General features: G+C 46.4%; 56 protein-coding genes and 1 riboswitch (1 of these 57 running past the window's edge). Of the genes, 48 read left to right on the forward strand and 8 right to left on the reverse strand.

Features of this window, described 5'->3' with window-relative positions:
• Positions 1-525: 525 nt before the first annotated feature.
• From BVI01S_RS12235 to purD, 15 genes are all read left to right on the forward strand, one after another.
• Positions 526-1,176 carry a peroxiredoxin-like family protein gene (locus BVI01S_RS12235; protein ID WP_061810337.1) on the forward strand — a complete coding sequence of 217 codons (651 nt, stop codon included), beginning with the start codon at positions 526-528 and terminating at the stop codon, positions 1,174-1,176.
• A 258-nt stretch (positions 1,177-1,434) separates the two neighbouring features.
• Positions 1,435-1,965 carry a DUF2179 domain-containing protein gene (locus tag BVI01S_RS12240; protein WP_439951110.1) on the forward strand — a complete coding sequence of 177 codons (531 nt, stop codon included), beginning with the start codon at positions 1,435-1,437 and terminating at the stop codon, positions 1,963-1,965.
• Positions 1,962-2,162, forward strand: coding sequence for an NETI motif-containing protein (locus BVI01S_RS12245; RefSeq protein ID WP_061810339.1), 201 nt, complete (start codon positions 1,962-1,964; stop codon positions 2,160-2,162). Before BVI01S_RS12240 ends, BVI01S_RS12245 begins: the two co-directional genes overlap by 4 nt.
• Positions 2,163-2,249: 87 nt before the next feature.
• Positions 2,250-2,351, forward strand: a riboswitch (purine riboswitch).
• Between the two features lie 162 nt (positions 2,352-2,513).
• A complete protein-coding gene (gene purE, locus BVI01S_RS12250) occupies positions 2,514-2,993 on the forward strand; it encodes a 5-(carboxyamino)imidazole ribonucleotide mutase (protein ID WP_061810340.1) in 480 nt (159 codons plus the stop codon).
• Positions 2,980-4,140 carry a 5-(carboxyamino)imidazole ribonucleotide synthase gene (gene purK, locus BVI01S_RS12255; protein ID WP_174523031.1) on the forward strand — a complete coding sequence of 387 codons (1,161 nt, stop codon included), beginning with the start codon at positions 2,980-2,982 and terminating at the stop codon, positions 4,138-4,140. The genes purE and purK overlap by 14 nt, the downstream gene beginning before the upstream one ends.
• A complete protein-coding gene (gene purB, locus BVI01S_RS12260; protein ID WP_061810341.1) occupies positions 4,137-5,432 on the forward strand; it encodes an adenylosuccinate lyase in 1,296 nt (431 codons plus the stop codon). The genes purK and purB overlap by 4 nt, the downstream gene beginning before the upstream one ends.
• Positions 5,433-5,540: 108 nt before the next feature.
• A complete protein-coding gene (purC, locus tag BVI01S_RS12265; protein WP_061810342.1) occupies positions 5,541-6,266 on the forward strand; it encodes a phosphoribosylaminoimidazolesuccinocarboxamide synthase in 726 nt (241 codons plus the stop codon).
• Positions 6,254-6,508 carry a phosphoribosylformylglycinamidine synthase subunit PurS gene (purS, locus tag BVI01S_RS12270; protein WP_034760827.1) on the forward strand — a complete coding sequence of 85 codons (255 nt, stop codon included), beginning with the start codon at positions 6,254-6,256 and terminating at the stop codon, positions 6,506-6,508. The genes purC and purS overlap by 13 nt, the downstream gene beginning before the upstream one ends.
• Complete coding sequence (gene purQ / locus BVI01S_RS12275) at positions 6,505-7,191, forward strand: phosphoribosylformylglycinamidine synthase subunit PurQ (protein WP_061810343.1); 687 nt, start codon at positions 6,505-6,507, stop codon at positions 7,189-7,191. Before purS ends, purQ begins: the two co-directional genes overlap by 4 nt.
• Positions 7,175-9,409 carry a phosphoribosylformylglycinamidine synthase subunit PurL gene (purL, locus tag BVI01S_RS12280; protein WP_061810344.1) on the forward strand — a complete coding sequence of 745 codons (2,235 nt, stop codon included), beginning with the start codon at positions 7,175-7,177 and terminating at the stop codon, positions 9,407-9,409. The genes purQ and purL overlap by 17 nt, the downstream gene beginning before the upstream one ends.
• Positions 9,385-10,806 carry an amidophosphoribosyltransferase gene (gene purF / locus BVI01S_RS12285; protein ID WP_061810345.1) on the forward strand — a complete coding sequence of 474 codons (1,422 nt, stop codon included), beginning with the start codon at positions 9,385-9,387 and terminating at the stop codon, positions 10,804-10,806. Before purL ends, purF begins: the two co-directional genes overlap by 25 nt.
• Before the next feature lie 11 nt (positions 10,807-10,817).
• Entirely contained in the window at positions 10,818-11,846 is a 1,029-nt protein-coding gene (gene purM, locus BVI01S_RS12290) for a phosphoribosylformylglycinamidine cyclo-ligase (RefSeq protein WP_061810346.1), read from the forward strand.
• A gap of 36 nt (positions 11,847-11,882) precedes the next feature.
• Positions 11,883-12,458 carry a phosphoribosylglycinamide formyltransferase gene (gene purN / locus BVI01S_RS12295; protein WP_061810347.1) on the forward strand — a complete coding sequence of 192 codons (576 nt, stop codon included), beginning with the start codon at positions 11,883-11,885 and terminating at the stop codon, positions 12,456-12,458.
• Between the two features lie 117 nt (positions 12,459-12,575).
• Positions 12,576-14,111: a bifunctional phosphoribosylaminoimidazolecarboxamide formyltransferase/IMP cyclohydrolase gene (gene purH / locus BVI01S_RS12300; protein WP_061810348.1), complete on the forward strand. Its 1,536-nt coding sequence runs from the start codon at positions 12,576-12,578 to the stop codon at positions 14,109-14,111.
• A 242-nt stretch (positions 14,112-14,353) separates the two neighbouring features.
• A complete protein-coding gene (gene purD / locus BVI01S_RS12305) occupies positions 14,354-15,628 on the forward strand; it encodes a phosphoribosylamine--glycine ligase (RefSeq protein ID WP_061810375.1) in 1,275 nt (424 codons plus the stop codon).
• Here purD and BVI01S_RS23275 read toward each other — a convergent pair.
• Positions 15,606-15,695: an EYxxD motif small membrane protein gene (locus BVI01S_RS23275; protein WP_330994755.1), complete on the reverse strand. Its 90-nt coding sequence runs from the start codon at positions 15,693-15,695 to the stop codon at positions 15,606-15,608. The two genes, purD and BVI01S_RS23275, sit on opposite strands and share 23 nt — an antisense overlap.
• Before the next feature lie 181 nt (positions 15,696-15,876).
• A complete protein-coding gene (locus BVI01S_RS23280) occupies positions 15,877-16,329 on the reverse strand; it encodes a YgaP family membrane protein (protein ID WP_082197432.1) in 453 nt (150 codons plus the stop codon).
• A 125-nt stretch (positions 16,330-16,454) separates the two neighbouring features.
• On the opposite strand from BVI01S_RS23280, the gene BVI01S_RS12315 reads away from it, so the two are divergent.
• The 17 genes from BVI01S_RS12315 to BVI01S_RS12395 all read left to right on the forward strand — a co-directional run bounded on the left by BVI01S_RS12315 (position 16,455) and on the right by BVI01S_RS12395 (position 39,655).
• Positions 16,455-18,194: an adenine deaminase C-terminal domain-containing protein gene (locus tag BVI01S_RS12315; protein ID WP_061810349.1), complete on the forward strand. Its 1,740-nt coding sequence runs from the start codon at positions 16,455-16,457 to the stop codon at positions 18,192-18,194.
• 30 nt (positions 18,195-18,224) lie between these two features.
• Complete coding sequence (locus BVI01S_RS12320; RefSeq protein ID WP_061810350.1) at positions 18,225-19,262, forward strand: DUF3048 domain-containing protein; 1,038 nt, start codon at positions 18,225-18,227, stop codon at positions 19,260-19,262.
• Between the two features lie 21 nt (positions 19,263-19,283).
• A complete protein-coding gene (locus BVI01S_RS12325; RefSeq protein WP_034760840.1) occupies positions 19,284-19,583 on the forward strand; it encodes a YerC/YecD family TrpR-related protein in 300 nt (99 codons plus the stop codon).
• Between the two features lie 160 nt (positions 19,584-19,743).
• Entirely contained in the window at positions 19,744-20,430 is a 687-nt protein-coding gene (gene pcrB, locus BVI01S_RS12330) for a heptaprenylglyceryl phosphate synthase (RefSeq protein WP_034760841.1), read from the forward strand.
• Positions 20,431-20,514: 84 nt separating this feature from the next.
• Positions 20,515-22,740, forward strand: coding sequence for a DNA helicase PcrA (pcrA, locus tag BVI01S_RS12335; RefSeq protein WP_034760843.1), 2,226 nt, complete (start codon positions 20,515-20,517; stop codon positions 22,738-22,740).
• A gap of 60 nt (positions 22,741-22,800) precedes the next feature.
• Entirely contained in the window at positions 22,801-24,807 is a 2,007-nt protein-coding gene (gene ligA, locus BVI01S_RS12340; protein WP_061810351.1) for an NAD-dependent DNA ligase LigA, read from the forward strand.
• A gap of 15 nt (positions 24,808-24,822) precedes the next feature.
• Positions 24,823-25,974: a CamS family sex pheromone protein gene (locus BVI01S_RS12345; RefSeq protein ID WP_061810352.1), complete on the forward strand. Its 1,152-nt coding sequence runs from the start codon at positions 24,823-24,825 to the stop codon at positions 25,972-25,974.
• A 523-nt stretch (positions 25,975-26,497) separates the two neighbouring features.
• Positions 26,498-28,087, forward strand: coding sequence for a malate synthase A (gene aceB / locus BVI01S_RS12350; protein ID WP_061810353.1), 1,590 nt, complete (start codon positions 26,498-26,500; stop codon positions 28,085-28,087).
• Between the two features lie 154 nt (positions 28,088-28,241).
• The gene (gene aceA, locus BVI01S_RS12355) at positions 28,242-29,522 is read left to right on the forward strand and encodes an isocitrate lyase (protein ID WP_061810354.1); all 1,281 of its coding nucleotides are present in this window, start codon (positions 28,242-28,244) and stop codon (positions 29,520-29,522) included.
• A 193-nt stretch (positions 29,523-29,715) separates the two neighbouring features.
• Complete coding sequence (argC, locus tag BVI01S_RS12360; protein WP_061810355.1) at positions 29,716-30,750, forward strand: N-acetyl-gamma-glutamyl-phosphate reductase; 1,035 nt, start codon at positions 29,716-29,718, stop codon at positions 30,748-30,750.
• 14 nt (positions 30,751-30,764) lie between these two features.
• The gene (gene argJ / locus BVI01S_RS12365) at positions 30,765-31,994 is read left to right on the forward strand and encodes a bifunctional ornithine acetyltransferase/N-acetylglutamate synthase (protein WP_061810356.1); all 1,230 of its coding nucleotides are present in this window, start codon (positions 30,765-30,767) and stop codon (positions 31,992-31,994) included.
• A complete protein-coding gene (gene argB, locus BVI01S_RS12370) occupies positions 31,957-32,766 on the forward strand; it encodes an acetylglutamate kinase (protein WP_231479982.1) in 810 nt (269 codons plus the stop codon). Before argJ ends, argB begins: the two co-directional genes overlap by 38 nt.
• On the forward strand, positions 32,763-33,923 hold the full coding sequence (argD, locus tag BVI01S_RS12375) for an acetylornithine transaminase (RefSeq protein WP_061810357.1): 1,161 nt from the start codon (positions 32,763-32,765) through the stop codon (positions 33,921-33,923). Before argB ends, argD begins: the two co-directional genes overlap by 4 nt.
• Positions 33,924-33,988: 65 nt before the next feature.
• Complete coding sequence (locus BVI01S_RS12380) at positions 33,989-35,053, forward strand: carbamoyl phosphate synthase small subunit (RefSeq protein ID WP_061810358.1); 1,065 nt, start codon at positions 33,989-33,991, stop codon at positions 35,051-35,053.
• The gene (gene carB / locus BVI01S_RS12385; RefSeq protein WP_061810359.1) at positions 35,046-38,111 is read left to right on the forward strand and encodes a carbamoyl-phosphate synthase (glutamine-hydrolyzing) large subunit; all 3,066 of its coding nucleotides are present in this window, start codon (positions 35,046-35,048) and stop codon (positions 38,109-38,111) included. Before BVI01S_RS12380 ends, carB begins: the two co-directional genes overlap by 8 nt.
• The gene (gene argF, locus BVI01S_RS12390) at positions 38,108-39,061 is read left to right on the forward strand and encodes an ornithine carbamoyltransferase (RefSeq protein WP_061810360.1); all 954 of its coding nucleotides are present in this window, start codon (positions 38,108-38,110) and stop codon (positions 39,059-39,061) included. The genes carB and argF overlap by 4 nt, the downstream gene beginning before the upstream one ends.
• 150 nt (positions 39,062-39,211) lie before the next feature.
• Entirely contained in the window at positions 39,212-39,655 is a 444-nt protein-coding gene (locus tag BVI01S_RS12395) for a YueI family protein (protein ID WP_244886933.1), read from the forward strand.
• Here the strand turns inward: BVI01S_RS12395 and BVI01S_RS12400 are convergent.
• Both BVI01S_RS12400 and BVI01S_RS12405 read right to left on the reverse strand, forming a co-directional pair.
• Entirely contained in the window at positions 39,652-40,716 is a 1,065-nt protein-coding gene (locus BVI01S_RS12400; RefSeq protein ID WP_061810362.1) for an AbrB family transcriptional regulator, read from the reverse strand. The two genes, BVI01S_RS12395 and BVI01S_RS12400, sit on opposite strands and share 4 nt — an antisense overlap.
• A 73-nt stretch (positions 40,717-40,789) precedes the next feature.
• Complete coding sequence (locus BVI01S_RS12405; protein WP_061810363.1) at positions 40,790-41,146, reverse strand: cupin domain-containing protein; 357 nt, start codon at positions 41,144-41,146, stop codon at positions 40,790-40,792.
• Positions 41,147-41,474: 328 nt separating this feature from the next.
• Between BVI01S_RS12405 and gatC the strand changes: the two genes are divergently transcribed.
• The 4 genes from gatC (at position 41,475) to BVI01S_RS12425 (ending at position 46,627) form a co-directional block, all read left to right on the forward strand.
• Positions 41,475-41,765, forward strand: a complete 291-nt coding sequence (gene gatC / locus BVI01S_RS12410) for an Asp-tRNA(Asn)/Glu-tRNA(Gln) amidotransferase subunit GatC (RefSeq protein ID WP_034760864.1) — start codon at positions 41,475-41,477, stop codon at positions 41,763-41,765.
• 12 nt (positions 41,766-41,777) lie between these two features.
• Positions 41,778-43,238 carry an Asp-tRNA(Asn)/Glu-tRNA(Gln) amidotransferase subunit GatA gene (gene gatA / locus BVI01S_RS12415; protein ID WP_061810364.1) on the forward strand — a complete coding sequence of 487 codons (1,461 nt, stop codon included), beginning with the start codon at positions 41,778-41,780 and terminating at the stop codon, positions 43,236-43,238.
• 12 nt (positions 43,239-43,250) lie between these two features.
• Complete coding sequence (gatB, locus tag BVI01S_RS12420; protein WP_034760868.1) at positions 43,251-44,681, forward strand: Asp-tRNA(Asn)/Glu-tRNA(Gln) amidotransferase subunit GatB; 1,431 nt, start codon at positions 43,251-43,253, stop codon at positions 44,679-44,681.
• 317 nt (positions 44,682-44,998) lie between these two features.
• Complete coding sequence (locus BVI01S_RS12425) at positions 44,999-46,627, forward strand: M4 family metallopeptidase (protein WP_061810376.1); 1,629 nt, start codon at positions 44,999-45,001, stop codon at positions 46,625-46,627.
• A 77-nt stretch (positions 46,628-46,704) separates the two neighbouring features.
• Here the strand turns inward: BVI01S_RS12425 and BVI01S_RS22545 are convergent, their stop codons facing one another.
• Complete coding sequence (locus BVI01S_RS22545) at positions 46,705-46,860, reverse strand: hypothetical protein (protein WP_156030059.1); 156 nt, start codon at positions 46,858-46,860, stop codon at positions 46,705-46,707.
• A gap of 101 nt (positions 46,861-46,961) precedes the next feature.
• Between BVI01S_RS22545 and BVI01S_RS12430 the strand changes: the two genes are divergently transcribed.
• The 7 genes from BVI01S_RS12430 to BVI01S_RS12455 all read left to right on the forward strand — a co-directional run bounded on the left by BVI01S_RS12430 (position 46,962) and on the right by BVI01S_RS12455 (position 52,212).
• Positions 46,962-47,390: a DUF4257 domain-containing protein gene (locus BVI01S_RS12430; RefSeq protein WP_034760872.1), complete on the forward strand. Its 429-nt coding sequence runs from the start codon at positions 46,962-46,964 to the stop codon at positions 47,388-47,390.
• Positions 47,356-47,520, forward strand: coding sequence for a hypothetical protein (locus tag BVI01S_RS22550; RefSeq protein WP_156030061.1), 165 nt, complete (start codon positions 47,356-47,358; stop codon positions 47,518-47,520). Before BVI01S_RS12430 ends, BVI01S_RS22550 begins: the two co-directional genes overlap by 35 nt.
• 419 nt (positions 47,521-47,939) lie before the next feature.
• Positions 47,940-48,506 (forward strand): thioredoxin family protein, encoded by a 567-nt coding sequence (locus tag BVI01S_RS12435; protein WP_034760873.1) that lies wholly within the window; start codon positions 47,940-47,942, stop codon positions 48,504-48,506.
• Between the two features lie 181 nt (positions 48,507-48,687).
• Entirely contained in the window at positions 48,688-49,068 is a 381-nt protein-coding gene (locus BVI01S_RS12440; RefSeq protein ID WP_034760875.1) for a helix-turn-helix domain-containing protein, read from the forward strand.
• A 341-nt stretch (positions 49,069-49,409) separates the two neighbouring features.
• Entirely contained in the window at positions 49,410-50,186 is a 777-nt protein-coding gene (locus BVI01S_RS12445) for a class I SAM-dependent methyltransferase (protein WP_061810365.1), read from the forward strand.
• Between the two features lie 14 nt (positions 50,187-50,200).
• Positions 50,201-50,998, forward strand: coding sequence for an arylamine N-acetyltransferase (locus tag BVI01S_RS12450; protein WP_244886935.1), 798 nt, complete (start codon positions 50,201-50,203; stop codon positions 50,996-50,998).
• Between the two features lie 299 nt (positions 50,999-51,297).
• Positions 51,298-52,212 (forward strand): diacylglycerol kinase, encoded by a 915-nt coding sequence (locus BVI01S_RS12455; RefSeq protein ID WP_034760879.1) that lies wholly within the window; start codon positions 51,298-51,300, stop codon positions 52,210-52,212.
• A 54-nt stretch (positions 52,213-52,266) separates the two neighbouring features.
• Here the strand turns inward: BVI01S_RS12455 and BVI01S_RS12460 are convergent, their stop codons facing one another.
• The gene (locus tag BVI01S_RS12460; RefSeq protein ID WP_061810366.1) at positions 52,267-52,617 is read right to left on the reverse strand and encodes a hypothetical protein; all 351 of its coding nucleotides are present in this window, start codon (positions 52,615-52,617) and stop codon (positions 52,267-52,269) included.
• Between the two features lie 216 nt (positions 52,618-52,833).
• Here BVI01S_RS12460 and BVI01S_RS12465 point away from each other — a divergent pair, with 216 nt between their 5' ends.
• From BVI01S_RS12465 to BVI01S_RS12485, 5 genes are all read left to right on the forward strand, one after another.
• Complete coding sequence (locus BVI01S_RS12465; protein ID WP_061810367.1) at positions 52,834-53,139, forward strand: antibiotic biosynthesis monooxygenase family protein; 306 nt, start codon at positions 52,834-52,836, stop codon at positions 53,137-53,139.
• Positions 53,139-53,510 carry a hypothetical protein gene (locus BVI01S_RS12470; protein ID WP_061810368.1) on the forward strand — a complete coding sequence of 124 codons (372 nt, stop codon included), beginning with the start codon at positions 53,139-53,141 and terminating at the stop codon, positions 53,508-53,510. Before BVI01S_RS12465 ends, BVI01S_RS12470 begins: the two co-directional genes overlap by 1 nt.
• A 131-nt stretch (positions 53,511-53,641) precedes the next feature.
• Positions 53,642-55,018 carry a 23S rRNA (uracil(1939)-C(5))-methyltransferase RlmD gene (rlmD, locus tag BVI01S_RS12475; RefSeq protein ID WP_034760886.1) on the forward strand — a complete coding sequence of 459 codons (1,377 nt, stop codon included), beginning with the start codon at positions 53,642-53,644 and terminating at the stop codon, positions 55,016-55,018.
• Between the two features lie 19 nt (positions 55,019-55,037).
• Positions 55,038-55,268 (forward strand): excisionase family DNA-binding protein, encoded by a 231-nt coding sequence (locus tag BVI01S_RS12480; RefSeq protein ID WP_034760887.1) that lies wholly within the window; start codon positions 55,038-55,040, stop codon positions 55,266-55,268.
• A gap of 43 nt (positions 55,269-55,311) precedes the next feature.
• Positions 55,312-55,509 carry a YwbE family protein gene (locus BVI01S_RS12485; RefSeq protein ID WP_060671570.1) on the forward strand — a complete coding sequence of 66 codons (198 nt, stop codon included), beginning with the start codon at positions 55,312-55,314 and terminating at the stop codon, positions 55,507-55,509.
• Between the two features lie 169 nt (positions 55,510-55,678).
• Here the strand turns inward: BVI01S_RS12485 and BVI01S_RS12490 are convergent, their stop codons facing one another.
• Together BVI01S_RS12490 and BVI01S_RS12495 are read right to left on the reverse strand one after the other, a co-directional pair.
• The gene (locus tag BVI01S_RS12490) at positions 55,679-56,821 is read right to left on the reverse strand and encodes an NRAMP family divalent metal transporter (RefSeq protein WP_439951111.1); all 1,143 of its coding nucleotides are present in this window, start codon (positions 56,819-56,821) and stop codon (positions 55,679-55,681) included.
• Between the two features lie 71 nt (positions 56,822-56,892).
• Positions 56,893-57,671: the 3' portion of a 5-oxoprolinase subunit C family protein gene (locus BVI01S_RS12495; RefSeq protein ID WP_061810370.1), read on the reverse strand. It continues 226 nt past the right edge of the window; the window shows 779 of its 1,005 coding nt (coding positions 227-1,005); its start codon lies beyond the right edge, outside the window; it ends in the stop codon at positions 56,893-56,895.

The following is a 57,671-nucleotide window of genomic DNA, read 5'->3' on the forward strand; positions in this document are numbered from 1 at the left end:
CGTTGGGGGCTCCCCCTGTGAGAGTAGGACGTCGCCAGGCAAATAGAAAAAGAGTAGCTCTTAGGAGTTACTCTGTTTTGTTTTGAAATGGTATGCAATGAGTCTCCGGAAAGGTATTATTTGGTAAAATACGCAATAAACGAAAAAATGACGCAATTATCCCGAAAATGACGCAATCAGGCTTAAAAACGACGCAACTATTCCATCAATACCTGTACTAATCTCTTAATACAGCTACCCTTTCTACCAATTTGACATCCTCATCAAAGTATTTCAACCAAAGTGTTCCCACTAGGATCAAATATAAAGGAAAAGTAGACTCATTTTTAAAAAATAGAATAGAAATCTATCATTTATTCAATATAATGCCTATCGAAACTTTATTTATTCAATTTTTCACAATTTGAACCAGATCTAACCCAAATCCCACCCCACCCAAAGCAACCCATCCCCCCAAGCACATACCTTCCCTCCACATTCCACCCCCCTTATACTAAACTCAAACCCTATTAGGAGGTCATCCAAATGACAACAACAAACATGCGTAAACAATACAACGAATATATCGCTAAGTTCAAAGAGAAAACCCCTCAGGAAATGCAGGACAAGATGGGGAAAGCAATCACAGAACTAGAAAACTCAGAGGAAGGAAATGGTCTCCGCATAGGGGACAAAGCACCAGAGTTCACATTACCCGATGCTACAGGCAAGGTGGTTCAATTAAGAGAGATCCTGGACAAGGGCCCTGTGGTCCTCACTTTCTATCGCGGCGGATGGTGCCCGTATTGCAACATGGAGCTGCGTGCCTACCAACAGCTGATGGAGGACATTAAAGCTGCGGGAGCTGAGCTTGTAGCGGTCAGTCCGCAGACGCCGGATGCATCCCTTTCTACTAAAGAAAAAAATGAACTTGATTACTTTGTTCTGAGTGATGAAGGAAATAAAGTGGCGGATGAATATAAGCTTGTGTACAAACTTCCTCCATACTTGGTAGACATCTACAAAGAAAAGGGACTCGATCTTGAGAAAGCGAACGATAGTGATTCCTGGACCCTTCCTGTTTCTGCGACGTATATTATTCAGCAGGATGGTACGATTGCGTACGAATATACGAAAGCCGATTACAAAGATCGTGTAGAACCTTCTGAAGTGGTTGAGAAGTTAAAAGCTTTATAAGAATGCAGTCCAGGACGGCTATGTAGCTGCTTATGAAAAGCGGCCACATAGCCGTTTTTGTTTTAATCCGCCCCAAATAGGAAAAACAAGGAGTGTGGAACTGCGTTTTTTCTAGAAATTGTCATCTAATATTTACTCATAATTCTTTCTGAAGTGGTTCATATTCTCGGTTTTTTCTAGTAAAATAGGAACTTAATTTGAGCATACTACAGTAGTAGTGTAGAGAGGAGCATCCAGGTGTTAGAGAACAGTGTGATGATGGTCATCATTATTTTATTGATTAATATCGTGTATGTATCATTTTTTACGATAAGAATGATCCTGACGTTGAAGGGCTATCGATATTTTGCAGCGTTTGTGAGTACGTTTGAAGTGGTCATTTATGTGGTGGGTCTCGGGCTTGTGCTGGACAATCTGAATGAGATCCAGAACTTGATTGCGTATGCAGTCGGGTACGGTCTTGGTGTCATTGTCGGTATGAAGATCGAGGAGAAGCTGGCTCTTGGATATATCACGGTGAACGTGATTACGAAGGAGTATGATAAGGCCCTTCCGAATGAGCTTCGTGCACGTGGATACGGTGTGACGAACTGGGAGGCGAATGGCCTTGAGGGGAACCGTATGGCCTTGCAGATCCTGACACCGAGGAAGTATGAGATGAAGCTGTATGATACAATTAAAGAGCTTGATCCGAAAGTGTTCATCATTGCTTATGAACCGAAAGCGATCCACGGCGGGTTCTGGGTGAAGACCGTGCGAAATATACGTAAAGGAAAATTAAAAGAATGAGTAAAAAGAAGTTATTATTTGAAGTGCAGGAAAACGAGAGTATTGCAGAATGCCTCGATCGTATGAAGGGAATGGGCTATATGCCGGTTAGACGGATGGAAAAGCCTGTTTTTGAAGAACAGAAAGAAGGAAATAAAACGGAGTATGTCCCTATAAGGCAGACAATTGTCTTTGAAGGAAAAAGGATTGAAGAGTAAAACGCTTCAAACCCGAACATTAATTTTCAGACTTTTATTATCGTTCGATTATTCGTTGACAGAGTCTTCATATCACGTTATGATGGAGACAAATAAACCGAATACCCTCATATAATAATGGGAATATGGCCCATGAGTCTCTACCTGACTACCGTAAATGGTCGGACTATGAGGGAAAGTAGATGTCTGGATGCAGATCTCATGGTGTGGACCTTACCCTGATTGAAGGGACCATTCTCTGTAAAATACCCAGATCAATTGCTTTCTCTCAAAGTAAAGTAGAGAACAGTTGATCTGGGTATTTTTTGTTAGCGGAGATTCGGTAAACTGCGGGAGGTGCCTGTCACCATTATGATATCAGTGATCATGGGAAGTACATCGGACTGGGAGACAATGAAGCATGCGTGTGAGGTATTGGAGGAGCTTGAGATTCCATTCGAGAAACAGGTGGTATCGGCTCACAGGACACCTGATTATATGTTTGAATTTGCAGAAGGGGCTAGAGCCCGAGGAGTGAAAGTGATCATAGCAGGTGCAGGAGGGGCTGCACATTTACCGGGGATGGTGGCAGCGAAAACCACATTGCCTGTGATAGGGGTTCCGGTGCAGTCAAAGGCATTGAATGGGATGGATTCACTGTTATCCATCGTACAGATGCCAGGCGGAGTACCGGTTGCGACGGTGGCGATCGGGAAAGCGGGAGCTACGAATGCAGGACTCCTTGCTGTTCAAATCCTTTCGATAGAAGATACAGAGTTGGGAGCAAGATTAGATAATAGACGGGAAGCGCTACGGGAAAAAGTGATGGAAAGCAGTGATGACCTTGAATAAGAAGACGATACTACCAGGACAGATGATTGGGATTATCGGCGGCGGACAGCTTGGCCGGATGATGGCACTGGACGCGAAAGCAAGAGGCTTTCGGGTGGCTGTATTAGATCCTTCGCCTGACTCACCATGTGCACAGGTTGCCGATCTTGTGATCACGGCAGGCTTCGATCAGTATGACGCGTTATACAGACTGGCAGAAGAGTGCGATGTGATTACATACGAATTCGAGAACATCGACTATGAAGCGCTGAAATGGCTGTCTGAGCGAGCTTATTTACCACAAGGTGCTGAATTGATCCGCATCACTCAGGACCGCATCATGGAAAAGGAAGCCCTTACGTTTGCAGGTGTGGAAGTGGCTCCTTATGCTGTGATTAAACAACAGAAGGACATCTATGATAATATAGAAAAGCTTGGCTATCCAGTGGTTTTGAAAACGACGAGGGGCGGTTATGACGGGAAGGGTCAATTTGTGATCCGGGAAGCAGGCGAGATAGAGGAAGCCGCTGCTTTATTGGAGAACGGTCCATGTGTGTTGGAGAAGTGGATTCCTTTTGAAAAAGAGCTATCCGTGATCGTGACACGTAATCCTGACGGACAGCAAACGAACTTTCCGGTAGTGGAAAACATTCATGTTGATAATATCCTGCATGAAACAATTGCGCCTGCCAGGGTGAGTGAAGAAACAGCAGCTAAAGCGATCGAGATGGCGAAGAGAATCAGTGAGACACTCGATCTTGTAGGGACTCTTGCCATAGAGATGTTCCTGACAGCAGACGGGGACATCTACATCAATGAACTGGCTCCAAGGCCGCATAATTCCGGCCATTACTCGATTGAAGCATGTGATTTCTCCCAATTCGCCCAGCACGTCAAAGCGGTTTGTAATTGGCCGCTTGTCCAGCCTACCTTATTAAAGAACGCTGTGATGGTTAATCTATTAGGAGAGCATATCGAGCCTATAATGAAGGCTGTTCCAAAACACCCGGACTGGTTTATCCATCTGTACGGCAAGGGTGTACCGAAGCCGAAGCGCAAGATGGGGCATGTCACGATCTTAACGAATGAGTTAGAAGAGACAATGTCGAACGTAAAGGAAGCCGGGATTTGGAAGGTGCAAGAAAAGATCGGAGGACGACTGGTATGATAGAACGTTATACACGCCCTGAAATGGGAGCAATTTGGACAGAGGAAAATCGTTTTCAAGCATGGCTTGAAGTAGAAATCCTTGCTTGTGAAGCATGGGCTGAGATCGGGGACATTCCGAAAGAGGATGTGGCGAAGATCCGTGAGAACGCAGGCTTCAATGTGGACCGCATCAAGGAAATTGAAGAAGAAACAAGACACGACGTCGTAGCTTTCACAAGAGCGGTTTCTGAGACCCTTGGAGAAGAAAGAAAATGGGTTCATTACGGACTGACTTCTACGGACGTTGTAGATACGGCCCTTTCGTATCAACTGAAGCAAGCGAACGAGATTATTTTAAAAGACTTGGAACGCTTCGTTGAAATTTTAAAAAACAAAGCGATTGAGCATAAGCATACGGTCATGATGGGGCGTACGCACGGTGTTCATGCGGAGCCGACTACATTCGGTCTGAAGCTTGCCCTTTGGTACGAAGAGATGAAGCGTAACGTGGAACGATTCAAAGCAGCGGCTGACGGAGTGGAATTCGGTAAGATTTCCGGTGCGGTTGGAACGTATGCCAATATCGATCCATTCGTTGAGTCTTATGTGTGCGAAAAACTAGGCATCAAGCCTGCACCGGTTTCCACACAAACACTTCAGCGTGATCGTCACGCTCATTACATGGGGACGCTTGCCCTGATTGCGACATCGATCGAGAAGTTTTCTGTTGAGGTTCGCGGATTGCAAAAGAGTGAGACGCGTGAAGTAGAAGAATTCTTCGCAAAAGGTCAAAAAGGATCGTCAGCGATGCCGCATAAGCGTAACCCGATCGGTTCTGAAAACATGACGGGGATGGCCCGCGTGATCAGAGGATACATGCTGACAGCGTATGAGAACGTGCCACTGTGGCATGAGCGTGATATCTCTCACTCTTCAGCAGAGCGTGTGATTCTGCCGGATGCGACGATCGCCCTTAATTACATGTTGAACCGTTTCGGCAACATCATCAAGAACTTGACGGTCTTCCCGGAGAATATGCAGCGTAATATGGATCGCACACTTGGCTTGATTTACTCTCAACGTGTTCTTCTCGCTCTTATCGATAAAGGGATGACTCGTGAAGAGGCGTATGATACGGTTCAACCGAAAGCAATGGAAGCGTGGGAGAAGCAAGTGGCCTTCCGCTCCCTCATTGAAGAGGATGCAACCATCACGTCCAAGCTGTCGCCGGCTGACATTGATGATTGTTTCGATTACAACTATCACTTAAAACATGTGGATACAATCTTTGAACGTTGCGGCTTAGTATAAGTCCTTCTGACAAATGAATAAGGCAGGGGTTTTTAACGGAATCCCTTCCTTTTTTTATGAAAATATAGACTGAAGATTGGAAATTTTCAATGAACAGGGGGGTTTCATATGGAAAAAGGAACGCTTTTATATGAAGGAAAAGCGAAGCAGATCTTCGAAACGAATGATGAAGAGGTTGTCTGGATTCAGTATAAGAATTCTGCCACTGCTTTCAATGGGGAGAAGAAAGCGGATATCGACGGCAAAGGGGTTTTAAATAATAAGATTTCGAGCTTGCTATTTTCAAAGCTTGCCGAAAAAGGAATACAGAGTCACTTTATTAAACAGATTTCAGAGGATGAGCAGCTGGTCAAACGTGTAAGGATCATTCCACTTGAAGTCGTGGTCCGGAACGTGATTGCAGGAAGTTTATCCAAACGGCTTGGAAAAGAAGAGGGGACATCCCTTCAAAAGCCGATCATCGAATTTTACTATAAAGACGATGATCTTGGAGATCCCCTGATCACCGATGATCATATTGATTTCCTGGAGATCGCGTCTCGGGAAGAACGTGCCGAGATCAGAGAGATGGCACTCGGTGTGAATGAAGTCCTTCAAGAGATATTTAGAGAAGCGGGAGTCACCCTCGTCGATTTCAAATTGGAGTTTGGGAAAGACCGTCATGGAACAATTCTATTAGGGGATGAAATTTCACCTGATACATGTCGTCTGTGGGACGCCGAAACGAACCAAAAGCTTGATAAGGATGTTTTCAGAAGAGATATTGGGAGTTTAACAGAAGTATACTCAATCATTTTAGAACGCTTAGGAGGAAACAAACTATGTACAAAGTAAAGGTTTATATCACATTAAGAGAAAGTGTATTAGATCCTCAAGGAAGTGTTGTGAAACAGGCACTGCATTCAATGGAATTCAAAAGTGTTGAAGATGTGCGCGTCGGAAAGTATATGGAGTTGACTCTTCCATCATCTGTTGAAAACGTGGAAGCGACGGTTGAGGAAATGTGTCATCGCCTGCTTGCGAACCCGGTCATCGAGGATTACCGATATGAAATCGAGGAGAGTGTCGCTCAATGAAGTTTGCAGTAATTGTATTCCCAGGCTCTAACTGTGACATCGATATGTACCATGCGATCAAGGATGAAATCGGTGAGGAAGTGGACTACGTTTGGCACGATGCTGATAATCTGGAAAACTATGATGCGATTCTATTACCAGGTGGATTCTCGTACGGGGATTACCTTCGTTCAGGAGCGATTGCCCGTTTCTCGAACGTGATGAAAGAGGTTGTGAAAGCGGCTGAGCAAGGGAAGCCGGTTCTGGGTGTATGCAACGGATTTCAGGTTTTATTGGAAACAGGGTTATTACCAGGGGCAATGCGCCGGAATGACAGCTTGAAGTTCATTTGTAAAACCGTGCCATTAACCGTTGAGAATAATGAGACGATGTTTACGAATGGCTATGAAAAGAACGATGTGATCCAAATTCCGATTGCCCACGGTGAAGGGAATTACTTCTGTGATGAAGAGACGATGATCACACTGAAAGAAAACAATCAAATTGTGTTCACGTATACGGATGAAAATCCGAACGGAAGCGTTGAGAATATTGCAGGAATCACCAATAAACAAGGAAATGTCCTTGGGATGATGCCTCATCCGGAACGTGCCATGGATACTTTACTAGGTAGTGAAGACGGGAAGAAACTATTTCAATCGATTGTGAAACACTGGAGGGAAAAACATGTCGTTAATGCTTGAACCAACTTCAACGCAAGTGAAAGAAGAGCAGCTTTATCGTGAGATGGGTTTAACAGACGAAGAATTTTCAATGGTGGAAAACATCCTTGGAAGAACACCGAACTACACAGAGACCGGTCTTTTCTCTGTTATGTGGTCAGAGCATTGCAGCTATAAAAATTCGAAGCCTGTACTGATGAAATTCCCAACGACAGGCGAACGTGTTCTTCAAGGGCCTGGAGAAGGAGCTGGGATTGTTGATATTGGCGATGATCAAGCAGTGGTGTTCAAAATCGAGAGTCACAATCATCCGTCAGCGATTGAGCCTTATCAAGGAGCGGCAACAGGTGTCGGGGGTATTATACGAGACGTATTCTCGATGGGGGCAAGACCTGTCGCACTCCTCAACTCTTTACGCTTTGGAGAGTTGGATTCTCCTCGTGTTCAGTATCTATTTAAAGAAGTCGTAGCGGGTATCGCCGGATACGGTAACTGTATCGGGATCCCGACGGTCGGCGGTGAAGTTCAATTTGATGCTTCTTATGAAGGAAATCCACTTGTAAACGCCATGTGTGTCGGGTTGATCGATCATAAGGATATTAAAAAAGGTCAGGCACATGGGGTCGGGAATACTGTGATGTACGTTGGGGCAAAAACTGGTCGTGATGGCATTCACGGAGCGACTTTCGCATCCGAGGAACTGAATGAAGGATCGGAAGAGAAGCGTCCGGCGGTTCAAGTGGGAGACCCATTCATGGAGAAATTACTACTTGAAGCGTGTTTGGAGCTTGTTCAGAACGATGCTCTTGTGGGCATTCAGGATATGGGAGCGGCCGGCCTGACAAGTTCTTCAGCGGAAATGGCGAGTAAAGCGGGATCCGGAATCGAAATGGATCTTGATCTTGTACCACAGCGTGAAAGAGGTATGACGGCATATGAAATGATGCTGTCGGAATCTCAGGAACGCATGTTGATCGTCGTTGAAAAAGGCCGTGAGCAAGAGATTGTCGATCTTTTTTCTAAATATGACTTAGAAGCGGTTTCCATCGGGAAGGTGACAGATGATAAGCGTCTTCGTCTTCTTCACAAAGGGGAAGTTGTGGCAGATGTACCGGTGGATGCTCTTGCTGAAGAGGCACCTGTTTATCACAAGCCTTCTCAGGAAGCGGCTTACTATAAAGAGTTTCAGGCAATGGAAACGCCCGCTCCAAAGGTGGAAGATTATAAAGAAACGCTTAAAGCATTGTTACAGCAGCCGACCATCGCAAGTAAGGAATGGGTATACGATCAATATGATCACCAGGTGAGAACAAGTACGGTAGTGAGTCCGGGTTCTGATGCGGCGGTCGTGCGTGTACGCGGTACGAGAAAAGCCCTTGCCATGACAACGGATTGTAATTCACGTTATTTGTACCTGGATCCGGAAGTTGGAGGGAAGATTGCAGTTGCCGAAGCAGCGCGTAATATCGTTTGTTCAGGAGCGATCCCACTAGCGATCACAGACTGCCTGAATTTCGGAAATCCTGAGAAACCGGAAATCTTCTGGCAGATTGAAAAATCCGTTGAAGGGATGAGTGAAGCTTGTCGTGAGCTATCGACTCCAGTTATCGGCGGAAATGTATCCTTATATAACGAATCCATGGGGACAGCCGTTTATCCCACACCTGTTGTCGGAATGGTCGGCCTGATTGAGGACATCGATCATATTACAACTCAAAGCTTCAAGGAAGCCGGAGATTCTATTTATGTCATCGGGGAAACCCGTGAAGAATTTGGCGGAAGCGAGCTTCAAAAGCTTTCAGAAGGAAAGATCTTCGGGCAGGCACCTGCGATCGATTTGCAGACGGAGCTTCGCCGTCAAATGCAGCTGTTAGAAGCGATCCAAAAAGGTCTTGTGGCATCTGCCCATGATATCGCTGAAGGTGGTTTCGCCGTCGCTCTTGCAGAATCGACTTTTGGAACAAAAGGATTGGGAGCAAGCGTCCAGGTTTCTGGAGAAAACACTGTGGCTGACCTTTTCAGTGAAACTCAATCCAGATTCATCGTATCGGTGAAACCGGAACACAAGGCTGAGTTTGAGAAACTGGTTCCAGAGGCAAAGGTCGTTGGTGACGTGACCGATTTAGGATTAATCAAGGTGTCATCAGAAGATGGGGACGTCATTTTAGAATCGTGTGTAGAAGAATTGGAGTCAGCTTGGAAAGGAGCGATCCCATGCCTGCTGAAATCAAAGGTTTAAACGAAGAATGCGGCGTATTCGGGATATGGGGACATCCCAACGCCGCACAAATTACGTATTACGGACTTCATAGTCTGCAGCATCGGGGACAAGAGGGAACGGGGATCGTCGTGTCTGACGGCGACACGTTACGCTGCCTAAAAGGGGAAGGCCTCGTGACGGAAGTGTTCCAGGAAGGGACGATCGAGAAGCTTGAAGGGGATTCGGCCATCGGTCACGTGCGCTATGCGACGGCAGGAGGCGGAGGCTACGAGAACGTCCAGCCTCTTCTCTTTAACTCGCAGAGCGGTAGTCTTGCTCTTGCCCACAACGGGAATCTGGTCAATGCGAACGCCTTGAAGCACCAGCTTGAAGGACAGGGGAGTATTTTTCAAACAAGCTCGGATACAGAAGTGCTGGCTCACTTAATTAAAAGAAGCGGGTACTTTAATCTGAAAGATCGCGTGAAAAACGCACTGACGATGTTGAAGGGTGCTTACGCATTTGTCGTCATGACAGAAACGGAGATGATGGTGGCATTGGATCCACACGGTCTTCGCCCATTATCTCTCGGTAAGCTTGGGGATGCTTACTGTGTGGCGTCTGAAACATGTGCCTTCGATATCGTTGGCGCTGAATTTGTACGGGATATCGAGCCGGGGGAGCTTGTGATCATCAATGATGAGGGATTGACCTCAGAACGGTTTAGTTTTTCAGGCGGAAATGCGATGTGTACGATGGAATACGTATATTTCTCTAGACCGGACAGCAATATCCAGGGAATCAACGTCCATTCGGCGAGAAAGCGGATGGGGATGGAACTGGCGAATGAAGCGCCGATTAAGGCAGATGTTGTAACGGGTGTCCCGGATTCCAGCATCTCAAGTGCCATCGGCTATGCGGAAGCTTCAGGGATTCCGTATGAAATGGGACTGATCAAGAATCGTTACGTAGGCCGTACGTTCATTCAGCCTTCTCAATCCCTTCGTGAACAGGGTGTGAAGATGAAACTTTCACCTGTAAGGGGAGTCGTTGAGGGTAAGCGTGTCGTCATGGTCGACGATTCCATCGTACGGGGGACAACGAGCAAACGGATTGTCACCATGCTAAAAGAAGCGGGAGCGAAGGAAGTGCATGTGTGTATCAGTTCACCGCCCATCAAGAACCCTTGCTTCTACGGCATCGATACATCCACTCATGAAGAATTGATCGCCTCTTCCAACTCAGTGGAGGAAATGCGTCAGATCATCGGTGCGGACTCGCTGACATTCTTAAGTCCGGAAGGCGTGATTAAAGCCATCGGCCGGGATGATTCATCGGAGAACCGCGGTCAATGCATGGCTTGCTTTACAGGGAAGTATCCAACGGAAATCTACCCGGATACACTTCATCCACATGAAAAAGAGTTAGTGAAATAGGGGGAATCATGATGGCAAATGCGTATCGACAGGCAGGAGTAGATATCGAAGCGGGATACGAATCCGTCGACCGGATCAAAAAGCATGTGAAACGAACGGCCCGTGAAGGCGTTCTTGGTCAATTGGGAAGCTTCGGAGGAATGTTCGATTTATCTTCATTGAACTTGAGTGAGCCCGTGCTCGTCTCGGGTACAGATGGAGTCGGAACGAAGCTGAAGCTTGCCTTCATGGCAGACAAACACGATACGATCGGGATCGATTGTGTGGCCATGTGCGTGAATGACATTGTCGTTCAAGGAGCGGAACCACTGTATTTCTTAGATTATATAGCGACCGGGAAAGCACTCCCGGAGAAGATAGAAGGTATTGTAAAAGGGATTGCGGACGGATGTGAAATGGCGGGCTGCGCGCTGATCGGCGGAGAAACTGCCGAGATGCCTGGTATGTATTCAGACGAAGAATATGATATTGCCGGCTTCGCTGTAGGTGCCTGTGAAAAAAAAGAGATCATCACAGGCGAACAAATTTCTGAAGGAAATGTGTTAGTCGGACTGGGGTCCAGTGGTATACACAGTAATGGGTACTCCTTAGTGAGAAAAGTATTCTTCGAAGATCAGTCGTTTTCTTTGGAAGAATCAATTCCTGAAATCGAGACCACATTAAAGGAAGCATTACTTACACCAACGAAGATTTACGTGAAGCCTGTACTGGCGGCACTTAAACAATTCTCCATTAAGGGGATGTCCCATATTACGGGCGGAGGCTTCATTGAAAATATCCCACGGATGCTGCCAGAAGGTTTGCAAGCAGAGATACAGGAAGGCAGCTGGGATATTCCAAGCATTTACCCTGCCCTTGAGCAGTATGGAGACATTCCGCGCAGTGAAATGTACAACATTTTCAATATGGGGATTGGATTTGTGTTAGCTGTAGAGGAAGAGCAAGCAGAAGACATTCTTCGATTCTTCAATGAACAGGGTGAAGACGCCTTTATCATTGGACGCGTTTCCGAAGGAACAGGGGTTAGCTTTGTTCGTTGAGAATAAGGATGAGCATGTCAATAACGGGGGCGAGTCATGAGACAGATTGCCATTTTTGCATCAGGAAGCGGAAGTAATTTTCAAGCATTGGTAGACGCTGTGCAAAGCGGAACTCTGAAAGCGAATATCAGGCTTCTTGTATGTGACCAGCCGGGCGCGTTTGTCATTCACCGCGCCCAAACTGCAGGAATCCCAACCTTCGTCTTTCGGGCAAAAGACTATGAAAATAAGCAGGCATTTGAACAGGAAATCCTAAATGAGCTGGCTCATTTGGGTGTTGATTTTATTGTATTAGCAGGGTATATGAGATTGATCGGTCCAACGCTTCTTGAAAGCTTCGGTGGAAGGATCGTCAATATCCATCCGTCACTCCTCCCTTCTTTTCCAGGGAAGGACGCCATCGGACAAGCCATCGAAGGTGGGGTGAAGATCACCGGCGTCACGGTTCATTTCGTAGACGCAGGCATGGACACAGGTGAAATCATCGCACAGGAAATCGTCCGTGTCACAACTGGCGAAACCAGGCAGTCACTGCAGGACAAAATCCAGCACGTTGAACATCACCTGTACCCAAGCACCCTGAACCACCTCTTCCTCACAACGGGTCACTAAAGAGGGGAAGAGTGGTTGCTTTATCATAGTAGTGTGATAAAGTGGTGAGGGACGGACCTTTGATTTCAATATAATGAAATAAAATCAGCAGTACATAAGGCAGAGGAGGATCAGACATTGAAAAAAAGAGCATTGATCAGTGTTTCAGATAAAAGCGGAGTCATCGAATTTGCGAAAGAATTAAAGACACTGGGGTATGAAATCATTTCGACTGGCGGAACGAAGAAGCTCCTTTTAGAAAATGACGTAGACGTCATGGGAGTCGAAGAAGTGACGGGGTTTCCGGAAATCCTTGAAGGTCGCGTAAAGACCCTTCACCCGAATATCCACGGTGGGTTACTTGCAAAACGCGGTGAAGAAAGCCATCGAAAACAGCTTCAGGAACAAGGAATCGAAGGGATCGACCTCGTATGTGTCAACCTTTATCCGTTCCAACAGACCATCTCAAAGCCGAATGTCGGTGTAGAAGAAGCAATTGAGAACATCGATATCGGTGGACCGACCATGTTGCGGGCAGCTGCAAAAAATCATCAGTACGTGACGGTCGTAGTAGATGCACTGGACTATGATGAAGTGATTGCCGAGTTAAAGCTTCAAGGTGAATTACCTCTTGAAAAACGACGTAAATTAGCTGCCAAAGTGTTCCGTCACACGGCAGCTTACGATGCATTCATCGCTGAATACATGACGGACATTTCAGGTGAAGAGCACCCCGAACGTTTTACGAGAACATATGAATTAAAGCAAACGCTACGCTATGGAGAAAATCCGCATCAGCAGGCTTCATTCTACCGTGCACCACTTGGCTCTGAATTCTCTGTGGCCATGGCTCGACAGCTTCACGGAAAAGAACTTTCCTATAATAATATCAATGATGCCAATGCGGCCCTTCAAATCGTAAAAGAATTCACGGAACCGGCCGCCGTCGCCGTGAAGCATATGAATCCGTGTGGTGTCGGGGTTGGCTCGACCATCCACGAAGCGTTTTCGAAAGCGTATGAAGCGGATTCTACATCCATCTTCGGAGGGATTGTGGCGCTGAATCGTATCGTAGATGAAGAAACAGCGAAACAGCTTCATGAAATCTTCCTTGAGATCGTGATCGCTCCTGCGTTCAGTGACCAAGCATTCGAGATCCTTTCAGGTAAGAAGAACATCCGTTTATTGACGGTACCATTTGAAACCACGAACAAAACCGAGCGTAAGCTAACGACAGTAGAAGGCGGGTTGCTCGTTCAAGCCGATGACACGTTCACCCTGGAGGATGCGGATCTGAGAGTGGTAACCAAACGTGAACCAACGGAAGCGGAATGGGACAGCATGAAGCTGGGCTGGAAAGTCGTGAAGCATGTGAAGTCGAACGCAATTGTGGTAACAAATGCTCAAATGACCGTTGGAGTCGGAGCAGGTCAAATGAACCGCGTAGGTGCTGCAAACATTGCACTCGAGCAAGCCGGAGTGAAAGCCAAAGGAGCCGCCATGGCATCAGATGCCTTCTTCCCGATGGACGACACCGTAGAAGCAGCTGCCAAAGCAGGCATCACAGCCATCATCCAACCTGGAGGCTCCATCCGTGACGAAGATTCCATCAAAAAAGCAGACCAATACGGTATCACCATGGTCATGACAGGAATCCGCCACTTCAAACATTAATGGGAGGGACGGACCTCAAGATTTGATCGTCCTCCCCATGGTAGAAATGATTCAACCTTATAGGTAAAGCGTTCTGCAGGCCGGTCGGCTGGTTCAGGGGGCGTGAAGTGAGGGACGGACCTCATGTTTCCCCTGCCATAGCCCGGTCTGAAAAACAGATCGTACAATTATTCCAAATACGAACCTCTCCTCATCTACACCATCGCAGGAGGGGTCTTCTTAAAAAAGGGGGCTTTTTCAAGATGAAAGTATTAGTGATCGGACGTGGCGGCCGCGAGCATGCCATATGCAGGAAATTTGCGGAAAGTGAAAGTGTGACAGAGGTGTTCTGTGCACCCGGGAACGCAGGGATCGCAAGCGTCGCAACAAATCTCCCTTACACTGAATCCGACGTGAGTGAACTGATTGATTTTGCCAAGAAAGAGGACATAGCATATACGTTTGTTGGACCTGAAAATCCGTTGCTTGAGGGAATCGTCAACCGCTTCCAGGAAGAAGACCTGCACATATTCGGACCGACGAAAGAAGCGGCCATCATAGAAGGAAGCAAATCGTTCTCGAAAGAATTAATGAAAAAGTACAATATCCCAACGGCATCGTATGAAGTGTTCACAAGCGTGGAGAAAGCGATCGAATATGTGAAGGAAGCCGGTGCCCCGATTGTCGTGAAGGCTGATGGCCTGGCAGCTGGTAAGGGCGTTGTGGTGGCGGAAACAGAGGAAGAGGCCATCAGTGCACTGGAAGAAATGCTCCTGAACGAGAAATTCGGGGATGCCTCATCAAAAGTCGTTGTCGAAGAATGCTTATTTGGGGAAGAGTTTTCACTCATGGCTTTCGTAAATGGTGAGTCGGTTTATCCAATGGTCATCGCCCAGGATCATAAACGTGCCTTTGATGGTGATCAAGGTCCGAATACAGGCGGGATGGGGGCTTATTCCCCGGTTCCCCATATTTCGGAGGAAGTCGTGCAAGAAGCCATTTCGACTGTGCTTCACCCTACGGCGAAAGCGATGGTGGAGGAGAATCGTTCGTTTACGGGGATCCTTTATGCCGGCTTGATGCTGACTAACGAGGGTCCTAAAGTGATCGAATTCAACGCTCGATTTGGAGATCCGGAAACCCAGGTAGTCCTTCCTCGTCTGGCGTCTGATTTCGGTCTGGTAGTCAAAGACATCATAGATGGAAAACCGGTAGATTTGGAATGGTCTGACGATGCAGTTCTAGGGGTCGTTCTGGCAGCAGAAGGATATCCGGGTGAATACTACAAAGGCATTCCGCTTCCTGCCATTTATAGCGCACTTGATCCTAAGACCCTGGTTTATCATGCAGGAACTGAATTAACAGAAGACGGTTCCCTTGTTTCAAATGGCGGAAGAGTGTTACTGGTCGCTTCCTCTGCTCCCACTGTAGAAAAAGCGCAAACAGCCGTTTATAAAGAATTAGCTAAAGCAGAGTGCAAAGGCTTGTTCTATAGAAGAGATATCGGCCGGAAAGCTATCGAACACGTCTCTTCCTAGATTTACGGACATACACGTAGGCAATGGCGACGATTCCGCCGATTAACGAAAACAGAACATACGACATATCGGTTAAATATTCCCAGAACAATACAAACAACTCCTTTAATGAAATATGGATGCAAAATTGCCGAGGGATGTCCTATAAAGAGGGACGGACCTCGGCAATCATGCCTTTTTGAAGGGATCCAATCAACAGGATTCCCGCTGTTACGGCATTTCACAGGATGATATGTCCTTTCAGACCCTTAAGAATGAAGGTCCGTCCCTTTAGAACCCGTCAATGCTTCCTGGACTTCCTGGTTGGTGAGTTCTTCGGGGTTGAAGTTGGATTCTTTTTTGGTGTTTTTCGTCGGGTCTTGTGTGTGTTCGTTTGTTGGTTGGTGCTGGTGCCCATTATCAGTGTGGTCCTTCTTGTCGGATTTCAGCATGTCTTTGAAGTTCATCATATCCTTTGCTTTAAATCCTCCAAAGCCGCCGTTCTTGCCTTCACCATCTCCACCTTTTTCAAACAGGGCAGTGACAGGGCAATAACGCAGGATTCCTTCTCCGACTTTCATGGCGCCGATTACGGCCATGACAAGATAGGAGTCCCTCCATGGACGTCTTGCAAGCTTTGATGTACTCCACGCTAAAATGGTAAATCCAACCGTGATGCGGATCAGGGCATTGATGATCCCGATGTTTGATGATACTTTCATTTGTAAATTCCTCCTTAATCGAAAATTCACATAATTGTTGTAAACCTTTAATGCGTTAAATAGTAAAATATGTTAACATAAATTGAAACTTAAACTAATACCATTCCACTAGAGGAGTGTTCACTTTGGAACAGCGCTACAGATGGAAGAACAAACAACTGCGAGAACATGTACAAGTACTGAATGGAGAATTGTCTCCCAGTCTTCTTTTAAAGAATGCAACATACCTTCACTCGACGTTAAAGAAATGGGTGCAGGGACATATTTGGATTTACGGGGACAGGATTGTCTATACTGGTGACCGACTCCCGGAAAACCTTGAAGAGTGCGAAGTGATGGACTGCGAATCACAGTACCTCGTTCCCGGATATATCGAACCGCATGTACACCCGTTTCAGCTTTATAATCCCCAATCTTTTTCCAAGTATGCATCCCAAACCGGTACAACGACATTCGTCAATGATAACCTGATGATGTTTTTACAATTGGAAAAAAAGAAAGCGTTTACTTTATTGAGGGAGTTCAGCAAAATGCCGGTCACGATGTACTGGTGGACCCGTTTTGACTCTCAAACCGAGATGGTCGATGAAGAGGTTACGTTCTCGAATGGGGAAGTGAAATCGTGGCTCGAACATGATTCGGTGCTGCAAGGCGGGGAATTGACCGCATGGCCGCGGCTTCTTGAAGGAGATGACCTGATCCTTCACTGGATGCAGGAAACCAAACGGATGGGGAAAATTGTGGAAGGTCATCTTCCGGGGGCTTCAGACAAGACGATTGCCAAGCTCCGCCTATTAGGCATTGATGGCGACCATGAAGCCATGACGGGTGAGGATGTATACAAGCGCCTGATTCAAGGGTTGACCGTCACACTGCGTCATTCCTCGATCCGGCCGGATTTACCGGCTCTGTTAGACGGGTTAAAAGAAAAAGGCATTGATTCATACGATTCCCTTCTCTTTACCACAGATGGATCGACACCGGGCTTTTATGAGCAGGGTATCCTGGATTTCATGATCAAAATGGCCATCGACAAGGGCATACCGCCTATCGAAGCCTATAATATGGCAAGTTACAACGTTGCCAATTATTACAATATCACTCACCTACACGGGATGATCGCTACAGGCCGGGTCGCAAACATTAACTTTCTCTCGGCAAAGGATGATCCGACTCCGGTCTCCGTGCTTTCAAAGGGTACCTGGGTCCGTAGAAATGGTGACCAGATGGAAGATCCCACCGAAATCAATTGGGGACCTAACGGGTTCACCCCGTTATCCCTGGATTGGGACGTGGGGTATGACGATCTCCAATTCTCCATGCCGTTTGGGATCGAAATGGTGAACGATGTCATCACCAAGCCTTACTCCATTTCCATCAATCCATCAGAGGAATTGCTTGATCCCGATCATGACCAATCCTTCCTCATGTTGTTGGACCGGGATGGCAATTGGAGGATCAGCACCATGATCAAAGGATTCTCTAAAGGTGTGATGGGGTTTGCATCGTCTTACTCCAATACAGGGGACATTATCCTGATTGGAAAAAGTAAGCCTGATATGATTGCAGCTTTCAACAGGATGAAAGAAATCGGTGGCGGGATCGTTCTTGCAGAGAATGGTGAAATCCTGCACGAGATTCCACTGCCATTAAGCGGATTGCTTTCAGAGAAGGAAATGCCCGAGCTGATTGAGGAAGAAAAAACACTTAAAGACTTATTAAAAGAGAGGGGCTACCGCTTCTCTGATCCGATTTATACATTGCTGTTCCTTCAGTCCACTCATCTGCCTTATATAAGGATGACACAAAAGGGAATCTATGATGTAATGAAGAAAACGGTACTCTTTCCAACAATAATGCGTTAAAATAGTAAAGTAAATAGGGGTGTCAAAAACATGCTGAAAAGAGCTTTGATCATTGCGTTAAGCTCGTTCGCACTTGTCGCATGTAGTTCAGATAAAGAGATAAAGAAAGAATCTGATAAAGAAGCCGCAACTCCAGTGGTGAAGGAAGAGACAGGCGTAGAAACAGAAGAAATGAATCAGTATCCTTTAACGGGGATGGCTGAAAAGGAAGAATCAATGAACCGGGCGGTCGCCGTGATGGTGAATAACCATCCGAAGGCAAGGCCCCAATCCGGACTGTCGAAAGCGGATATTGTGTATGAAGTGTTGGCCGAGGGGGATATCACCCGTTTCTTAGTCATATTCCAAAGCAGGATGCCGAAAGAAATCGGCCCTGTCCGAAGTGCCAGAGATTACTATATAGAGCTTGCAAAAGGATATGACAGTCTGTATGTCGCTCACGGATACAGTCCTGAGGCGAAAGAAATGCTGAACAATGGTTTTATCGATGACCTTAACGGAATCCAATATGACGGGACGTTATTCAAGCGGGCAAGCTTCCGAAAAGCCCCTCATAATTCTTATATCACATATGAACATATCAAAGAGGGAGCGGACAAGAACGGCTTTGATATGGAGCGACCGCCTGATGCACTGAATTTCAGTGATAAAGGGAAGAGTAACGGGGAAGCTGCAAATTCCGTGATGATTTCATACAATCATAATCCCCTGTTTAATGCTGTGTATGATTTTAATGAAAAAGAAGGGCGATACGAGCGCTTTTCAAATGGGGAGCAGACCATCGACTATGACTCGAAAGATCCCGTCCTGATCGAAAATCTTTTCATCGTAGAAGCTCCACATAAGATCGTCGATGACGCGGGGCGCCGGGATATCGACCTCAAATCGGGTGGAGATGCTTACTTGATACAGGAAGGGAAGCTCCGGAAGTTACAATGGAAGAATGTGAATGGCCGGATACTTCCTTATGAAAAGAATAAACCTGTGAGCCTGCGGAAAGGCTCGACGTGGATCAACGTCATCCCAAGCTCTCCGGGGCTCGCGGGTTCGGTATCCTATCAAGAATAGAAGGAAAAAGGAGTCTTTTTAATGCAAATAAATAAACTAAGAGGCAAGGAGTTGGATCAGTTATTCAACGCTGTTCTTTCCCTGCAAGACCTTGAAGAATGTTATCGTTTCTTTGATGACCTTTGCACGATCAACGAAATTCAATCACTGGCCCAGCGCCTTGAAGTCGCACGTATGCTTCAGGACGGGAAGACGTATCATAAGATCGAAACTGAAACAGGTGCAAGTACGGCAACGATCTCCCGTGTGAAACGCTGCTTGAACTACGGAAATGATGCGTATCAATTGGTACTGGATCGTGTACATCAGGAAGAAAAGTAAGAGAAGGACCGCTGTCTATGACGAGCGGTCTTTCTTTTGTCCAAGGGAGATAGTTTTCTTCCCTCTGCTTATACAAAGTTTAACAGCGGACGGGGTGATGCGACAGCCTCCCACAAATGATATAATACGTTAGATGGATGTATGAATGGAGGAACAGAGCATGTATGATGTCCAAAAGTGGAGCCATGTGTTTAAACTAGATCCGAATAAGACGATAGACGATGAAGATTTAGAAGCAGTATGTGAATCGGGAACAGACGCGATCATCGTGGGGGGAACGGACGGTGTAACCCTTGAAAAGGTTCTTGATTTGATGGCACGAGTGAGACGATATACGGTTCCTTGTATTCTGGAGGTATCAAATTTGGAGTCGATTACTCCCGGCTTCGATTTGTATTTCATTCCGATGGTGATGAACAGTCAGAACATGAACTGGGTGACGGGACTGCATCACCAGGCTGTGAAGGAATATGGAGAAATCATGAATTGGGACGAAATCCTTGTAGAAGGATATTGTATATTGAACCGTGACTGTAAGGCGGCGAAGGTAACGGAAGCGAACACAGACATTTCAAGTGAAGACGCTGCAGCTTATGCCATGATGGCAGAAAGAATGTTCAACCTGCCGATCTTTTATCTGGAGTACAGTGGTACATATGGAGATGTTGAAACGGTAAAAGAGGTAAAGGATTCACTGGAAAACACGACATTATTCTACGGCGGGGGAATTGAAACCCGGGAGCAGGCGAGGGAAATGGCTGCTGTCTCAGATGTTGTCGTCGTTGGAAATGCTGTATATGACAATCTGAAAGAAGCTTTAAAGACAGTAAAAGCAGTGAAAGGATAAGGATCGAACTGGTGGTCCTTCCCTGATTGATATATAATAGAAATACAAATATAGAACGTACGTTCGTTATGGTGGTGTGAGACTATGCAATTTTTGACTGATCGACTGTTGAATGGAATGAATCCCGAGCAGGCAGAAGCTGTGAAGGCAACGGAAGGGCCGTTACTGATCATGGCAGGGGCAGGCTCCGGGAAGACAAGGGTATTGACGCATCGGATTGCGTATCTGATGGTGGAAAAAGGCGTCAATCCTTACAATATTTTAGCGATTACCTTTACGAATAAAGCGGCAAGAGAGATGAGGGATCGTATTGAAAACATCCTGGGCGGGGCCTCTGAGAACATCTGGATCTCAACTTTTCACAGTATGTGTGTGCGAATCCTGCGACGTGATATTGACCGCATCGGCATGAACCGTAATTTCACGATCCTTGACTCTACCGATCAGCAGTCAGTGATCAAAGCGATTTTAAAAGAAAAAAATATCGATCCGAAGAAATTTGATCCCCGTTCGCTTCTTGGGTCCATTAGCTCTGCAAAAAATGAGCTGACCACTCCTGAAGAGTTATCGAAGCAGGTAGGCGGTTATTATGATCAGGTGGTCTCTGATGTGTATACAGAGTATCAGAAGCGTTTACGCAAGAATCAGGCCCTGGATTTTGATGATTTGATCATGACGACGATCCAATTATTCCAGCGTGTGCCGGAAGTGTTGGAATATTATCAGCGTAAATTCCAGTACATCCACGTGGATGAGTATCAGGATACGAACAGGGCACAGTATATGCTTGTAAAACTGCTTGCCTCCCGTTTTCAAAATCTGTGTGTCGTCGGGGATTCGGATCAGTCGATCTATCGCTGGCGCGGCGCGGACATTGCCAATATCCTTTCTTTTGAAAAGGATTATCCGAGAGCGACCGTCATTTTCCTGGAACAGAACTATCGTTCCACGAAACGGATCCTCCAGGCGGCGAACGAAGTCATCCAGAAGAATTCAAATCGAAAACCGAAGAACCTCTGGACGGAAAATCATGACGGTGAGAAGATTTCCTACTTCAGGGCGGATACGGAGCAAACCGAAGCTCAATTCGTCACAGGGAAAATCAAGGAATTGATGGAAACCGGTAAGAAGAAGTATTCTGATTTTGCCATCCTGTACCGTACCAATGCACAGTCCCGTGTCATGGAGGAAGTGCTTTTAAAATCAAATATCGAATACTCCATCGTGGGCGGCATCAAGTTCTACGATCGGAAAGAGATCAAGGATATCTTAGCGTATCTCAGGCTCATTTCGAATCCGGATGATGATATCAGCCTTCAGCGTGTTATTAACGTTCCGAAAAGAGGAGTAGGGGCCACTTCGATCGATAAAATTGCCCGCTACGCCCAGGATCATGACATTTCCATGTTCAGGGCACTCGCAGAAGCCGACTTTATCGGACTCAGTCCCAAGATCACCAAAGCTGTGATTGAATTCATGGAAATGGTGAAAGGCTACACGAGTATGCAGGAGTATCTATCTGTCACGGAACTGGTAGAAGAGATTCTTGAGAAATCAGGCTACACCGATATGCTGAAAGCGGAAAAGTCCATAGAGTCTCAATCAAGACTCGAGAACTTGGACGAGTTCCTGTCTGTAACGAAAAGCTTTGAACAATCCAACGACGATAAGAGCCTCGTGGCATTTTTAACGGACCTTGCATTGGTCGCCGACATCGATAAACTTGATGAAGACGATCAGCCGAAGGATTCTGTTATCTTGATGACACTGCACGCAGCCAAAGGCTTGGAGTTCCCTGTCGTATTCCTCATGGGAATGGAGGAAGGCGTCTTCCCTCACAGCCGTTCCCTTATGGAAGAGGATGAAATGGAAGAAGAACGCCGATTGGCATACGTGGGGATCACCCGTGCGGAAGAACAGCTCTTCCTGACCAATGCCCAGATGAGGACGCTCTTCGGACAGACGAAGATGAACCCGGTTTCCCGTTTCATCAATGAAATTCCTGCAGACCTGCTGGATGATGTGATGGCAGAGAAGAAGAGTGCCTTCACGCCTTTCGGGAAATCAGCGGCTAAATCACCTTCACGCCCTGCTCCCAGAAAGCCTGTTGCACGTCCGGTCCAAACCACGACGGGTGGAGAATCCGTTGCGTGGCAGGTCGGTGATAAGGCCCAGCATAAGAAGTGGGGGACAGGAACGGTTGTCAGCGTGAAGGGATCAGGAGACAGTGTCGAGCTCGATATCGCTTTCCCGAGTCCGATGGGAATCAAGCGTCTCCTGGCCAAATTTGCTCCAATTGAAAAAGCATAACAGGTCGGAAGGAATCCCCTTCCGGCTATAACCGAATATAAGCAAGAAAGGGTTGTGGAAATGGATCGACAATCAGCCGAAAACCGTATCAATGAACTCCACGAACGATTGAACCAATATAATTACGAATATCATGTCCTCGACAAACCATCTGTCCCGGATTCGGAATATGATCAACTCCTCAGGGAACTCATTGAACTCGAGGACCAGTTTCCGGAATTGAAATCAGCGGATTCACCTTCCCAGCGTGTGGGTGGAACCATTCTTGATTCGTTCGAAAAAGTCGAACACAGAACGCCGATGCTGAGCCTTGGGAATGCCTTTAATGAAGAAGATCTTCGTGACTTTGACCGCCGTGTCCGTCAAGCGGTCGGCGAGGACTTCTCCTACGTTTGTGAGCTGAAGATCGATGGTTTGGCCGTTTCTCTCAGATATGAAGACGGGGCGTTCGTCCAAGGGGCTACACGGGGTGATGGGTCCATAGGTGAGGACATCACATCGAATCTGAAGACCATCCGTTCCATCCCGTTAAAGATTTCTGAAAAAATGTCCTTCGAAGTTCGGGGAGAGGCATTCATGCCGAAAGGATCCTTCGAAGCACTGAATAAGATCAAAGAAGAAAAAGGGGAAGAACCCTTTGCCAATCCGCGTAACGCAGCGGCAGGTTCACTCCGCCAGCTGGATCCGAAAATCGCGGCATCCCGGAATCTCGACATTTTCCTATATGCCCTGGCTGATATCGGGGATACAGGAATCGACTCCCATAGCGAGGGATTGGACACGCTTGATAAACTGGGGTTTAAAACAAACCCGGAACGCAAGCGTTGTGCGACCATTGAAGAAGTCCTTGAATTTGTCGGGAAGTGGACAGATGAACGTCCGAATCTATCCTATGACATTGACGGGATCGTCATAAAGGTCGACTCCCTTGATCAGCAGCAGGAACTTGGAACGACAGCGAAAAGCCCGAGGTGGGCCATTGCGTTCAAGTTTCCTGCCGAAGAAGTCGTCACGGTACTGAAGGACATTGAATTGAGTGTAGGTCGTACAGGTGTCGTCACGCCAACGGCCATTCTGGAACCAGTCCGTGTAGCGGGAACGACCGTACAACGTGCTTCGCTTCACAATGAGGATCTTATCCGTGAAAAAGATATCAAAATCGGTGACCACGTCGTCATTAAAAAAGCGGGGGACATCATCCCGGAAGTGGTGAACGTACTGGAAGACAAGAGAACCGGTGACGAACAGGAATTCCTGATGCCGACTCATTGTCCTGAGTGTGAAAGTGAACTTGTGAGACTTGAAGGGGAAGTGGCCCTCCGCTGCATTAATCCGAAATGTCCCGCTCAAATCAGGGAAGGGCTCATTCACTTTGTATCCCGCAACGCCATGAACATCGACGGCCTGGGTGAAAAGGTGATCAGTCAGCTGTTCAGGGAAAAATTGATTGAAGACGTAGCTGATTTATACAGACTCGAGCGCGATCAGCTTCTTCAGCTGGAACGGATGGGCGAGAAATCCGTTGATAATTTGTTGGAAGCCATTCAAACGTCTAAAGAGAATTCTCTGGAGAAACTGTTATTCGGTCTTGGCATCCGTCACGTAGGAGCCAAAGCCGCAAAGACGTTGGCACAGGAATTCGGCTCAATGGATAGGCTGATGGAATTGGGGAAAGAAGAGCTGACGAACGTAAATGAGATCGGGGATAAAATGGCCGATGCCATCGTCGCTTACTTCGAAAATGATGAAGTGAAGGATCTCATTCAAGAGCTGAAAGAGGCAGGTGTGAACCTTGAATACAAAGGACCGAAGCCTGTATCAGCCAGTGACGTCGACTCGTATTTTGCAGGTAAGACCATAGTCCTCACAGGGAAAATCGAACGATTGAGCCGAAATGAAGCAAAAGAAAAAATCGAGATGCTCGGCGGGAAAGTGACCGGCAGTGTCAGCAAGAAAACCGATCTTGTCATTGCAGGGGAAGAAGCGGGATCGAAGCTTACGAAAGCGAATGACTTAAATATAGAAGTCTGGGATGAGGATAAGCTGATGGAAGAACTTAACCGATAAGAGGTGTAACGAGGAATGAAAAAAGGGATTTCGGTCGCTCTCGCCGCATTAGTGTTACTGGGAGGATGTGCACCGACATTTGAGAAACAGGATCAGGTCGTCCAGGAAAATCAGGATAGTGAAGCCAAGAAAGCCATCATACCAAGCTTTCAAATTTCCAAAGAATACTACAAGACGATGCTTCCGTATGAAACGAGTAATACCCGGGGAGTCGTCGTGAATGACCTGGGTTCAAGATATGATATTAATGAAATCGAGACGGGCTTATTAAGGGTTGCCCAAAATCGGTTTTCGACGGATGAATATTTCTTTAAAGAAGGTCAATTCCTTACCAAGAAGACGGTTGATAGCTGGCTGCAACGAAAGTACACCAGTGAACAGCTGAAGGAAAAAGGGTTGAAGGAGTCTGAAAATGTCGGACTTAATCCCGTGCAGTCAAAAGGGGAAAATGCCCCCATCTATTTGGCCCACGTCGTCGAACATAATTACTTGATGAAAAAAGAAGATAACAAGGTGCGTCTTGGTGGAGTGGCCATCGCCCTGTCCCTGAATTCTGTCCAATATGAGACCAATATGTCTAATGGTACAAGAACTGTAAAAAACCTTTCCAATGAGGTTTTGAAAGAGCAGGGAGCGAAAATCGCAGGTGAAGTACTCAACCGGCTTCGTGAGAAAAAAGAACTCCAGAACGTTCCGATTATGATTTCACTTTATAAACAGGCTCCGAAGGATCAGGTCGTACCCGGTCACTTCTTCGCCTACACAATTGTGGAACCGGACCAAACCGGCATTCAGGACTGGAAAGGGATCAATGAAGACTATTATTTATTCCCTTCCCCGGAAGCCCAGGAGAACCATCCGAACGATTACAAAGTCTTTAACGAACTGAAAACAGACATCGAAAAGTATTTTCCTGTATATACAGGACTGACAGGTCAAGCGCTCTATCAAGATCAGAAGCTGTCCAAAATGGAATTCGAGGTGGCCCTGTCCTTCCAGGGGAAAGCAGAAACCATCGGATTCGCCCAGCATCTGACCAACATGATCGGCAAACAGACCCCGGACAGCTGGGATGTAGAACTCCTCGTCTCCTCTTCCTATGGACCGGAAGCGCTGATCATCAAGAAGCCCGGCAGTAAAGAAACCTATTTACACATATATGAATAAATAGAGAGAGAACTAATCCGGAAAAGGGTTAGTTCTTTTTTTTTGAGGGACGGACCTTCTGTATTTCCAAAAAAATGAAACTATCAGGTCGATTCACACGTAAAAGATTAGTGAATCGATCGAGTGGTGCAGAAAGAAAGACTTTTATATACAAAATTAAAGAATAAGGAGGTAGCTGAGATGATGAGTTTTATCGCTCTTATAGTGGCTGGAACGTCCCTGACATTTGCAACGCTTGTTTATGAAAAGAATAAAAAAATGGAGAAGAGAATGAAGGACTTGGAGAACAAACTATAAATATCGAAATGGTTATGGTTACTGAAGGTCCGTCCCTCACCGCTTTAATGCGATGAGGGACGGACCTCATTTTGTGTTATCAACACCCTTGCGAAAAATGTCGAATGAAAATTCTGAAAAAAGTGTTCCAAATTCAATCTATCTGTTATACAATACAAACATGTTAATTAATCTGTATTATAACAATAATGATTTGTTTAATACGCTTAAGGAGTGAATACGTTCTATGTCGACTCAAATGGTTGGTATCAAGGTAACCGGGGAACTTAAACCGGGCTTTGATGAGATGTTATCCTCTGAGGCACTGCAGTTTTTGGAACAGCTGGAGCGCAGGTTCGGGGAGAAACGCAGGGAGCTGTTACACAACAGAGAGAAGAAGCAAGAGCGGATCAATGGAGGAGAGCTTCCTCACTTTTTGACGGAAACCGAATCGATCCGCCAAAGTGAGTGGAAGGTTGCTCCGATTCCGAAAGCACTGCAGGATCGAAGGGTGGAGATCACAGGCCCTGTCGATCGGAAAATGGTCATCAATGCTCTGAATTCAGGAGCGAAATGTTTCATGGCATGTTTTGAAGATGCCACTTCACCTACATGGAATAACCTCATAGAAGGACAAATCAACCTCCGAGATGCTGTACACCACACGATAGACTTCGAGACAAACGGGAAGCGTTATGAATTGAACGAAGAGCACGCGGTTCTGATCGTAAGACCAAGAGGACTTCACCTGGAAGAGAAACACATCGAACTGGATGGAGAATCTCTATCAGGAAGCCTTGTCGACTTTGGGTTATTCTTCTTCCATAATGCGACTCACCTAACTTCACTGAATAAAGGCCCTTATTTTTACTTACCTAAATTAGAAAGCCATGAAGAAGCACGATTCTGGAATGAAGTATTTGTATTTGCCCAGGATTATGTGGGAATTCCCCAAGGGACGATCAAAGCGACGGTCCTGATCGAAACGATCACAGCGGCATTTGAAATGGATGAAATCCTTTATGAGTTAAAAGAACACTCAGCAGGGTTGAATTGTGGAAGATGGGATTATATCTTCAGCTATATCAAAAAGCTTCGGGAACAGGAAGATGTGATTCTTCCCGATCGTTCATCGGTCACGATGACGGCGCCATTCATGAGAGCATACTCCCTGCTTACGATTAAGACCTGTCACAGAAGGGGAGCTCCTGCAATAGGCGGTATGGCGGCGCAGATCCCTGTCAAGAACGACCCTGTCAAGAACGAAGAAGCGTTCAATAAAGTGAAAACGGATAAAGAACGGGAAGCAAGGGATGGTCATGATGGAACGTGGGTAGCGCACCCTGGTCTGGTCCCGGTTGCCATGGACGTATTCAATCGGGAAATGAAGAAAGAGAACCAGATTGAAGAGAAAACATTGATGGAACTGGAAGTATCTGAACAGGAGCTTCTCGAAGTTCCTCAAGGAGCGATAACCGAAGAAGGTGTCCGCCTGAACATTAATGTAGGCATTCAATACATTTCATCCTGGCTGAGCGGCCGAGGAGCGGCACCGATCCATAATCTGATGGAAGATGTGGCCACGGCAGAAATCTCCCGTGCCCAGCTATGGCAATGGATCCGTCATCCGAAAGGGATCCTCGAGGATGGCCGGCATATCACCATCGAGCTCTACGAACAGCTCAAGCAGGAAGAACTGACAAAACTCAAAAGCCAATTGGGTGAAGAACGATACAAGGAACGCCGATTCTCTGAAGCCGTCGACCTGTTCGACCAGCTCATCCAGAATGACCAGTTCACAGACTTCCTCACCATTCCCGGCTACCGGATCCTTTAAAGGGTCGTACCCCGTCAACTGTTGGTAGAACACGTATATTAACTTTATTCAATTACCGCTTCACCTGGATGAGGGACGGACCTCAACCGATGACGCAAGACCATACATCAAACATACACCGGTATGTATAAAAACAAAAAGGGAGAGATTTAACATGGTAAAAGCAAATAACGAACGTGTAACGGCACTTCAGGAAAACTGGGAAATGGATAAACGATGGAAAGGGATCACCCGTCCTTACTCAGCGGAAGATGTTATTCGACTAAGGGGATCGATTGATATCGAACACACAATTGCCCGCAGGGGTTCTGAGAAACTATGGAATTTGCTTCATGAGGAGGATTATATCAATGCCCTGGGTGCCCTGACAGGAAACCAGGCGGTCCAACAGGTAAGAGCCGGACTGAAAGCCATCTATCTAAGCGGGTGGCAGGTTGCAGCGGATGCTAACCTTTCTGGTCATATGTATCCAGATCAAAGTCTGTACCCTGCTAACTCCGTACCATCCGTCGTAAAGAGGATCAACCAGGCCCTTCAGCGCGCTGATCAGGTTCATTATGTAGAAGGGGATGAATCGATTGATTGGTTCGTACCGATCGTTGCCGATGCAGAAGCGGGATTCGGCGGACAGTTGAATGTGTTTGAATTAATGAAGGGCATGATTGAAGCAGGGGCGTCAGCGGTCCATTTTGAAGACCAGCTTTCTTCGGAGAAAAAGTGCGGTCATCTCGGAGGTAAGGTGCTTCTTCCTACTCAAACTTCTGTAAAGAACCTCATTTCCGCCCGTCTTGCAGCGGACGTAATGGGTGTGCCGACCTTGATCGTTGCCCGTACGGATGCCAATGCCGCGGACTTGATCACGAGTGATGTCGATCCGTATGATGCCCAGTTCATCACCGGCGACCGAACTCCTGAAGGCTTCTTCCGCACAAATGCCGGCCTCAATCAGGCGATAGCGAGAGGCCTTGCATATGCTCCTTATGCAGATCTTGTGTGGTGTGAAACGTCAGAACCGAGTCTTGAGGAAGCACGCCGGTTTGCAGAGGCGATCCATGCTGAACATCCAGGAAAGTTACTTGCTTACAACTGTTCCCCGTCCTTTAACTGGAAAAAGAAATTGGACGATGAAACGATTGCCAAATTCCAGGTGGAGCTCGGTAAAATGGGCTATAAATTCCAGTTCGTCACACTTGCAGGCTTCCACGCACTGAATCACAGTATGTTCGAGCTTGCGAGAGGGTACAAAGATCGTGGTATGGCCGCCTATTCACAGCTACAAGAAGCAGAGTTTGCCAGCGAAAAGCATGGTTATTCCGCTACAAGGCATCAGCGTGAAGTCGGAACCGGATACTTTGACGAAGTCTCCATGGTGATTTCAGGTGGAACATCCTCCACAACGGCTTTGAAAGGTTCAACGGAGGCAGCACAATTCTAAAATACTATTAATATACTCATAAAGGTCCGTCCCTCAACAACGAGGGACGGACCTTTATATGTTTCTAGTACTATCGGAGTGAATTTGTGAATAAAGTAACTTTATAAAAAATTTATAAATATACTATTGATTTTATTAATATACACTCATATAATTAGACCTAATTTAAATTTATTGTTTGGGGTGAGAGGTATTGGATGTTGGTATTGTTGGTAGTACTGGGTATGGTGGTGTGGAGTTGTACCGTCTGTTGTCAAACCATCCGATTGTGAATGATTGTATTTTGTATTCATCTTCTCTGGAGGGGAGTTCATATGCGGAACAGTATCCGCATTTATCCGGTCTTTCCCAAGAAAGGGTGAAGCCAATCATGATCGAAGAAATGCAACAGCTGGATTTCGTATTTCTGGCGGTGCCTTCAGGCGTTTCAAAGGAGCTTGCCCAGAAGCTTATCGGAAAAAAGGCGAAAGTGATCGATCTTTCGGGCGACCTGCGCTTAAAGGACCCGAGTGAATATGAAGAGTGGTACAAAGGAGAATCCGCCCCGCAGGATGTCCTCGGGAAAGCGGTCTATGGACTGACTGAAATCAATCGACACGCTATCCGGGAAGCGGACCTGATTGCCAACCCGGGCTGCTTCCCGACAGCGACCCTGCTGGGGCTGGCCACGCTCTATCAACAGGATCTTATAGACCCTCATTCCTTGATCATCGATGCCAAAACCGGTTTATCCGGGGCAGGGAGGAAAGCGAGTCAATCCAGTCATTTTTCCGAGACTCAGGAAAATCTACGAATCTATAAGGTCCATCAGCACCAGCACACTCCTGAAATTGAACAGCAATTGAAGGAATGGAGTAGTGAAGCGGGACCGATCACACTCACAACCCACCTCATTCCCATGACGAGGGGGATCATGGTGACGATGTACGCCGACTTGAAGTACACCTGCACCACTGAGCAGTTACATACCCGCTATGAAAGCTTTTATGAAAAGTATCCATTCGTCAGGATTCGTCCGGTCGGCCAGTTCCCGAGCACCAAAGAAGTATTCGGCACCAATTTCTGTGACCTATCCATCAAAGCAGATCCACGGACGAACCGGGTTACGATCGTATCAGTGATCGATAATTTGGTAAAGGGAGCGGCGGGTCAGGCGGTGCAAAATATGAACGTGATGCTGGGGTTGGACGAAACGACAGGTCTTCATCACTATCCAATTTATCCATAAGAGGGGGAGAATCAATGAAACTGGTAAAAGAAGAAACAGTGAAACCTATCAAGGGAGGAACGATTCTGTCGCCTCTGGGGTATAAGGCTGGCGGTATGCATACCGGCCTGCGCTATGCCAAAAAGGATTTCGGTGTCATTTACAGCGAGAAGCCTGCACAATGCGGAGCGGTTTATACGCAAAGTCATTTTCAAGCGGCTCCCCTCAAAGTCACACAGGAAAGCATCTCCCAATCTCATAAACTACAGGCAATCGTCGTAAACAGTGCCATTGCAAATGCGTGCACAGGTGAACAAGGGTTGACGGATGCGTATCAAACGAGGGAATGGACCGCAGAACGTTTCCAGATCCCCGAAGAGTACGTCGCCGTTGCATCCACAGGTGTCATCGGTGAATGGCTTCCCATGGATAAGATGAAAAAGGGCTGCAGTGGCATCCAGGTCGGTGAGGATCCGGAAAGTGCACAGTCTTTCCAACAGGCGATCCTTACGACGGATACAATCGAGAAATCGTCGTGCTATCAGGTCATGATCGACGGGAAGACCGTCACCATCGGAGGCTGTGCGAAAGGCTCGGGGATGATTCATCCGAATATGGCAACGATGCTCGGTTTTATTACAACCGACGCCACCATATCGTCGGATGTTCTGCAGACTGCCCTTAAAACAGCCATCGATCAATCCTTCAATCAAATCACTGTAGACGGGGAAACGTCCACCAACGATATGGTCATCAGCTTGGCCAATGGCATGGTGGATCATGAAACTCTTCACGAGAATCATCCTGACTGGACGCACTTTCAAAAAGGATTGACCCTTGTATGTGAAGATCTGGCGAAACAAATCGCAAGGGATGGAGAAGGTGCAACCAAACTGGTGGAAGTGAATGTCACAGGAGCACAGTCCCATCAGGATGCCAACATTTTAGCCAAAAAAATCGTCGGTTCCAATCTGGTGAAGACGGCCCTCTTCGGCGGGGACCCGAACTGGGGAAGGATCGTCGGAGCGATGGGTCATAGTGGCGTCGACCTCAGCCCTCATCAATGTGATATCCGCATCGGGGACACCCTCGTATTTTCAAAAGGGACTCCCCAACCATTCAATGAAGAGGAAGTCAGCGGGTACATGAGTGATGAATATGTTTGCATCTCTGTATTACTGAATAGTGGAGAAGGATTCGGAAAAGCATGGGGGTGCGATCTTACGTATGATTACGTCAAAATCAATGCAAGTTACCGAACATAAGCCTGTGATTGTAGTGAAACTCGGTGGGAGTATCATTTCCAAGCTGTCGTCCCTTTTCTATAAAAGCATAAAAGATCTTCAGAAGCACTACCATGTGATCCTCGTTCACGGCGGGGGGCCTGAGATTACGGCAACACTTAAAGAACTTGGAATACAGTCCACGTTCATCAACGGCCAGCGAAAGACCACGAAGGATGTTTTCAACATTGCCGAACAAATGCTGAAGGGGAAGGTGAACAGCGAATTGGTCCACCGGCTCAACCGGGATGGGGTAAGAGCTGTCGGGTTAAGCGGGTACGATGCACAATTACTCGAGGCGAGTTTCATAGATCAAGAGTCTCTTGGGTTCGTCGGGAAAATTGAAGAGGTCAATCTCAATCTGTTGCACAATTTACTATCATTAAACTACTTACCGGTGATTGCCCCCCTTGCAACAACAGGGGAAGGTGAAAGGGTGAATGTGAATGCCGACCTTGCTGCAGCAGCCGTCGCCCAAGCCCTGAATGCTGAGAAATTGGTATTTGTCACCGATGTACCTGGAATCTTGAAAGACGGTGAACTTGTTTCACGTGTAACAATCGACGTCATTCAACAGTATATCGAAACCGGTGTGATCTACGGTGGAATGATCCCTAAGGTGCAGGCGGCTCTTTCAGTTTTAAATAAACATATTAAAGAAGTGATGATTGTCGGATGCCGGGATTCCATCATCCAGGATGGGGAAATGATCGGCACCCGAATGACAGAAGGAAAAGGGGTTCAAGCGATATGAGTCATGTATTCCCAACGTATAATCGGTTAGACATTGAATTGGTATCGGGGAAAGGTACGGAGGTACAGGATCAACATGGTACATCCTACTTGGATTTCATCTCGGGAATCGCCGTTTGTAACTTAGGGCATTCCCCTTCTGTTGTAAAAGAAGCAGTGGAGAGGCAAATGGAGACACTTTGGCACGTATCGAATCTGTTCACGATCCCGAAACAGGAAGAGGCAGCCACACTCCTCGCTTCTGCAAGTGGCCTAGATGCCGTGTTCTTCTGCAATAGCGGAGCGGAAGCGAATGAAGCGGCGATTAAGCTGGCGAAGAAACATACAGGAAAGACCAAGATCCTGACCTTTGAGCAATCCTTTCACGGCCGTACATTCGCAACGATGAGTGCGACCGGACAGGAGAAGATCCACAGCGGATTCGGTCCCCTGCTGCCGACCTTTGAATATCTTCCATACAACGATGAGGAGACGCTATCAGAAGTGAAGGATGGGGATGTTGCCGCCATCATGCTCGAAGTGATCCAGGGGGAAGGGGGAGTCAACCCGGGAACCCTTTCCTTTTTGCAGGCGGTTGAAGCCAAATGCCGCGAACTGGATGCGTTACTCATCATCGATGAAGTTCAGACAGGGGCGGGACGGACGGGACTTCCCTTTGCTTACCAGCACTATTCCCTGGATCCGGATATTGTCACGGCTGCAAAAGGACTCGGCAGTGGGTTTCCCGTGGGGGCCATGATAGGGAAGAAAGAACTCATCCCATCCTTTTCACAAGGCACACACGGATCGACATTCGGAGGGAATCCATTAGCGATGTCGGCAGCGAAGGCAACCATGGAAACCATTTTCGAAGAGGGATTCATGAAGGATGTTCAACAGAAATCGGAGTATTTCATGGAACAACTGACCCTCAAGCTCCAGGAATATCACATGGTCCAGGAAGTAAAAGGGATCGGTTTTATGATCGGTATCTCCTTCGATCAGGAAGTGAGTGATATCATTGCCGAGCTCCGGCATAATGGATTATTGACCCTTCCGGCAGGAGCACATGTCATCCGGTTATTACCACCATTGACGGTTACTCATGCTGAACTCGATCAGGCTCTTCACATATTGATCCATACAATCGAGCAACACCAATCAACCGAAGTCTACTAAATTTTTTTAATGATAAATGCATAAAAATACCTTAATATAATTATTTATTCATAGGAGGGCAACTCATGACAGGCTATTTATGTTTGCAAAACGGCAGCACCTTTACAGGGAAAGTCATGATGGAGGAAGATGGCCCCGTTCAGGGTGAGATTGTATTTTTCACAGGAATGACAGGGTATCAGGAAGTGTTGACGGACCCTTCCTATAAGGATCAGATCGTCGTTTTCACTTACCCTCTCATCGGCCAGTATGGTGTGAATGAAGACGATTTCGAAAGCGGTAAGCCCCAGGTGAAAGGGGTCGTCATGCTCGGTTCAGCCGAATCATTTTCCCACTATAAAGCGGCTTCGTCACTTAAGGACTATCTTCAAAAATGGAAGATTCCTTTCATGACAGGGGTGGATACGAGACAGGTTGTAAAAGAGATCCGTCATGAGGGAAGTCAAAATGCATGCATTTCATATACAGAAGTGCTACCTGAAGAGGAAACACTCACCGGTCAAATCGAAAAAGTCGCTGCTTCAGAAACTTTTCAAACGGGAAGCGGCAGCAAGCATATCGCCGTCGTCGATTTCGGTGTGAAAAAATCGATCGTATCAAGCTTGTTGGAAATGGATTGTCTCGTGACGGTCATCCCGTATCACCAATTGGCTCAGTTGGATCAACTGAATGTCGATGGACTGGTATTATCCAACGGCCCTGGGGACCCGAAGGAAATGATGTCCTTCTTACCACAGCTGAAAGAGAAAATCCTGCAAATGCCAACACTCGGGATCTGCCTGGGTCACCAATTGATCGCCCTTGCACTGGGAGGGGAAACGGATCGATTGTTATTCGGGCACAGAGGGGCGAATCACCCGGTCATGGACAACGAGACGGGTGAGGTGTTCATCACGTCGCAAAACCATAATTATGTCGTGAATCAAGATAGTTTAATCGGGACAGGACTTGAGCCCCGATTTATGAACGTCAATGATGGTTCCCTTGAGGGCCTGCAGCATAAGAGTAAGCCAATCCTTTCCGTTCAATTCCATCCCGAAGCACGACCTGGACCTGAAGACGCTTCGTGGATATTCCAGCAATTCTATCATTCGATTAAACAACCGGGGAGAGAGAAAATGTATGCCTAAAGATTCCAGTATTCAAAAAATCCTGATCATCGGATCGGGACCCATCATCATCGGGCAGGCGGCTGAATTCGATTATTCCGGCACGCAAGGGTGTCTTGCCCTGAAAGAAGAGGGCTATGATGTAGTCCTTGTGAATCACAATCCGGCCACGATCATGACGGATACCGCTTATGCCGACACCGTGTATTGTGAACCTCTGACCGTAAAGACCTTGACGACCATCATCGAAAAGGAACGACCACAAGGGTTGGTGGCGAGCCTCGGTGGGCAGACCGCCTTGAATCTGGCCGTCGGGCTCCATGAGAAAGGGGTACTTGAGAAGTACGGAGTGAAACTGCTCGGTACGTCCGTTGATTCGATTCAAAAAGGGGAGGACAGAGAAAAGTTCCGGTCGTTAATGGAAGCTTTGGGTCACCCGACGGCGGAAAGCAGCATCGTCCATGACCTGGAAGAGGCCCTCATTTTTTCTAAGGAGATTGCCCTTCCGATCATCGTCCGCCCTGCTTATACGTTAGGGGGAAGAGGGGGCGGGATCGCTTCCAGCATGGAGGAATACAAAAAACTCGTGCTATCCGGTTTGAAAGCGAGTCCGATCCATCAAGTGCTTGTGGAAAAAAGCATCGCCGGTTTCAAGGAAATCGAGTATGAAGTGATGAGAGATTCAAAAGGAAATTGTATATCGGTCTGCAATATGGAAAACTTCGATCCGGTAGGGGTCCATACGGGGGATTCCATTGTCGTGGCCCCGTCCCAGACGTTGACGGACCGGGAGTTTCATATGCTCCGTACGTCCGCCTTTGATATCGTCAGCGCATTAGAAGTAGTGGGAGGATGCAATATACAATTTGCTTTAGACCCTAACAGCAACCAATACTTTGTCATTGAAGTGAATCCGCGGGTGAGCAGGTCATCTGCCCTGGCATCCAAGGCAACGGGCTATCCCATCGCCAAAGTCGCAGTGAAGATTGCGGTCGGCTACACATTGGATGAAATCATCAATCCCCTGACCAGGACCACCTATGCAAGCTTTGAACCTGCCCTTGATTACGTGGTCGTGAAATTCCCCAGATGGCCGTTCGATAAATTCCCTGAAGCGAACAGGGTCCTTGGAACGAAGATGAAAGCAACGGGAGAAGTGATGGCGATCGAGCGCTCATTAGAGGCGGCGTTTCAAAAGGCGCTTCAATCGTTGGACCTTTCACTGGAGAGCCTGTATGGAGGGATGGCAGATCTATCATTGGATGAACTGGAGAAGAAGGTTGTGACGCCGACGGATTCACGATTCTTTGAACTGATGGAGTTGTTAAGAGGGGGACGATCCATCGATTCCCTTCACGAACTGACGGGGATCGATAAGCTGTTCCTGTCGGTGATGAGCAATCTTGTTGATATGGAACATAAGCTCAGAGGCTCATTCAGTGCAGAGCTATTGAAAGAAGCGAAGGAGTTACGGTTTGAGGATAGTACCATTGCCGGGCTGACGGGAATGGCTGAAGTATCTATCGTCGATTTGCGAATGGAAGAAGGAATCGTTCCCGTATTTAAAATGGTCGATACGTGCGCCGGAGAGTTTGAGGCGATCACGAACTACGCCTATTCGACGTATTATGGGACAAATGAAATCGAGTCTTTACCAGGGGAGAAAAAAGTCCTGATCATCGGGGCGGGACCGATCCGGATCGGTCAGGGAGTCGAATTTGACTACAGCGCCGTCAAGGCCATCAAGCGTTTGAAAGAGCACGGGTACACCACGATCATGGTGAATAACAATCCCGAAACCGTCAGTACCGATTATGAAACCGCGGACAGATTATACTTTGAACCGATTACGAAAGAAGCGGTCCTTGCCATCATCAAGCGTGAGAGGGTCGATACCGTACTGGTTCAATTCGGGGGACAAACGGCATTGAACCTTGCCGGTATGTTAGAAGGAGAGGGAATCACACTTCTCGGCACTTCATCCGATATCATTGACCGGGTGGAAGATCGGGAGCGTTTTTATCAACTCCTTGATGGATGCATGATCCCCCGTGTGAAAGGGGACATATGCCACAGTAAAGAAGAAGCGATGCATGTTGCCGTAAATCTGGCCTTCCCTCTTCTATGCCGCCCTTCCTATGTCATCGGTGGCAAAGGGATGGTGAAAGTGAAGAGTCTTGAGGAAATGCAGCGCTTCATCCAAACCGCAGATGAAGAATATTTTCCTATATTGGTAGATGAATTTAAAGAAGGCCGGGAAGTGGAAATCGATCTTGTAGGGGACGGGGAAGACGTCTATGTGCCTGGTGTGATGGAACATGTTGAAAGGGCCGGCGTCCACTCAGGGGACAGTATGTCCATCTTTCCTTCCGAATCCCTGTCGGGGGAAATCAAGGAGACGATTGAAGAGTATGCCCGTAAGATTGTATCCGGGCTTCAGTATAAAGGGATCATGAATATTCAATTCCTGCTGCAGAATCAAAATGTGTATGTATTGGAAGTCAACCCCCGGGCCAGCCGCACCGTACCGATCGTCAGTAAGATCCTTGGTTTTCCATTGATCGATATGGCTACGGATCTCATGTGCGGGGAGCGTTTGACCATCGATGCGTTTGACCCTCCTTCCGAAATAAAAGGAGTCGGGGTGAAGTATCCCGTGTTCTCATCCCATGCTTTACCTGAGATCGATCAGATCCTCGGTGCGAATATGAAGTCGACGGGAGAAGGTCTATGTCTGGGGGAAACCGTTGAAGAAGCTTTATACAAAGTATTTGAAGAGCTGCATGGGGGAGTGGAAGCAGGGGGAACCATGTACGTCGATTGTGAGCAGACAGAGGTTAAGCAATATCAAACGGCTGAAGAAGCATCATTCAGTGAATGGATCCAAACCGATCATGCATGTGTCTACTTCAATGATGAGGAAACGGACGCGAAGAGAAGAATCGCTGCATTGGAAGCGGGTGTCACCGTCATAACCGAAGCGGAAACCCTGCAAGCCTTCATGCGGAGCAAGAATGCATACGTCCAGCCGAAGCCTTTAGTTCATTCAAAATCCATTCAGGGAGTGAGCCGAGTATGAACCATTCAACCATTGCACCATCTCCGAAAGAAATGTCGTTAAAAGGAAGAGACCTCGTCACGTGGCTCGATTACACCGCGGAGGAGGTCCATGAACTCTTATCATTGGCTCAGTACTTGAAGGAAAACCCTTATTCGAAGAGCCTTGAAGGAAAGACTCTCGGAATGATCTTTGAAAAGTCATCGACAAGAACACGAGTGTCATTTGAAGCGGGAATGCTCCAATTGGGAGGTCACGCCATCTATTTGAATTCCCGTGATATCCAGCTTGGAAGAGGGGAGTCGATTGCGGATACGGCACGCGTCCTGTCCTCTTATGTGGACGGGATCATGATCCGCACGTTCGAAACCGAGAAGGTGACACAGCTGGCTGAGTATGCAAGTGTCCCCGTCATCAACGGTCTTTGCGATACGTATCATCCATGCCAGGCGTTGGCCGATGTCCTCACGATCCTGGAAACCAAGGGGACGCTGAAAGGGGTGAAGGTCGTCTATATCGGGGATGGCAATAACGTGGCCCACTCCTTCATGATCCTCTGTGCCATGCTTGGGATGGAGGTCGTCGTCTCCTGTCCTGAAGGGTACGAACCGAAGGAAGATATCATAGGGAAAACGGTGGATCTGGCCGTGAAAAGCGGAGGGAGTTTCACCCTGACCCATGACGCGAATGAAGCGGTGAAGGGTGCTGATGTCGTCTACACGGACGTTTGGGCAAGTATGGGGCAGGAAGAGGAAGCGTTCAAGCGTCTCCAGGATTTTAAAGGATACCAAGTGAACGAGGAGTTGTTGAGTCATGCTTCTCCCCATGTGACATTCCTCCATTGTCTTCCGGCACACAGGGAAGAAGAAGTCACTGCAGCCGTCATCGACGGTCCATGTTCCGCCGTATTTCAACAGGCGGAGAATCGATTGCATGTCCAGAAGGCAATTTTACAATCGTTTTTCATATAAATGGCAAAGGGTCCGCTCACGTGTATGAGCGGACCCTTTTAGTTGCCTGAAAGCATTCCCATAAGAGAAAATGGGACAGAACCAAATGAACACATGTAAACATATAGTGTAGGAGAAACTGTAATAAGACGTTTTGGAGGTGCAATGTTTTTGAGTAAGCCAACCATAGATGATTACTTGGAAAATGGAATATATGGGCAAAAACAAACCAAGCCTGATGAAAGAAGGAAGTTTCTGGGGACCCTGCGAGAGCGGATCGTCATTGCCCTTACCCAAAGCCAGGTGAGGGAAAAGGGAATATATAAGGAAGTTCAGGATCAATTGAAGAAGCATCCTGATGCAAAACTTTTACTGAATGGGAACATGAGCTATACCTTTTTATCTAAATACATCAAGCTTGCCGATACGTATCACGTGTCGTTTTCCATGGTTACCAATAAGGAGATCGAGACGGATATCGGACTCGTCCTCGCTTATGATCATGCCATTGATCAGGAAGAGATCTATGTGAAGAAAAAAAGTGAGAAAGTGATGGAGGCGAAATCAAAGCCAAAGAAAAGCCTATTTTCATCCATTAAAAAAAAGCTTTTCTAATCGTGATGGCCCCTTTGGAAAATCGATAGTTTGAAAAGCCATTTCAAAATCGCTGGGATGATGAACAAAATAAATAAAATCCGGAATAAATGGTATCCGGTAATGATGGAAAGATCTGCGTTGACGGCTTGTCCGACCAGTGCCATCTCTGCCATGCCCCCTGGAGCCATGCTAATGAACGCAGTCAAAAAAGACACATCATGCCAGCGGCTTAATAAAAAGCTGAGTCCCACACAACCCAAAAGCAGGCACAGGGAAGTAAATAACGACCATAAGATGAACTTGCCCATCGAGTTGGATGACGAGAAATTCATCATGAAGCTAAAATAAATACCCAAAGATAATTGAGCCAGGATAATGAACAGTCCTGGCATATGCGGCACCGGCAATTCAGCCACCATGAAGCCGCCGATCACCAGGATCGGACCAAGTAAAGTCGGGGTGGGCAGGTGGATTCTTCTAGCCATGAAGCCTGCTGCAATGGCAATTATGAAAAAAAGGACAAACCCCCAGTGAAAAGAAGGGATCTCAAATTGACCAGTGGCAGGACCCGGACCCGTTTCTCCTCCAGCTAAAAGGGGACTGAACACCAGGAACGGTACCACAAAGATCACCGACAACAGCCTGATGACCTGAAGGATCGTTACAACGGTTAAGTCAATATCCTTCATTTCCTCCCCGAGAGCCACCATTTGGGAAAGCCCGCCAGGTATACTACCGGTAACCGTCGAAGACAAACCGATTCCCGTCATTTTGGACGTAATGTAAGCAAGGACCATACTGAAGGCAATGATCGCAACCGTCATCGTCAGCATGGAAGGAAGCTGAGTAAAGATTTCAATCATCGTTTTCTGACTGAACGACTGTCCGATGGAATAGCCGACGATGATCAATCCAAGATCCCGGAGAAAAGACGGCCAGGCAAGCTCAAACTTTGTCCATTTGTTAATGAGAAAGACAGAAACCATGGAACCGAGAAGCCAGGACAGGGGAAGGTGCAGGAGCGTGAACAGCCCGCCGCCTAACACACCCGCTATGAAGGCTAGTAGAATTGGATGCATTGTGAAAACCCTCTCCATTTACATACTCTATTTAAAGGTAATCAAATAGAGGAAAGGAAGCAAATGGAATGCTTTAGTTCACAGGCAGGTATCGCTCGGGGTCGAGACTGCTTCCTTCGGCGACAATGGCGGTCATACCATCTTCGGATCCGGATTCATGCATTTCACCCTTCTGCCAAAAGACGGCCATGCCCGGTTCCACCATGATTTTTTCGCCCCCTTCGATCCTCACCCATCCACATCCTGACGTGATCATCAGAAGCTGATCGCACATGGCTGGATGCATGCCCAGCACGCTGTTTTCCTCTAAATAAAAATACCCGATTTGGAATGGATCATCAGGCTTCAGTAAAGGATGGATCATAATGTTTTGACTGTTGAAATGATGAATGGATTTTCCGGTCTTTTGTTTGAAACTATATATTTTCATGAAATCACCTCTTTTAATAGATTCGGTTTAGGGGAGGAGGAGTCCTTTATTTGGAAGAGTGAAAAGTGTAGTTCTACCTATTATATATATATGGTGATATATGCGATTAAAAGATATGATCATTTACACAGCGGCGGACATCCTAAAATAGCGTTCCTCACAAAATCCCACCCACCCCCTCATTTCGTGATAGAATAGAGGGAGGTATGGACAAGAATCAGCCATGCCCCTAACAATGGTTATCTCTTGTCATAGTTGCTTTAATGAAGCGAATTTTGGTATTATCTATAGTATTGTGAGTGTTCGAACATATACGGAGGTGAAGAAGATGTCTAGAATTTCTGAAGAGCAGGTAAAGCATGTTGCACACCTTGCACGACTAGCCATCACTGAGGATGAAGCGAAGAAGTTTACGACTCAGCTGGATGCGATCATCGGGTTTGCCGAGCAGCTGAATGAATTGGATACATCGAATGTGGAAGCAACAAGTCACGTACTGGATATGAAGAATGTGATGCGTGAAGATAAGCCTGTTGAAGGCCTGCCACGTGAAGAAGTATTGAAGAACGCACCAGACAAACAAGATGGACAAGTTCGCGTTCCATCGATCTTGGACTAAGGAGGGGACCTCATGTCATTATTTGACCATAAATTATCAGAGCTTCATGAGCTTTTACATAAGAAAGAAGTTTCTGTCACAGATCTGGTAGACGAGTCATACAAACGAATCGACGCCGTTGAAGATAAAGTAAAGGCATTTTTAACACTGGATGAAGAGAATGCCCGCAGTAAAGCGAAGGAAATGGATTCCAAACTGGGGACGGATGAAAGTAAAGGTCTTCTTTTCGGAATGCCGATCGGGATCAAGGATAATATCGTCACAAAAGGTCTTCGTACCACTTGTGCAAGTAAAATCCTTGAAAACTTCAATCCGATTTATGATGCGACGGTCATCAATAAATTACATAATGCCGACACAATCACGATCGGTAAATTGAATATGGATGAGTTTGCGATGGGTTCATCTACTGAGAACTCCGGTTTCCAGAAAACAAGCAACCCATGGAATCTTGAAACGGTCCCAGGTGGATCTTCGGGTGGTTCCGCAGCATCCGTTGCAGCAGGGGAAGTACCATTTTCATTAGGTTCCGATACAGGTGGATCGATCCGCCAGCCGGCCGCATTCACGGGTACTGTCGGATTAAAGCCGACATACGGACGTGTATCCCGTTTCGGTCTTGTGGCATTTGCTTCATCTCTTGATCAAATCGGACCAATCACTCGTAATGTAGAAGACAACGCGTACTTACTGCAAGCCATCGCTGGGCTTGATCCGAATGATTCGACTTCAGCCAATGTGGAGGTTCCGAATTATGCGGAGGCTCTGACAGGCGATGTAAAGGGTCTAAAGATTGCTGTGCCGAAAGAATACTTAGGTGAAGGTGTCGGGGAAGAAGCCCGTCAAGCTGTGCTTGCTTCACTGAAAGTGTTGGAAGGCATGGGAGCGACATGGGAAGAAGTTTCTCTTCCGCATTCTAAATTCGGTGTGTCCACGTACTACTTATTAGCATCTTCTGAAGCATCTGCCAATCTTGCACGCTTCGATGGTGTTCGTTACGGCTACCGTACGCCGAACGCAGAGAACCTTCTTGATCTTTACAAAAAAACACGTGCGGAAGGCTTCGGGGATGAAGTAAAGCGTCGTATCATGCTTGGAACGTTTGCATTAAGCTCAGGTTACTATGAGGCTTATTATAAGAAAGCACAACAGGCCCGTACGCTGATCAAGAAAGACTTTGAAGACGTATTTGCAAAATATGACGTCATCATCGGACCGACAACACCGACGCCGGCTTTCAAAATCGGTGAAAAAATCGATGATCCATTAACGATGTATGCAAACGATATTTTAACGATCCCAGTGAACCTTGCAGGGGTACCGGGCATCTCAGTACCTTGTGGATTCTCTTCAACGGGACTACCACTTGGACTGCAAATCATCGGAAAGCATTTTGACGAAAGCACGATTTATCGCGTAGCTCATGCATTCGAGCAAGCGACAGATTTCCATACAAAAAGACCACAACTGTAAGGGGTGAAATCAATGAACTTTGAACCAGTAATCGGACTAGAAGTCCACGTAGAATTAAAAACGGACAGTAAGATGTTCTCTCCGGCGCCGAACCACTTCGGAGCAGAGCCGAACACAAATACAAACGTGATCGACCTTGGATATCCCGGGGTTCTTCCGGTAGTAAACAAGCGCGCCATTGAGTTCGGAATGAAGGCGGCCATCGCATTGAATTGTGAAATCGCAACGGATACAAAGTTTGACCGTAAAAACTATTTCTATCCGGATAACCCGAAAGCGTACCAAATCTCTCAATTCGACAAGCCGATCGGTGAGAATGGCTGGATTGAAATTGAAGTGAACGGTGAGAAGAAACGGATCGGAATCACTCGTCTTCACCTTGAGGAAGATGCAGGGAAACTGACTCACTCAGGTGACGGTTATTCCCTTGTCGACTACAACCGTCAAGGAACACCTCTGATCGAGATCGTATCCGAACCGGACATCCGTACACCGGAAGAGGCGTATGCGTATCTTGAAAAGTTGAAATCCATCATCCAATACACAGGGGTTTCCGACTGTAAGATGGAAGAAGGATCGCTTCGCTGTGACGCCAATATTTCTCTTCGTCCAATCGGTCAGGAGAAGTTTGGAACGAAAGCAGAGCTTAAAAACCTGAACTCCTTTAACTTTGTGAAAAAGGGATTGGAGTATGAAATCGTACGTCAGGAGAAAGTACTTTTATCTGGAGGCTTGATTCAACAGGAAACGCTTCGTTTCGATGAATCGACTGGTAAAACGATCCTTATGCGTGTCAAAGAAGGATCGGATGACTACCGTTACTTCCCTGAACCAGACCTATTACACCTTCACATCGATCAAGAGTGGATGGACCGTATCCGTGCTGAGATCCCTGAGCTTCCGGATGAGCGTAAAAAGCGCTATGTAGAAGAACTTGGCTTACCTGCTTACGATGCCATGGTTCTGACATTGACGAAGGAAATGTCTGATTTCTTCCAGGATACCGTTGAAGCAGGTGCAGATGCGAAGCTTGCCTCCAACTGGCTGATGGGTGAAGTTTCGGCATACCTGAATGCACAACAGAAAGAACTGGAAGATGTTAAGCTGACTCCTCAAGGACTCGCGGGCATGATCGAGTTGATTGAAAAAGGTACGATTTCTTCCAAGATTGCGAAGAAAGTGTTCAAGGAATTAGTGGAAAACGGTGGAGATCCTGAGCAAATCGTGAAAGACAAAGGCCTCGTTCAAATTTCTGATGAAGGTGCTTTACTCAAGATCGTGACGGAAACGCTGGATGCGAATCCACAATCCATCGAAGACTTCAAGAACGGGAAAGACCGTGCCATCGGCTTCCTTGTCGGTCAAATCATGAAAGCGACAAAAGGTCAGGCCAACCCGCCGCTTGTAAACAAATTATTACTACAAGAAATTCAAAAACGATAATATTTTTCATAAAGCCTCCCGAAAACAATTGGTTTTCAGGGAGGTTTTCCTATGGGGAAGAGGGACGGACCTTGAAATAGTTCAAGGTCCGTCCCTCTTTTTGTTCAAATTTTCCTGATCAGAGTGGTTTTTGCCCATTTTGTGTAGGTCATTTAACCCGAGGTTGGAAAAGGTGAATGTTAGGTCTTTTGGCTCGTTCGTAATGTTGAAGGCTTGTATTATAGTATATCTAATGTTTTAAATAGTTTGAAAATTCTTTCAAAGAGGTGTTGTAATTGAAGAAAAAAGTCGTTGCACTAGGATTGACAGCAGGATTGATGATGAGTCCGGTCTTGGCCTCGGAAGCATTTGGAGCTTCGAATGTGAGTGAAAAGGTGAATTTCAATTCACAGGTAGGGACTCCTCAATTTATTTCGGGTCATTTGACGAAAGCATCTTCAAAGGCTCCGGAAACAGTTGTATTTGATTATTTAACAGACAAACAAAAGACGTTCAAGTTTAAAGGTGATTCGAAATTATCGTTCAAAGTAGTAGAAAAGCAAAAGGATGATCTGGGATTTACATATCTTCGCATCCAGCAAGTATATAAGGGCACTCCTGTTTATGGGGCTGTTCTGACAGCACATGTAAACAAAGAAGGAGTGCTCACAGCTCTATCGGGTGCGCCGGCAGCGAATCTGGATGAGAAACAAAACCTGAAACAAGTGAAGAAACTATCGAAAAAAGAAGCCGTTTCATCAGCTGAAAAGGATCTGGTTAAGGCAGTAGGCAGCCAGCCTGATTATGAATACGCCCCGAAATCCGAATCAGTGATCTATGTGAAAGACGGTGAAGCACATTATGCATATCTCGTAAACTATAATTTCCTGGCTCCGGAGCCTGGGAACTGGAATTATTTCGTGGATGCGGTCACAGGTGATATTCTTGCCAAGGTGAATGAAATTCATGAAGCAGGGAAAGGAGCCGGTAAGCCTGGCGGCGGTGGGGGTGCCGCTGGAGGTACGGACACTGTCGGTTCTGGTAAGGGTGTATTGGGGGATACGAAGTCACTGAATACGTACCTTTCTTCTTCAACCTATTATTTACAAGATCGTACGAGAGGGAATGGGATCTTCACGTATGATGGATCTAACCGTACCCGTCTTCCCGGCTCACTGTGGGCAGACAGCGATAACCTATTTAACGCAAGTTACGACGCAGCTGCAGTAGATGCACATTACTATGCAGGAACGACATATGATTATTATAAGAATACCCATAATCGAAATAGCTATGACGGAAACGGGGCAGCCTTGAAATCGACTGTCCATTACGGCAGAAACTATAATAACGCATTTTGGAATGGTCAACAGATGGTATACGGTGATGGAGATGGATCGACGTTCATTTCATTATCCGGCGGACTTGATGTCATCGCCCATGAACTGACACATGCCGTGACAGATACAACAGCGGACCTGATTTATCAAAATGAATCAGGAGCCATCAATGAATCCATGTCCGATATTTTTGGAACATTAGTAGAATACGATGCCAATAATAATCCTGATTGGGAAATCGGGGAAGACATCTATACACCGAACAAAAGTGGAGATGCTCTTCGCTCCATGTCTGATCCGGCGAAGTACGGTGATCCCGATCATTATTCAGTAAGATACACAGGAACTCAGGATAACGGCGGGGTTCATATCAACAGCGGAATCGGAAATAAGGCGGCATACCTGTTAAGTCAAGGTGGTACACACTATGGTGTGAAGGTGACGGGAATCGGAACGGCCAAGACCGGGAAGATCTATTATCGTGCCCTGACTCAATACTTGACACCATCATCCAATTACAGCCAGCTGCGTTCAGCGGCGGTTCAGGCAGCAACGGATTTATATGGTGCAGGCAGTGCTGAAGTGGCAAGTGTGAATGCTGCGTATAATGCGGTAGGCGTCAACTAAACAGGTAGAAAGGGAGAGAAGGGCTGTCATGGCTCTTCTTTTTTTGTATTTTTACAAGGAAGTACAGTGAGAAATCATCACATTTGCTTCCTTTTGGCCTTCTCCAGGATTTGTTTGGCTAATCGGTAATACGTATCGGCTTCTACTTTCGATTCAGCCCTTTTGAGCTGCATCATATAGTTTTGAAATCGAAGTTTGTCGATTGACGAGACTTTCATCACAATTTTTCGCATAATGGCGCTCCTTTAGTGGACAAAATTGCGTCCAATTATCTATTCTGAATTTTCTGTAAATAATATATAATAATAGTAAATGATTCCAGAGGGTGGATAGAATGTCCTTATTCGAAGTGATCTTGTTGCCAATGTTGATGGGTGGTATTGGGGGCTTAGGACATATTCTGGTTTTCAAAAACGGTCATTTCACTTTTCCGCGAAAATTTATTGATGACCAGGGTGAGAAACATTATCTTTTTGGCTCAACGAAGGATATTATCATAGGCGTTCTGGCAGGGTATCTGTCCGTGTTACCGGTGGTTGATACAGTCCCGATCTGGTATGTGATCTATATCAGTTTATTATCAGGGATCGGGGGAAGTTCCGTCATCACACGAAAAATCGAACAGAATTTAGCAGCGACCAAAGCAACCTATATTCAAGAGCTATCTCATTATCAGCTCGAACCGACCTCTAAGGGAGGATCTCCAAATCATAATGAGGTGAAACCTGTTGGCGAAGTGGAAGAAAAAAAGAATCAAGGTTGAACTGCCACCAGAAGATTATGAAAAAGCGAACCACTATTTAAAGAGGCTGAAGGAGGCAGATAGCCTAGTCGAGCTGGACTACTACTACAATAAAGTGACAAAAATAATTGAGAAATCACAGGATGTCTAAGATGGTTCAATGGAAAGCGTCGTCCTATATCCATTTAATGTAACCGAAAAATGAGAGGATGAAACTGACAATTGAGTCAGCTTTTTTTCTGTCAGGGAAAGATGCAAGAAAGAGATGCCTCTTTCCATACTTACCTATTTCCATCCCCCCCCTGGAAAAATGGATAAGGAGTAGCGGTTTCGCTATTCCTTTTTTTAAATGGAAATGAATCATCTTGGAGCAGTTCATTCGAACCTGTTCACGAAGTTGCTTTTCTTATATTATATTCCTACAGGCATAATCGTACAATTGAAAATTTGAGTAAATCCCATATGACTTTCACTTGTAGATTACGAGAAACATGCCTATGCTAGAGAGAGAATTTCCAAGAAAAGAACACAGTGATTCGACAGGTATGAACCACTGGAGGAGGAAAAAGGATGAACTTGGAACAATGGTTTGATAAAGGAATGACACCGGAAGAATACATAAAAAATATGAGTGCTCATAAAGAAAATACAGAAGCCATCCGGAAGGGCTTTAAGATTCCGCGAGAAGACGTAGATGTGTTGAATCGACTGGGAGAGCAATCTTTGCGCGTGATTGCCATTACGGAGGATTGGTGCGGTGACGCCATGCTGAACATCCCGATCCTTCTTACTGTTGCGGAGGCGGCCAATCTGGACGTTCGGATGATTTTGAGGGACGAAAATCTTGAACTGATGGATCAATATCTCACCAATGGAACGTCGAGAGCGATCCCGATCTTCATTTTTATCGATAAGGAAGGAAAGGAGAAGCTGGTATGGGGGCCGCGAGCTCCAATGGTGAAAAAGATCGTCGATGATGAGCGGGCGAAGCTTCCACCGAGGGATCATGAACTGTTCCCTGAAAAGCAGAAAGAGATGATCCAGCGCCTGACCTCCCAATACATCAAGGATAGAAGGGTCTGGCAGGAAGTATACGAAAGCTTGAAGACGAGCCTAGTTCAAAACGTATTGATGTAACACGATTAAGATGGGGGAGACTTCCGGGACACGTTCCGGGAGTCTTCTTTCATTTAATTCATGGTGATTCATGATGCTCAAAATGAAATGGTCTTAAGTACCCGTTCTGATGGTATTTATTGCCGGTTCACGAATGGGGGGATTCACGTTAATATGATATAGGATGAGGAGTTGAAGCATCATGATTCACCAAAAGACAAATACAATTGTTATAGAAGCGCTAAATAAATTTCCCCATAAAATTCACATTAAATTGGGAGAAATCCTGCGCGAACGAGGATTGACTCAAGGCGATCTTCACCGCTTAACAGGATTAAGAGTGGCTACGATCAATGAGCTAGTGAATTTCAAGAAGAAATCCTTAACAGTGGCCCACCTTGTATCCATTATGATCGCCCTCAGAATTACAGACATTCGTGATCTAATTGAAATAGAATTCGACCAGGAAGTCCAAGACTACTTCAACGAAGAAAATCAACGAATGAAAAACGGATTCACCCCGGACCTCACGAAAACCGCCGAACAAAACGTAAAGCGGATCGCAGCCGGAGCCAACAACTAAAGAACACCACTCAGCAAACGGTCATCTTTGATGACCGTTTTTTTAGGGACGGACCTCTATTCCTTCATGAAATCCCCCTCTAAAATGATAGAAATATAATTTATTATAAGGTTTATCGCGAGTGGAAATAGGATAATTTCATAAAGTAACCGATCAATTAAAGGATTACAAATTATGACGATATAAAGGTTAGCGAGGTCCGTCCCTCGGCAGGAGTTTCCCCTTGGCATACAGAATGTAGTATGTAGGAAGGCTTTTTGTGCAGGCGGCTGTGATGGAGTTGACATGAAATCGTAACGTTCAGCAGAGTGAAAATCAATTATGATAGGGGAAGAGAGTGAATGGAAGTGAATTTTGGTAATGTGACCTCCCGTTACGCTGCGTCTTGTGATGATATTCCGCATCAATTTTTTGATACGTTGAAGGTAAGAGGAATCGTGTGGGAAGGAAGGAAAGTGGCTGAAATTGGTGCAGGTACCGGAGCCCTGACACGAAAGCTTCATAAGCGTGGAGCCGAAGTGATCGGAGTCGAACCTTCTATTGAACTGAGGAAAACGGCCAAGGCATTGGAAAGCAGGCAATACCTCGAGATCCCTTATCTGACCGGCACTGCAGAATCAACGAATCTGCCAGATCACTACTATGATATCACGATGAGTCATAGAAGCTGGCATTTATTCGATCGCCCGAAAGCGATACATGAAATGAAGCGGATTTTGAAGGAGAAAGGAACGTTCATTGTAAGCGATTCAAGCTTCCTTCCAAATCAGGAATTCGTAAAGGATACGATGACGTTTTTACATGAATATATCGGTGAAACCCCGGAAGGAAAAGCTGATCCGGGCAATCAAGTAAATGGATTTCCCGTGGAATGGTTGTTAGAATGGCAGCAAGCCGACTTTACGATCAAAGATTTTTATACATTTTACTATATGGTCGATTTCACCATACAGTCCTGGTGCGAGCGCGTAGGATCCCTTTCCTTGCTCTCTCATTTAAAGGATACGGAGATAGAAGGATTACTGCAGTCATTACATACCTTCTTATCCAGACGTCACGATTCCCTCCATGAGTTTACTCTTCAGCACCAGTTTACAGTCTGCCTGATGAAAAAGTAGAAAGAGTGATCGGATTGGAAGCAGTAAAAAAATATGTGAACTATTTAAATATGGATATCGAGCCCCCTACTTTGAACTACTTACAGCGCTTGATCCAACAGCATCTGATACGGATTCCCTATGAGACATTCAGTAAATTTTATTATTTCTCTGAGGGGGGCTCCTTTGTCCCCTCGTTGGAGACATTTGCAGAAAATCTCCATCTGAAAGGGTGGGGAGGAACGTGCTTTACGCTGAATATTAATTTTGGAAGGTTGCTGAAAAAACTAGGCTTCCATTGTCAATTTGTCAGAGTGAACCCGGGACACCTGGGACTGATGATTTCGATTGATAACCGTAAGCTGTATGTCGATGTCGGTTATGGTTCTCCCATCATGAAGCCTGTGGAGCTCGAGGCGAGACAGAAGCATCTGCTTCACGGATTTGGAGAGGAAATCATCTTTACCCAGAAGGACATCCGTGAGTTCGAAGTCGATCGCCGTTCGAACGGGAAGACGTTTGTAAAAAAGACTATAGAGTGGATACCGCTAGAAGAAGAAGACTTGGAGAGGGACATACAGGCGTCCTATCTGGATTCCGATGACAACATCACCATGAGAAGAATCACCGCCGTCCGCTTCCAGGGGAACCAGTGTTATTTTCTCCGTAATCGGACGTTGAAGGTCATGACCTACCGGAATATCCGGGAGTATCGAATGAAGGATCTGGATAAGTGGAAAGACATTATTGGGGAAGTCTATCATTTTGATATGAAGTCCCTTGAAGAATCCATCCAATTTTTGCGAAAACGGAACATACATCTATTCCCATAACCGTACAGAATATCAGGGTGATATTCTGTACGGTTATTTTTTTGCTTCCCTCCCAGTATAACTCCCCATTTATGAATTCTTTCTGACAATCATGGAACCTGCCCACAACAGGCGTGTGAAATTTCATATTTCATTAGATTTTTCCTGTGAAAAGAGTTATGATATTGACCGGTGGACGATTTGAAAAATCCTGCCTTTTGAACATATTTTGCATGAATAAATTAAATTGGTATATGATGTTAAAAGATGGTATATACATGGACGAGTTTTTTTAATCAATACAGATTAGGATGATGGGTATGAAACGAGCAAGAATAATATACAATCCGACTTCGGGGCGGGAGCTTTTTAAAAAACACCTCGCTGAAGTATTAATCAAATTGGAGCAGGCAGGATATGAAACATCTGTACACGCCACCATTTGTGAAGGGGATGCAACCGAAGCGGCACGGATCGCTGTTGAACGCAAATATGATATCGTCGTCGCTGCAGGTGGGGACGGTACGTTAAATGAAGTCGTGAACGGATTAGCTGAACAGGACTACCGGCCGAAGCTGGGGATTGTTCCGATGGGGACAACGAATGACTTCGCCCGTGCCCTGCACATTCCAAAGGATATCAGCTCGGCCATTGATGTGATTACGAAGGGTGAAACGATCCCGGTCGATATCGGACGCATGAATGAGCGTTATTTCATCAATATCGCCGGTGGGGGAAGAATCACGGAATTGACCTATGAAGTACCGAGTAAGCTTAAAACCATGATGGGGCAGCTTGCTTATTATCTGAAGGGCATTGAAATGCTTCCTTCCATTAAACCGACGGATGTGTCGATCGAATATGATGGTAAGCTGTTTGAAGGACAAGCGATGCTTTTCCTCATCGGATTGACCAATTCCGTCGGCGGCTTCGAGAAACTGGCTCCCGATGCTTCGATCAATGACGGGTTATTTTCTCTCCTGATTCTGAAGAAAACGAATCTGGCAGAGTTTATCCGCATTGCTTCCCTGGCAGTACGTGGAGAGCATGTGAATGATCCGAACGTCATTTACACACAAGCCAACAGGATCAAGATCAAGGCGAAAGAAAAGGTGCAGCTGAATGTGGACGGCGAGCTTGGAGGAGTCCTTCCTGCCGAATTCGAAAACCTGTACCGTCACCTGCAAGTCTTCGTCCCACTTGATAAGATCCGGCCGGAAGATAAAGCAGAATGATAAAAAGGAATGCCGTTGGGGTTACGGCATTCCTTTTTTTTGTATGAAGATTCTTTAGTTAACAAACAAAAAAATGGAAAACGTCAATGGAAATCCGATCAAAAAGCCCCATCCGATCTGTTGTTTATGACGGAAAGGAACCTTCCGGACGATCCAGGACAATAAATGGGCGACAATCACAAAGGCAAAGACCCATATCAGTTGCCCGACGACGAACACAAATAAATAAGCAAGGATCGATTCTTTATTCAGCAAAAGGGATATCCCGAATCCAAAGGTCAAGGTCAGAAAGGTGAGTCCGATCAGTATATAGGGTAGCCACCACCTTCTTGACTTGAGAGCGAATAACACTCCAAGAAAAACATTCCCTACAAGGATAAGGTTTACTAAGAAGTCTGGGTTCATATTTATCTACCTTCTCTTTCTAGAATTGTTGCACATACCATTGTACCCTTTGTAGATCGGATAAAACGCGGTAAGTTTTTACATCCTAACAAGAAAATGTACATTGTGTCTCTTTCTTTTACAGCCTGTTAAATTTTGTATACCCCGGCACTCCCTGACTGTGTTACAGTGAATAAAAAGCATGTCTGATCATGTGCCGGTGAGAAGGAGAATATCATGTATATCGTACATTCAACATTTGTAGTGCCTGATGAGAAGGCAGAGGAAGTCATATCAATCTATCATACCCGTTCAGGTCTGGTAGACAAAGCAGACGGATTCCAACGGTTCCTCCTGCTGCAAAATGAGAAAAAGCCGGGAGAGATCACCGTCCATATGGAGTGGGATACGAAAGAAGATTTCATGAAATGGGTACAAAGTGAAGACTATAAGCGGATTCATGATCTGGAAAAGAAATACCCTGATCAGGAATTGGCATCCATCATCCCGTCCATTGACCGGTATAAAGTGGTGGCGTACTGATGGAAAATAAGTATAAACATGTGATAGATGAAGCCGTTGTGAAACTATACGATCGATACCCGGAATTGGATGAAAAGTTTGGAGAAGCCGGCCGGAAGAAATGCTATGAAGATAATATCCATCACTTCAATTACCTGGAGTCTGCTGCCGATGTAGGTGAATCGAAGGTGTTTTCCGATTATGCCCTCTGGCTGAACAGCGTGCTTGTGAGCAGGGGCATGAAATCCGATCATCTTATCGATAATTTCAAGTGCATCATGGAATCCCTCGAAGAGACCCGTGTCGAAAAGGGTGAAGCCTTCGAGCTTTATCTGAAACAGGCAATCGAATCCATCCAGGCCGCAGACAGGGAAGAACCCGCCTCCTCCTGAACACAAAAAGCATCGGCCCTTCGATGCTTTTTTTCATAGAGAGGGACGGACCTCCATCCATTTCATTCTCCTTCTCCATTTATGGTACAATCAGTAGAGTCTTAAAAAGGAATTCGTAAAGGAAGATACACGTGAGTAAAAAAGCACCCGTTCAAAAAAATGATTATATAGATGAAGCCGTATTCGAGGATTTGACCCATGACGGCAATGGAGTAACAAAGGTCGACGGATACCCATTATTCGTCCCCAATGCCCTGCCCGGGGAAGAAGGCCGGGTCAAAGTCGTGAAAACGAGTAAAGGATACGGGTTCGGCCGACTGTCAGAACGCACGAAAGATAGTCCGTTTCGTCAGGAACCCCCTTGTCCGATCTACAGGGAATGCGGAGGCTGCCAGATCCAGCATATGACGTACGAAGGCCAGCTGAAAGCAAAAGAGAAGAATGTAAAGGACGTCATGCAGCGTATCGGGAAACTTCAGGACGTCCCTGTACATCCGGTCCTTGGAATGGAAGAGCCATGGCGCTACCGCAATAAAGCCCAGGTTCCTGTAGGGGAAAAGGACGGACGGTTTGTAGCTGGTTTCTATCAAAAGCGCAGTCATGAGATCATCGATATGGACAAATGCATCATTCAATATGAAAAAAATGATGAAGTGATCCAGCACGTGAAGGATGTATGTGAAAAATTGGAGGTCCGTCCCTATGATGAGAAAAATCATAAAGGGACTCTCCGCCATATTATGACCCGGACGGCATATACGACGGGTGAGGTGATGGTGGTATTGGTCACGCGGACGCCTGAGCTTCCACATAAGAAGGCGATAGTGGATGCACTTATCGAAAATATAGAAGGCTTGAAATCGGTCGTCCATAACGTGAACCCCAAACGGACAAACGTGATCATGGGTGATACAACCCGCGTCCTATGGGGGGAGGAAGTGATCCACGATTATATCGGGGACGTGAAGTTTGCGATCTCAGCAAGATCCTTCTATCAGGTGAACCCGGAGCAGACGAAGGTGCTTTATGATAAAGCGTTGGAGTATGCCGATTTGCAGGGAGAAGAAACCGTCATCGATGCGTATTGCGGAATCGGTACGATCTCCTTATTCCTCGCTCAAAAGGCGAAGAAGGTATACGGGGTGGAAATCGTTCCACAGGCGATAGAAGACGCGAAGCAAAATGCCGAGTTGAATGATATGACAAATGTGGAATTCAAAGCGGGACCTGCGGAAGTGGTCATCCCCGATTGGTATAAGGAAGGGATCAAAGCGGACGTCCTTGTCGTCGATCCTCCGCGAAAGGGCTGTGATGAAGCACTTCTGAACACAATCCTTGCCATGAAGCCGAAGCGGGTGGTCTATGTATCCTGCAACCCGGCAACCCTTGCCCGTGACCTTAGAATATTGGAAGACGGCGGGTATAAAACAACGGAGGTGCAGCCGGTCGATATGTTTCCACAGACCATGCACTGTGAAGCCGTTGCGAAGATCGAGTTAGTTGAATGAAAAGTGAGGGATGATCACCATGTATCTCACCATTAAAGAAACAGCCGAATATCTGTCCCTCCCCGAATCGTATATTGAAAGCCTCGTGCAGCAAAGGAAGATTCGGGCAGTCCACGATGGAGAACAGTATTTACTATACCGGGATCAATTCAATCAGCATCTTGAGCAAATGGAGAAAATGAAACGACAGCTCGCAGAATATCTAAGTGAACCGATCCCTGAAGATATTGATGTGAAGGATGAAGACTAGTACTGGACGAATCCAGAAATTTTTTTAAGAAATGGAGAATACAATGAACGGACAACAGCGTTCCAATATAAAACCGGGTCTTGAAGTGGACATCGTCCTGAAAAAAGACCAGCGCACAGACAAACTGACTCGGGGGATTGTGAAAGATATACTAACGAATTCCCCCAATCACCCACACGGCATCAAAGTCCGATTAGCAGATGGACAGGTTGGACGGGTGAAGAATATTATTCAGAAATAAGAGGCCGGAGCGGTCTCTTTTTTACTATGTCTTGAAAAGTAATGTACCTAGTACAATTCAATGGGATTGTACCAGGTACAAAAAGTTCAGAATGTACCTGGTGCAAAAAAGTCAGCCCACACAAAAAGACCTCGATCTCCGCAAGGGATCGAGGTCTTTCCATCTTTGTTTAACTAAACAATTGAGGGATGCCTTGGATCAACGAGTAGACACCCATATAAGACATGGCCACGACAATCAGCACACCGAATACGGTCATCCAGATCGGGTGCTTGTAGTCACCGACGATTTTTGTTTTATGGGCGGCAATCAGCATGACACCGAGGGCGATCGGCAGGATCAATCCATTGAGGGATCCGACCAGGATCAAGATGGCAACCGGTTTACCGACAATCACGAACACAAGTGTTGAGATCGTAATGAAACCGACGATCAGCCACTTATGATATTTCTCAAGGAGCGGGCTGAATGTACGGATGAAGGATACCGACGTATAGGCTGCCCCGACAACGGATGAAACAGCGGCAGACCACATGACGATTCCGAACATCTTGTACCCGATATCACCGGCAGCCAGCTGGAATACGGACGCAGGTGGGTTCTTAGGGTCTAATGCAAACCCTTGAGCGACAATCCCTAACGCGGCGAGGAATAGAAAGATTCGCATGATGGACGCGATTCCGATGGCTGATACGGAGCTTTTTGTGATTTCAGGAAGGGATTTTTTTCCTGTTATCCCAGCCTCTAATAATCGATGCCCCCCGGCAAAGGTGATGTATCCACCGACTGTCCCGCCGACCAGGGTGATGATCGCGAGAAAATCGATGGTGTCGGGAGCGAATGTTTTCGTTACGGCTTCGCCGACAGGTGGGTTGGCAGTAAACATGACATATACCGTAAGGATGATCATCAATAATCCCAGGATTTGAGCGAATTTGTCCATCAATCTGCCCGCTTCCTTTACCAGGAAGATCCCGACTGCGACGATTCCGCTGAACAATGCGCCCATTTCAGGTGAAATCCCGAATAGGACATTCGTACCGAGTCCGGCTCCGGCGATATTCCCGATGTTAAAGGCAAGGCCTCCTGCCACGATGAGGATGGCAAGGAAATACCCTAATCCAGGAAGGACATCATTTGCGATATCCTGAGCCCTTTTTTCAGAAATGGCAATGATACGCCAAATATTCAGCTGGGCGCCAATATCGATTAGGATGGAAATTAATATGACGAAACCAAAGCTTGCGGCCAGCTTTTCAGTAAAGACGGTTGTTTGAGTCAGGAAGCCCGGTCCGATGGCGGAGGTCGCCATCAGGAACGCTGCTCCCAGTAATAGGCTGAAATTTGATTTTTTCTTCAAGGGGTTCTCTCCTTTGTTGTGAACTAAGAGTTAAATTTCAAGGCGATTCCTTGCTTCAAATGGTTTAATTGGCGCTCACGATCTATGTATAGCTCCTGCGCCTTTTCATGGGAGATCATGGTGAATGTAATGGATTCCCCCGGCTTCGTTTGAGCAATGAGGGGAAGATCAACGGATGCAATGTATCCTATCCTCGGATAGCCTCCCGTCGTTTGCCGGTCAGCGAGCAGAATGATCGGCTGACCATTCGACGGAACTTGAATCGTCCCAAACACCACTGCTTCCGATACCATATCGAATTCCTCATCAAGATAGAGGGACGGACCTTCAAGACGGTATCCCATCCTGTCTGATTGGGAAGATACTTTAAATGGCTGATTGAAAAACTGTTCGCGGCTCTCTTCGGAAAATAAATCGTACTCCGTTCCAGGGATGGCCCGAATGACTTTCTTCTGGTGATAGGATGAAATGAATTCAGATGATATCGACCAGTCTATTTCCGTGAAGTCACTCTTCTCGACATATGGAAGTAAATAGTCGATCATATTGGCTGATTCTTTGTTGAACGGTCCTGTTTCCAATGTATCGCCCGCCTGAAGGGAACGACCTTTCAGTCCTCCGATTCCCGCCCTTACATATGTGGACCTGCTGTTCATGACTTTTTCGACACGAAAACCTCCTGCAACGGCAAGATAACTGCGGCAGCCATTCGTGCATGCCCCGAACTTAAGGATGCTTCCGGCTTTGATCAAGAGGGATCTCCTTAATGGAACGGGCTTCCCGTCAATCGTCGGAGTTAAAT

The sequence above is a fragment of the Rossellomorea vietnamensis NBRC 101237 genome (assembly GCF_001591825.1).
Taxonomy (GTDB): domain Bacteria; phylum Bacillota; class Bacilli; order Bacillales; family Bacillaceae_B; genus Rossellomorea; species Rossellomorea vietnamensis.

What these genes read in the sequence shown, in the direction of transcription:
- BVI01S_RS12235 (WP_061810337.1), top strand. Translation starts at nt 526, where the DNA reads ATGACAACAACAAACATGCGTAAACAATACAACGAATATATCGCTAAG.
- BVI01S_RS12240 (WP_439951110.1), top strand. Translation starts at nt 1,435, where the DNA reads ATGGTCATCATTATTTTATTGATTAATATCGTGTATGTATCATTTTTT.
- BVI01S_RS12245 (WP_061810339.1), top strand. Translation starts at nt 1,962, where the DNA reads ATGAGTAAAAAGAAGTTATTATTTGAAGTGCAGGAAAACGAGAGTATT.
- purE (WP_061810340.1), top strand. Translation starts at nt 2,514, where the DNA reads ATGATATCAGTGATCATGGGAAGTACATCGGACTGGGAGACAATGAAG.
- purK (WP_174523031.1), top strand. Translation starts at nt 2,980, where the DNA reads ATGACCTTGAATAAGAAGACGATACTACCAGGACAGATGATTGGGATT.
- purB (WP_061810341.1), top strand. Translation starts at nt 4,137, where the DNA reads ATGATAGAACGTTATACACGCCCTGAAATGGGAGCAATTTGGACAGAG.
- purC (WP_061810342.1), top strand. Translation starts at nt 5,541, where the DNA reads ATGGAAAAAGGAACGCTTTTATATGAAGGAAAAGCGAAGCAGATCTTC.
- purS (WP_034760827.1), top strand. Translation starts at nt 6,254, where the DNA reads ATGTACAAAGTAAAGGTTTATATCACATTAAGAGAAAGTGTATTAGAT.
- purQ (WP_061810343.1), top strand. Translation starts at nt 6,505, where the DNA reads ATGAAGTTTGCAGTAATTGTATTCCCAGGCTCTAACTGTGACATCGAT.
- purL (WP_061810344.1), top strand. Translation starts at nt 7,175, where the DNA reads ATGTCGTTAATGCTTGAACCAACTTCAACGCAAGTGAAAGAAGAGCAG.
- purF (WP_061810345.1), top strand. Translation starts at nt 9,385, where the DNA reads ATGCCTGCTGAAATCAAAGGTTTAAACGAAGAATGCGGCGTATTCGGG.
- purM (WP_061810346.1), top strand. Translation starts at nt 10,818, where the DNA reads ATGGCAAATGCGTATCGACAGGCAGGAGTAGATATCGAAGCGGGATAC.
- purN (WP_061810347.1), top strand. Translation starts at nt 11,883, where the DNA reads ATGAGACAGATTGCCATTTTTGCATCAGGAAGCGGAAGTAATTTTCAA.
- purD (WP_061810375.1), top strand. Translation starts at nt 14,354, where the DNA reads ATGAAAGTATTAGTGATCGGACGTGGCGGCCGCGAGCATGCCATATGC.
- BVI01S_RS23275 (WP_330994755.1), bottom strand. Translation starts at nt 15,695, where the DNA reads ATGTCGTATGTTCTGTTTTCGTTAATCGGCGGAATCGTCGCCATTGCC.
- BVI01S_RS23280 (WP_082197432.1), bottom strand. Translation starts at nt 16,329, where the DNA reads ATGAAAGTATCATCAAACATCGGGATCATCAATGCCCTGATCCGCATC.
- BVI01S_RS12320 (WP_061810350.1), top strand. Translation starts at nt 18,225, where the DNA reads ATGCTGAAAAGAGCTTTGATCATTGCGTTAAGCTCGTTCGCACTTGTC.
- BVI01S_RS12325 (WP_034760840.1), top strand. Translation starts at nt 19,284, where the DNA reads ATGCAAATAAATAAACTAAGAGGCAAGGAGTTGGATCAGTTATTCAAC.
- pcrB (WP_034760841.1), top strand. Translation starts at nt 19,744, where the DNA reads ATGTATGATGTCCAAAAGTGGAGCCATGTGTTTAAACTAGATCCGAAT.
- pcrA (WP_034760843.1), top strand. Translation starts at nt 20,515, where the DNA reads ATGCAATTTTTGACTGATCGACTGTTGAATGGAATGAATCCCGAGCAG.
- ligA (WP_061810351.1), top strand. Translation starts at nt 22,801, where the DNA reads ATGGATCGACAATCAGCCGAAAACCGTATCAATGAACTCCACGAACGA.
- BVI01S_RS12345 (WP_061810352.1), top strand. Translation starts at nt 24,823, where the DNA reads ATGAAAAAAGGGATTTCGGTCGCTCTCGCCGCATTAGTGTTACTGGGA.
- aceB (WP_061810353.1), top strand. Translation starts at nt 26,498, where the DNA reads ATGTCGACTCAAATGGTTGGTATCAAGGTAACCGGGGAACTTAAACCG.
- aceA (WP_061810354.1), top strand. Translation starts at nt 28,242, where the DNA reads ATGGTAAAAGCAAATAACGAACGTGTAACGGCACTTCAGGAAAACTGG.
- argJ (WP_061810356.1), top strand. Translation starts at nt 30,765, where the DNA reads ATGAAACTGGTAAAAGAAGAAACAGTGAAACCTATCAAGGGAGGAACG.
- argB (WP_231479982.1), top strand. Translation starts at nt 31,957, where the DNA reads ATGATTACGTCAAAATCAATGCAAGTTACCGAACATAAGCCTGTGATT.
- argD (WP_061810357.1), top strand. Translation starts at nt 32,763, where the DNA reads ATGAGTCATGTATTCCCAACGTATAATCGGTTAGACATTGAATTGGTA.
- BVI01S_RS12380 (WP_061810358.1), top strand. Translation starts at nt 33,989, where the DNA reads ATGACAGGCTATTTATGTTTGCAAAACGGCAGCACCTTTACAGGGAAA.
- carB (WP_061810359.1), top strand. Translation starts at nt 35,046, where the DNA reads ATGCCTAAAGATTCCAGTATTCAAAAAATCCTGATCATCGGATCGGGA.
- argF (WP_061810360.1), top strand. Translation starts at nt 38,108, where the DNA reads ATGAACCATTCAACCATTGCACCATCTCCGAAAGAAATGTCGTTAAAA.
- BVI01S_RS12400 (WP_061810362.1), bottom strand. Translation starts at nt 40,716, where the DNA reads ATGCATCCAATTCTACTAGCCTTCATAGCGGGTGTGTTAGGCGGCGGG.
- BVI01S_RS12405 (WP_061810363.1), bottom strand. Translation starts at nt 41,146, where the DNA reads ATGAAAATATATAGTTTCAAACAAAAGACCGGAAAATCCATTCATCAT.
- gatC (WP_034760864.1), top strand. Translation starts at nt 41,475, where the DNA reads ATGTCTAGAATTTCTGAAGAGCAGGTAAAGCATGTTGCACACCTTGCA.
- gatA (WP_061810364.1), top strand. Translation starts at nt 41,778, where the DNA reads ATGTCATTATTTGACCATAAATTATCAGAGCTTCATGAGCTTTTACAT.
- gatB (WP_034760868.1), top strand. Translation starts at nt 43,251, where the DNA reads ATGAACTTTGAACCAGTAATCGGACTAGAAGTCCACGTAGAATTAAAA.
- BVI01S_RS12425 (WP_061810376.1), top strand. Translation starts at nt 44,999, where the DNA reads ATGATGAGTCCGGTCTTGGCCTCGGAAGCATTTGGAGCTTCGAATGTG.
- BVI01S_RS22545 (WP_156030059.1), bottom strand. Translation starts at nt 46,860, where the DNA reads ATGCGAAAAATTGTGATGAAAGTCTCGTCAATCGACAAACTTCGATTT.
- BVI01S_RS12430 (WP_034760872.1), top strand. Translation starts at nt 46,962, where the DNA reads ATGTCCTTATTCGAAGTGATCTTGTTGCCAATGTTGATGGGTGGTATT.
- BVI01S_RS12435 (WP_034760873.1), top strand. Translation starts at nt 47,940, where the DNA reads ATGAACTTGGAACAATGGTTTGATAAAGGAATGACACCGGAAGAATAC.
- BVI01S_RS12440 (WP_034760875.1), top strand. Translation starts at nt 48,688, where the DNA reads ATGATTCACCAAAAGACAAATACAATTGTTATAGAAGCGCTAAATAAA.
- BVI01S_RS12445 (WP_061810365.1), top strand. Translation starts at nt 49,410, where the DNA reads ATGGAAGTGAATTTTGGTAATGTGACCTCCCGTTACGCTGCGTCTTGT.
- BVI01S_RS12455 (WP_034760879.1), top strand. Translation starts at nt 51,298, where the DNA reads ATGAAACGAGCAAGAATAATATACAATCCGACTTCGGGGCGGGAGCTT.
- BVI01S_RS12460 (WP_061810366.1), bottom strand. Translation starts at nt 52,617, where the DNA reads ATGAACCCAGACTTCTTAGTAAACCTTATCCTTGTAGGGAATGTTTTT.
- BVI01S_RS12465 (WP_061810367.1), top strand. Translation starts at nt 52,834, where the DNA reads ATGTATATCGTACATTCAACATTTGTAGTGCCTGATGAGAAGGCAGAG.
- BVI01S_RS12470 (WP_061810368.1), top strand. Translation starts at nt 53,139, where the DNA reads ATGGAAAATAAGTATAAACATGTGATAGATGAAGCCGTTGTGAAACTA.
- BVI01S_RS12480 (WP_034760887.1), top strand. Translation starts at nt 55,038, where the DNA reads ATGTATCTCACCATTAAAGAAACAGCCGAATATCTGTCCCTCCCCGAA.
- BVI01S_RS12485 (WP_060671570.1), top strand. Translation starts at nt 55,312, where the DNA reads ATGAACGGACAACAGCGTTCCAATATAAAACCGGGTCTTGAAGTGGAC.
- BVI01S_RS12490 (WP_439951111.1), bottom strand. Translation starts at nt 56,821, where the DNA reads ATGGCGACCTCCGCCATCGGACCGGGCTTCCTGACTCAAACAACCGTC.